This is a genomic window from Nocardia mexicana NBRC 108244 (assembly GCF_001613165.1).
Taxonomy (GTDB): domain Bacteria; phylum Actinomycetota; class Actinomycetes; order Mycobacteriales; family Mycobacteriaceae; genus Nocardia; species Nocardia mexicana.
Window position 1 is genome coordinate 1 of sequence record NZ_BDBV01000089.1, and the last position, 56,420, is coordinate 56,420.

Genomic DNA, 56,420 nt, shown 5'->3' on the forward strand with positions numbered 1-56,420 from the left:
TTCATCGAGGTCAGCTACCTGCTCATCTACGGCGAGCTGCCGACGCAGGCCCAGCTCGACGACTTCACCGACCGGATCCGGCGGCACACCCTGCTGCACGAGGATCTCAAGCGCTTCTTCGACGGCTTCCCGCGCAACGCGCACCCGATGCCGGTGCTGTCGTCGGCGGTGAACGCGCTGTCGGCCTACTACCAGGATTCGCTGGATCCCCGCGATCCCGAACAGGTCGAGCTGTCCACCATCCGCCTGCTGGCCAAGCTGCCGACCATCGCGGCGTACTCGTACAAGAAGTCGGTGGGCCAGCCGTTCCTCTACCCCGACAACTCGCTGTCGCTGGTGGAGAACTTCCTGCGGATGACCTTCGGCTTCCCGGCCGAGCCCTACGAGGTCGACTCCGAGGTCGCCGCGGCCCTGGACATGCTGCTGATCCTGCACGCCGACCACGAGCAGAACTGCTCCACCTCGACCGTGCGCCTGGTCGGCTCCTCGGACGCCAACCTGTTCACCTCGGTGTCCGGCGGCATCAACGCGCTGTGGGGTCCGCTGCACGGCGGCGCCAACCAGGCTGTGCTGGAGATGCTCGACGGCATCAAGGAGCAGGGCGGCGACGTCAAGGAGTTCATCCGCAAGGTCAAGAACAAGGAAGACGGGGTGAAGCTGATGGGCTTCGGACACCGCGTCTACCGCAACTACGACCCGCGCGCCACCATCGTCAAGAAGACCGCCGACCAGATCCTCGGCAAGCTCGGCGTGCAGGACCCGCTGCTCGACATCGCCAAGGCCCTCGAGGAGGCCGCGCTCACCGACGACTACTTCGTCGAGCGCCGCCTCTACCCGAACGTCGACTTCTACACCGGCGTCATCTACCGCGCCATGGGCTTCCCCACCCGCATGTTCACCGTCCTGTTCGCGATGGGCCGCCTCCCCGGCTGGATCGCGCACTGGCGCGAACTGCACCGCGAGCCCCTGAAGATCGGCCGCCCGCGCCAGATCTACACGGGCTACGGCGAGCGCAACTACAGCGACATCGACGGCCGCTGAGGCCCTGAACGACACGAAACCCGCTTCCGGATTTCCGGGGGCGGGTTTTTCGTGCGTTATTCGGATTCTGTCTTCTCCAGGGCGCGACCGAGCAGGTGCCTTACACGGGCGGGAAGGTCTCCGCGCCGCCCGACATCGTGCAGCTGTACCCGACACTGCAGATGGTAGTCAGGTTGGTCGGCAAGTCATCGAACACCTCGAATGCGGTATTCCTGCTGAGCCCACCGACTTCCAGATAACTGCTGTATCCGACGAACAGGTCCACGAAGGCGGCACTACGCCTTTCCGATACCGGTGTCTGCATCGTCCGTTCTCCTGACAGGTGATAGATAGCGACAGCGGTAATCATGGACACCGACGTCGAACCGGACAACCCGCACGCCAGTGCGTCAGGTATCGAGTACTGGTCAGCGAATCGCGAACAGCGTCCGACCCGGACATTCGACAGGGTTATGTTGGCCGCATGGCAGCGAGTGCGGGCCGACTTGTCCGGTCAGGACGATCCCGCTCTGTCGCCTACCTGCCGAATCGACACAATTCGGAGGCAGAGTCGTTGATTCATTTCAGCGAGCCTGCATATCGTGCGCGAGAAAGCCCACCGAAAGGAAATACCTTGACCACGGATACCATTACCGCCGAGCTCATCGCGAACTATTCCGCCTACGCCGGTGTCGCGGATATGCGAATCGACACAGCGGCACACGAAGGCCGTATCACATATTCGGACCAGCCGGACTGCATGCATACCCAGACCACGATCGCCTCGATCACCTCCTACACGATCTAGGCGCACGACGCGCTGTGCGCAGCGGCCGTGGTGGCCGCTGCGCACAGCTCCGATCGCGTATTAATTTGCCGCCGAGATATACGAGAGAATCTCGCCAAGATCATCCAGTGCGGCTTCCGGGCCTTCGGTAAAGTACGTACCCGCGACATTGATCACGATCTCGTCCACCCCCGCGTGTTGCCAGCGGTCGAGGCTTTCGGCGATATCCGCGGGCGATCCGTAGCAGTACACCCCTTCGGCAACAAGTTCCGCGGCCAGCCCCGGCACGTCCGACCCCTGCGCATGAAGACCGGCGGCCTGCAGCATCTCGAGATAGTGCGTCTGCCTCAGATGCGCCCCGGCCGCCGTGACCGCCTGGTGCACCGGATCCCTCCCGCGCCGGGCTACCCCGGCGTGCACGACCGAGACCACCCTGGGTGCCACCCGTCCGGCACGATAAGCACCGGCCTCCAAGGCCGGAAGAATCCGCTCCCGGAGGTAGGTCGGCGGCGAGAGCCAGGTGATGGCGGTGTCCGCCACCTGCCCCGCGACCGACGCCATCCCCTCCCGCAGCACCCCGGCCCCCACCTCCACCTCGGGTTGCGGATCCGCCGACGCCGTCAGCGCGCCATGCATCGTGACATAGCGCCCCTGGAATGCGAGCCGATCGCCGTCGAGAAGCGCTCGGACCACGGTCAGATATTCGCGCATCGCCGTCAGTGGGCTTGCAAACGACCCGCCCCGCACCGACCTCACGAATCGCCTGGAGCCGCTGCCGAAACCCGCCACGTAGGCCGCGCCGATCAGGGTTGCGGCGGAGCGTGCCTCCATCGCCGCTTCGTAAGGATGGCGCAGAGAGGCGAGCGTGACCGCCGTTCCCGCCCGGAAAGCGAGACCCGAGCCTGCCAGATAACCGAAGACCTGATGCGGCTCTATATGGGTCATTTGCCCGAGCCACAGCCGGTGGGCCACGCCCGCGGCGACCAGGTCGCCGAATCTGCCGAGAATTCCCAGGTCCGAGACCGAGCCGGGGACGATGAGGGAAACCTTCACCGTGCGGAGGTCTGGTCCAGTGCGAATACGCTGACCAGCCGGCCGGGCTCCGGCGGTACCGGTCCGCCGCCCCAATCCGACCAGCGATGAATCAGCTTCAGCCCGCTGTTCAGGGCCATCAGATCAAGTTCCGAAGGCCAGGCGAAGCGAAAGAATTCGTTCACTACCCGAATGCCCTGCGGTCCGATGATCGAATGAGCATACACACATTCCTGCGACAGGTGTCTTCGATAACTTGTCGTCACCATGAAATGACTGTCATCCGAATTGCGCGCCCCGATCGGCTCACCGTTCTCCCGATGCGGGATGACCCCCGGCCACGTCGTCTCGATATACAGCCGTCCATCGGGATTCAAGTGCGCCGCGCTGCATCGCATTGCGGCGGTCTGCTGCGCCTGACTCGGCAGGGCGAACAAGCCGTCGCTGAAACAGGTGATCGCATCGAATTCGATTCCGAGATCGAATGAACTCATATCCCCCTGGTGCACGACGATGTCGGCCGACTCCTGATTCTTCAGTAGTTGGCGAATCATGTCCTCGGATATCTCCAGGCCGTGAACCTTCAGGCCTTGTCTCGCCAACGCGAGGCCCATTCGACCGGTCCCGATCCCCAATTCCAGCACCGTACCGCCCGGGTGAGTTGCGGCCAGGGCCGATGCCACCCTGTCGCAATCCGGCGTCGGGGGATAGAGCATGTCATAGAGATCCGCAATGCCACGTCCATAACTTGCCGCGTCGAACCCAGATTCGGAATCGTTCATCACGCCGAGCCTTCCTGGTAGTCCTCGATATTCTCGGCCGGAACGCCGGGATTGATATTTGCCTCGGCCATGGCGGCTTGCACCCGATGGTCGATCGGGGACGAACTGCGCCCGTCGAGCACACCTGTTGCCACAGCGAAAGCGCGGTGCTCGCCGAAACTCATTCGGGATATGTACGGTCGCCGATCCCTCGCCTGCGAAGCCGTGGCCACTCCGGCGGCAAGGCGTTTGCCGAACACAGAGGTACGTTCCCACAACGGCAGGTTGGCGCTCTGCTCGATCAGCCGCTGCCGCAACGCAACCGCAGGGTCGCCGGAACCGAATACAGGAGCTGAGCCCAGGTAGACGACCAAGGCGTCCGTACGGGGATACAGACGGTCCGCCGACGCTACCTTGGCCCGGTACGGGAGCGCCGAACTCTCCAGCACGGCTACTACGGCCCGCCACACCGCCACGGCATCATCAAAGCTCGCGATCGAAAAGTAGATTCGTGAGCCGGGGGTAGCGCCCTGCAGGCCCCCGTCGGACCCATAGATCAGTAAATACCCCGGGGACAGCACCGGACGAACAGCCGGAACTTTCACTCGAGCCAAACCCTGATCTTCGTCCGACCAGACGACCGAACGGGATCCTATGCGCACCCTGACGCCGTCGATCGCCACCAGTATCCCGTCCGACCCGAACCCGCCGAAATCTGTTTCGACGACGGGGGAAACAAGAGAAGTCGTCGCATGCGGGATCGACGCGATCAGCCTCTTCTCGTATTCCGGATTCCTGCCCGGCGTGCCACCCCGCCGACGGTCGCCGATTCCGGTATGCCAATGCCGGTAGATATGGTTGGCCAGTATCTGTCGCAACTCACGCTCGGTGCGGGCCGACAGCTCGATTCCATCGACGCCGACCGAGGCGGCACCGGGCCGATAGTCGACCGAGGCCAACCGCTCCGACAGCACCCACGGCAGCGGAGCGCTGTTGTTCGTCATAATTGCACCAGCCCCAGCGTGTCACGGTAGTCTCGAGGCGACAGCAACAAACCACGGGATATCCCTGCGATGCAGCGGTATATACTCAACAATCGATTGCGATACGTATTTTCGGCCAACATGCGCTCGAACATGTGCCAACCCGCCCAGGAAACTGTCCGCACAGCGACACCGTTCGTCCAGCCGTGCAAGTCCAGCCGTGCCGCCGGCAACGTCAGATTATCGATGTAGGAGGACCAGAACTCGACCATGACCTCCGACCGGTCCTGAAGCTGCAGGAATCCTCGTTCGATAATATCTCTATCGTCGAAATCGACGTCCATGGAAAAGGTGCCGTCGACATCTTTGATTATCGATAGCAGCGCCCAATAGACGATATCCCCTAGAAAACGTCCCAGATCGCGGGCGGGATCCCCCGATCCGGAACTGTGAAGTTCTGTGACGACGTCTCCCTCGCCGGTCAGGTGGATATTCTCCAGCCGCAGGTCTCCATGCAGCGGCACCGGCTCGAGCTGCCGTTCTCCGGCCGCAAATTCCAGCAGACTGCGGCATAACGGCCGGTCTCCGTGTAGCAGGGACCACACCTCCAACTCGGCCCGACTGGCCGATGCCCAGCGCTCGGCGTCGAGCCCGAGCACGAGGTCGACCGGGACACATCGCGGCACGCCCTGATCATTAGGCTCTCCGGCGGCCGATTCCGAGTGCAGTCTCGCGACAGCCCGCCCCACCGCCTGCGCGTGCCGAGAGGTCAGCCCGCGCTTGTTCGCCATATCGGCGAGATTCGTGAACATTGTCGATAACCGTTGACAGCCGCACCCGATGCCGCCGCTGCGGCAGAAATTCGTCGAAATTCACGAAAATCGCCGCAGCGGCCGCTCGGTTTCCGGCTATTACTCAGCCGTAGGTTCCGATCAGCAGCTGTGATCGAAGGTGTTGTCCACCGACACGGCGGAGATGGCCGACCCCGCGGAAATGCATGCAGGCGACGTCCGGGTGGCGCCGTCCGACATAGCCGACTGGCTGAGCTCCGAGGCGTTGGTGTAGGACCGGTAGTTTGCGATCAGGTCGCGAGTGGTCATCAGACTTCCTTACTCTGGATCGAACCCGACCCGATGGGTCAGGGCCACTATGTCGTGGCAGAAACGATCTTCTGCAATGGAAGTACGGTGAGCAACCGCCGTCGACATCGAGACCGGCGAAATTGCAGGAATTCGCGCATTCACGGACGTCCGGTCCGGATATCTACCGTGCTATTCGGAGCCGTCCTCTTCGTCATCTCCGGTTATGATCGACGATACATAGACAGTAGGTGCCAAGGCAGCCAGTACCATCAGACTCAGCAACAGACCGCCGGACCGCGACAGCAGCTCCTCGGCATTCGTCCGGTCGAGGTTGCCTCCGATTACCAGCACGACCGCAAATCCCGACCCGAGCGTCAGAGCTACGAATTGCCCCCACCATGCAGATCGGTTGCGCAACATGAGGTCGCGCTCATCGAGCACCTTCTCGGTGGAGTCGGCTATCGCTCGCGTACGTTTTCTGGCAATCACCCACAGCCCGGAGACGGCCAGTAGGAATACCCACCAGACGACCGACGACAGGGGGTTCTCCTCGAACGCCGCCGTCACGCAGAGAAGCACTCCGCTCGCGGCCAGAAGAATACTCAGCCAGTGCGGCCTGCCCCGATACAGGCCGCCGTCATTGTCTTCTATCATCCGCCCCTCCGCGCTGGTTCAGAACTCATCAATCCGCCAGACCGAAAACCTGATCCAGCTGAGTATCCAGCGCTTCACATATCATCAGCGCGAGATACAGACTGGGTGAATACTGTCCGCGTTCGAGGGCACCGATCGTCTGAACATTGACTTCGACCGCTTCGGCCAGCTCGGCGCGGGAAACACCCTGTGCGGTACGGATCTCACGCAGGAGGTTGTACATCGGACGGCGTCTCGGCCTCGCAACAGGCACTGGGTAGCAGCCTCCTCACATCCCGACCGACCGGCGTCGCCACCCGAACTACGATCTTGGCTCCCACCGAAGATAGCTGGTGGCCAGGAACCAGCACAACGCGGTCCAGGCGAGGATCACGAGGGCGGGTTGCCAGGCATGGCCGAATGTTCCCGCGAACGAGACGATCTCGCCGGAACGGGTGCGGCCTTCCCATCCCAACCGTGTCAACTCGACGGCCGGTGCGAGCGGGGTGTAGGGCAGCAGCACCCGAATACCCTCCGGGAATCCGGAAGTCTGGAACCCGGCACCGAACATGCAGACGAGGACTACCGGAAGACTGGTTATCTGCGCGGCCTCCGCGGTGCGAGTGAACAAGGAAGTCACCAGCGCCAGCGCAACGAACAGAACCACCGAACTCGGCACGACCGCGAGCAGCAGCAGAATGTTGGCGGGACTCCGACCCAGCAACAGAAATCCGAGCCCGGCCGATACCACCGCGATCGCGGTGGCTATGACGAATCCCGGTGCCGCTATCGACAGCAGGATCTCCGAATCCGAACATTCACCGGTCCGCAGCCGTTTCAGCACCAGATCTTCCCGCCGCGACACATAGGCGGCCAGCATATTGTAATAGATCACGAAAATCATTGTCAGCGCCATCGAGATGGCCATGAACAGCGACAGCGTCTCACCGTCCAATTTGCCATTGATTTTCATAGGCGCCAGTAGCAGGATCGGTAGCATCGGGAAGACGACAGCGTTGAATATCAGCAGCTTGTTGCGACGCAACAGGACGAACTCCGCGCCACCCAGCGCCGCTATCCGGCGGAGGCCGCGGCGCGGCGTCCTCTCGATCGGCTTCGGACTGACGGTCACGACATCACCTCGGCGGGTCTATCGGTCGATGATTCGGCGAGGGACAGGAAGATCGACTCCAACGATGCCGGTGTCGCCTCCAGGGATGACAGCGAGATGGAGTTCTCCCGCGCCCAGATCAGCAGGTCGGTCAGGGTCTCCTGCAATGCGTCCGTCTCGACGACGACGTCCCCGTTCTCGCTCGAACACTGCCCGGTGAGCCGGGCGGGAATCACGACTCCGGGCTCGCGGAACCTGATTCGAGCAGGGTACGACGCAATCACATCTTCGACCGCCCCCTCGCGCACGATCACGCCGCCGTGCATGATGGCCAGCCGTTTCGCCAGCTGCTCGGCCTCGTCGAGATAGTGCGTAGTCAGCAGCACCGTGGCGCCTTCATCACGAAGACGTCGAATCAGCTCCCAGGTGTTGCGACGGCTTTCCGGATCGAGCCCCGTGGTCGGCTCGTCCAGGAATATCACGTCTGGCCTGTTGAGCACGGTGAGAGCAAGATCGAGCCGGCGGCGCTCGCCGCCCGACAGCTGCCTGACCGGCGTATCCTTCCGGTGCTCGATTCCCACCATCTCGATGACGGTGGCGGCGGGTAACGGCCCGGACAGCGTCTTCGCCCACATGGAGATCGTTTCCGCCACGGTCAGATCAGGTGAGAACCCGCCCTCCTGCAGCATGATTCCGATGTAGGGCCGCAGCTCACGCCGCTCGGCCCAAGGATCCATTCCGAGTATTCGGACAGACCCGAAGGACGGCTTCGCCAAACCCTCGAGTACCTCGAGGGTCGACGTCTTACCTGCACCATTGGTTCCCAATAGTGCGAATATTTCTCCCGGCCCGACGGAGATACTGACGCCGCGCACGGCCTCGTATCCACCCGCATATCGACGACCGACATCCCGGGCCTCGACAGCCGTATCGTCAGCTCTTCTTGGCATTCTGCACACCGAGGTATATCGCGAAGGCCAACAGCAATCCGACTACCGCAATCAAGACAGCACTCATCGAACTCTCCTACTATGTATAGAATGGATTCAAGTCACTCGAGAGATGACTATCGGATACCGCGATCGTTCTGGTCACGATTGAAATTCTTACCGACGACAGCGCCTATCAGCCCGCCGGCAACAGCCACTGCGGCCGCAACCGTAACCTCCCCTCCTAGAAATACGATCACCAGGGCAATCACCGCTGCGACAATCGCAACAACAGTCCCCGTGCTGACCTTCATGAAATCTCCCCTCCTGTCTTCCGGCAATCAATAGAATAATCCCGATGTTGTCAAAACACAACCCCCAACGCCCCCGTGTTCGCCGGATGCCGCCGGAGCCGGGTCAGCTGCCCGGACAGGAGTCGATCAGGAAAGCGAGCAGGTGCAGGTACCTGGTGAACTCCTCGGGGCGCCAGGCCACGTACGCGGTGTAGTCGTGCAGGTGGAGCATGATGCGCATGGACGCCAGCAGACTCCACTCGCTTCCGAGGTCGCGGCCGTACCCGTCGAGGAATGCCTGGATCAGGGCTTCCCAACCGGAGGCGTCGACCCCCCTGACGCATTGGAGCTCGACGAGCTCTCCGACAACCCATCCGACGTCGAAGTACCAGGGGGCAGCGCAGAGATCCTCCCCGACGAGGAGATCGGCCGCCCGGGGATCATCGCCCACAGCGAGCGAACCCAAGCTCGGGGCGCCGTGCGACAGCACCGGATGATCATCGGAACTGATTCGTACACACAGGTCGGCCAGTACTGCCGTGCGCGCGGATCCCAAGCCGTCGAGTGCGAACCGATACGCATCGGACGCCCGTTGGGTTCCGGCACAGCCGCTCAGCCAGTCACGCAGGCGCACAATACCTCTGGGCTCCGCCAGTGCGGGCGCACGCTGTTCGTGGAGCGCGCGGAGAAGCGCCCCCATGCCGCGCAGCGGGACCGTCAGATCAGCCCGCGGGCCCTCCCGCAGCAGCACTCTGGCCACCGATCGCTGGCCTCGGACCTCGTATACGCGTGCGGGGCCGTCGTCGCGGCCCGGCACCAGCCGGACGTCATCGACATGGGCGACATGGGTGAACGGGTAATCGCCCGTCACGAACGGCGACGGAGCGAGCGGCCCCGGCCGACGGCGCCACAGGAAGCCGGAACCATGGGCGCCGATCGAGGTACGCAGCAGATCGGTCCCGTACTCGGCGATGGGCGATTCGGTCACAGCACCGGACCGGCCGACAGTTCGGCCCGACGTCGTTCGATCTCGTTCAGGGCCTCGGGCAATAGCGGCGGCACCCACGCGCCCGGCTTGCCGGTTTCCGCGCTGCGGCCCTCGTGCGGTGGCAGCAGCACCACGTTCCGCCGGTCGCCCAGCGCCCGCCAGTGTGAACGAAACGCTGGGGACTGGAAGCCTCCGGGCGGCAGCGCCGGCGCGATGGCGATCGGCCCCGAAAAACACTGTGCGGCCAGCAGCGCAGGACTGTCACCGAACCCGGTTGCCAGGCGAGCGATGAAGTGAAACGTGGCCGGGTACACGGCAATCGCCTCGGCCCACTGCGACAGCTCCACATGCCGAGCCGAGGCCGAGTCCTCCGGCCACTCGTCGACCGAAACCTCACCGCGGGTTCGCAGTTGCAACGCCTGCCGGGTAACGAATCGCTGTGCACTGCGAGTAATTACAACTCGCAGCTGCAGATCCGGGTGGTTGTCCTGCAGCCAGCTCAGCCAGAACGGCATATTGTCGGCATACACCGACCCGGTGATGACCAGGACCAGCCTCCTGTCGCCCAGGGCAACGGTATCGGGCCCTGACTCCCCGTTCACGACGAAACCTCGGACAGTATGGTGTCCAGATCCTCCAGGGCCGTCTGCGTACCGAAACGTGCCGCGACCCCGGTGACGTTCAGAACAAGTTCGTCGACCCCGGCATCCCCGAAATCGGCCAGCATGGCAGCGAGTTCCTTGGCTGTCCCGTACAGGAATGCGCCGCCGTCGACGATCGCCCGGCCACCGGATCGCAGGTCCTTGCGGTCGACGGTGATTCCGGAGCGGCCCAGCATATCCCGGTAATGCGGCAGGCTCAGATGCGCTGTGTTACTGGCCAGTGCCATCTCGACACCATCGCGATGGGGACCGGACAGTGCCAGCGGCACCATCGCCACCAATCTCGGTCGCGGCCGACCGGATTCGTCGGCCCCGGCCTGCATCTCGGGAACGACGACCTCGCGAAGGTACGCCGCGGGCGTCAGCCATGTAATCGCCACATCCGCAACCGCCCCGGCCAGTCTCGCCATCGCGGGCCGCAACACGCCGGCCCCGACTTCTACCGGGGGCGCTGGGAATTCGGGTAGCGCTGCGAAGCAGGAGAAGTATTCACCGCCGAAACGCACGGTCTCACCGTCCAGCAGGGAGCGGACGATGGTGAGGTACTCGCGGACCGCGGTCAGCTGACTGCGGTACGGGGTGCCGAGCATCGACCGCTGGAGGTTGACGCCGCCCGGGCCGAATCCCGCCACGATCGGATGCCCCATGGTCACCGCGGCCGACCGCGCCTGCAATGCCGCTTCCAGCGGGTGGCGGAACGGCATCAGCGTCACGCCCACCCCGACGGGCATGCGGAATCCACCGGCTGCCATGAACGAAAAGGCCTGGTAAGGGTCCGCGGTCAACGCCTGCCCCTGCCACAACCGGTGTGCTCGGCTCCACTGGGTCAGGGCCGCGTAGGGAAGGATCTGTTCGGCGCGCGGTGTGGCGAACGGCATCAGAATCGAGTACTTCATCGTCATGACCGCGGCTGCCCCGCTGTGTCGACATCGGAGCGATTGCGGGCAGGGCGGCCGAAATCTATTCCCGCCTTATGGAACTCGGATGCGATGAGTTCGTCGAGGGCACCCTTGCCGCGGGCCGCGTCGAGCAGCGCACCGGCCAGCGCCCCGGACCGATGCTGGCCGAAGCTGAGCCCCTTCATCTCCGGCCGAGGGTCGCGCGGCTCCCAGGCGATGGCGACCCCCGGGGCGATACGTTCCGCGAATACCGAGGTTTCCGAACCCGTTCCCGGACTCCCCGCGACGACGTCCGCCAATTCCTCCACCAACCACTCGAATTCGGGGTCCAGGTACACCACCAGCGCATCTCGACGCGGATAGAGCTGAGGCGTCGACAACACCTTGGCGCGATAGCCTGCCCCGTGGTGCTCGAGTAGCCTCAGCACCCGCTCCCAAATCCCGGCGGCGGCAACCGGATCCGTAATGTGGAGATAGACGCGAAGCAGGTCCGGCCCGGCGCTCTGTCCGGCGCCCTGCACCAGAAAGAAACCGGGGGACACGGCCGCCCGCACGGCCGACACTCGCATAGCAACGATCTGACCCGGTCGACAGGATTCTGCGTCGAGCCGGTCGGCGGGCACCCATACGCGAACACCGTCGAGTTCGACGAGGATCCGGCTCGGGGCCTCGGACTGTTCCTTCGCTTCGGACAGCACCTTCACTTGCCCCGGAACAAATCGATGAGGACAACCTTGTGCCAGCGCCTGCTCGAACTCCCCGTCCCGGATCCGGCGCGGCAGTTGCTGGTCCGGATCGTGCGGGCGGCCTGCGTGGAACTCGCTGTAGATCGCCTCGGACAGGCGAGCGCGCATGAGGCGCGGATCCGTCTCCTCGATCTCATGTTCGGCGACCCGTGCCCGGGCCCCATCCGCGTCGATCTCGATGACCGTCAGCGCCTCCTCGAGCAACTCGCCGAAGTGGCGGTCCCGCATCACTACATCCGTCATTGCACTTCCTCGAACGAGAATCCGATCGCCGCGGCGAATTTGTCGGGGGCGAGCAGGGCTCCCCGGCCGACCCCGGCGGCCGCTCGCGAGATGCCGGACAGTCGCGCAGCATCCTCGGCACCGGCCAGCAAGCGGTCCAGCAGGTGCCATCCGGCGAAAGCCGTTGCGCGAACGGTGAACTGATCGTCGAGTACCGGGCGAACGCGCCGATAGGCCGTCCAGAACGCCTCGATGAGCGGCAGCAGCCGAGTCATCTTCTCGGCACCGCGCTGCAGCACCAGTTCGTGCGTCAGCTCGAACTCGGCGAACCCTGCATCGCCACGGGTGGTGACGATGTCGAGCACCGAACGGTACAGCCACTCCCCCGCGAACGCGCCGACGTCACGGGCGGCGTCGGTGATCCGGAACTCCTCCCAATCGGTGAGATACAGGGCGCCGTCGTCGGTAATCAGCAGCTGGTCCAACCGGAAGTCGCAGTGCGCCGCGACGGCGGGGGCATCGGCCTCCCAACCGCGCAGTCTGCGCACGCCATCGATCAGCTCGGCATCGTGCTGCAGGATGCGCCACGTTTCCAGGACGCCCGCGCTTGCCTTGTCGAACATTTCGAGCGGGATGCCCTGCAGGAGGTCCACAGGAGGCAGCTTCGGCGCCGATCGGTCGATCGCGAGGTCGGCGGGCACCTCAGCGGCATGCAGGAGCCCGATCAGGCGACCGACCTCGGTCGCGAGCGCCACGGTGAACTCCTCGTCCCGCATCAGGTCCGATCCGCTTCGCGAATCGTCGATCAGTTCGAACGCGATGAGTCCGGCGTCGGCGTCCGTGCCGAGCAATCGCGGGCTCGGCGTCACCGCCTCTCCCTTCCGCATCGAGAACTCCTCGAAGGAGAGGATCCGCGTCATTCGCTGCTGCACATCACGTTCCGGCCCCACGAGTTGCTTGACGAAGACTTTCGTCCCGCTGATCGTCTTGCCCGCCCAGGCATCGTTCCTGCCGACCGGCGCCGTGACCGAGTCGGGTTCGAACGGACCCGTCCCGATCCGCTCGAGCAACTGCCCGAGCCGCGGAACGCGGTTCATGTCGACCGGTGCGTAACCCGGCTGCCGGTCCAATTGCCGCAAGGCCATCAAGCCCTCCCCCTCGATCTTCCGGAGAATATGAGCAGAGCCTATTCACGCGGGGCGCCACCGGGGGTCATCCGTCCGCATTCGCGAGAGGCCGGTGCAGGTCATCACCGATGGGCGGTTGTCCGGGCCGGACATCGAGGTCTTCGGCGCTATCTGCGCAACCTGCCGTAAATTCCCCGCCGGCCGTTGCCGAGAATATCCGGCCTGGACCACATTGGAATCGTGCTGTACGACGTGGTTGTCATCGGTGCGGGCCCGGTAGGCCTGATGCTCGCCGGTGAATTACGGCTGGCAGGCGCGGATGTCCTCGTTGTGGAACGCCGACGCGATGTCGACCCGGCGACGAAGACGACATCGATAAACGCCGCAACGATCAGGGCACTGAAACAACGTGGGCTGGCTCGCGGACTGGCGGACCACGAGCGAAGAAATATGGCGCTGGCCCATATGTTCTTCGCGGAACAAGGCATGCCGATCCCCGATACGGATCGTCCACTGATCGCGGGGCATTTCGCCGGAATCGGAGTTCCGGGTTCCCTCGTCGATTTCGGCGATCCGGATTTCTGCAATACGGCGCCGGGCGCGAACTACATGATGATCACGCAGCAGCAACTCGAAGAATTGCTGGCCGCCTGGACGGCCGAGCTGGATGTGCCGATACGTCGCGGCACCGAATTGGTGGACTTCGAACAGCAGGGCGACAGCGTCGACGTTCGCCTCGACACCGGATCGGTACGAACACGGTGGCTGGTCGGCTGTGACGGTGGGCGCAGCACGGTACGAAAACTTGCCCGTTTCGATTTTCTCGGAATGGATCCCGAAATTCTCGGCCGCCAGGCACTCGTATCGATGAGTCGGGCGAATGGTCTCCGTCCCGGCTGGAACTACACCGACAGCGGCGTCTATGGTTACGGACCGGTCCCCGGCCGCCTGGTGACGGTCGAATTCGGCCACGTTCGAAACGATCGGAACAAACCCCTCACCACGGCGGAACTCGAGGCCAGCATTCGCAGGGTCTCCGGAACAGCCGTGGTGATCGACGGCATCGAATCGGCGACGCGCTTCACCGATCGGACCCGCCAGGCAACCACCTACCGCAAGGGCCGAGTGCTTCTGGCCGGCGATGCCGCGCACGTGCACTCACCGTTCGGCGGGCAAGGACTGAATCTCGGCATCGGCGATGCGGTCAATCTGGGGTGGAAGCTGGCCCTGGTAGCCGACGGCTCCGCGCCCGTCGAACTGCTCGACACCTATACGACGGAACGCCACCCGGCGGGCGCCTGGGTACTGCATTGGAGTCGCGCCCAAGTCGCGCTGATGCGCCCGGACCCACGCACGGCGGAACTCCGCCGAGTGATGGCGGAATTCTTGAGCGGCCGCGAAGGTGCAACGCTCCTGGCAAAGAAACTTTCCGGTTTGCTGCACACCTACGACATGCCGGGCGACGCGCAATCGGCCGGAGGACCGGCCCCCGAAATCACCCTGAACGACGGAACACAATTATCCGATCACTGCCATGACGGCGGCGGTCTACTGGTAGGTCGACGCATCGGTCCCGAAATCCTCGGCATCTGCGAACCATGGGCCGGAAGAGCACACGCGGTGGAGACCTTGACGACCGACAACGGCAGCCTCCCGGAACTCTTTCTCATGCGGCCCGACGGATATGTTGCATGGTCATCGGTCGACGGAAGTACCGAGGGCCTGGAAGAAAATCTCCGCCGATGGCTGGGCCGACCGGTAGAACGGTCCAGAATCGGCGCATAGGACCGCGACCAACCCACGGCGAGAGGAGAGTTTACAAACCGATTATCGCAACATTTTCGCTACTAATAAAGCTCGAACACGAGGAGACAATAGATGAGCAACGACATCGCGGTTATCGAACTGGTTTCGCATTACGAGAGTTATGCAAGCCCTGAGGAAATAAATATGTCCATGAACGAGCAGGGCGAGAAATCGACTCCCGCATGCTTGTCCACGACGGCGACATCGGCCTGTGCAACGCCCACCATCGTGGTAACGTTCGCCGAAAGATATGCCGTAAATTGACCAAAGAATCGACGCGGGGCCGCGGCATACCGACGCCGCGACCCCGCGTCGGCTAGATATTCACCGGATCCCCGTATACCACGACTGTTTCGTCCGCCAGTGCCGACTTCGTCGTCAGCTTGGCATACGAGCGGATCGCCGCCGGCCCGAGACAACCATCGATTTTGACATCGGCCTCTCGGATCCCGAGTAGGCCACGCGAATTCCGAACCGGACCCGTCGCCAGCGGAACCTCGGCGACCGACCCCATCTGCAGCGTCATCTCGACCTTCGGCGTGATGACGATGCCCGGATACAGCTTCGTAGAAGTGACCTGTGGAGGCCCGTCCGACTTGGGGACGATCGTGATACTGGATTTCGGTAGATTCGTGCCGGATTTCATCCCGAGCGCTGAGAACACTCCGCTCAAATCAGCCACGATCTTTCCGAACGCCACCGCGCATCCGACGTGATAACCGATGGTCAGTGTGGCCTCCCGAAGGCTGGACTTGCCTTTTCCGGAGACCATGGCATAGGCCTCGTTGCCGACACGCGCCTCGCGCATCAGCGACGGACCGACCACGAGGCGGTCGACCGTTTCCGTTCGCTGCCCGACGACGAGTGTGCGGCCGTCCTTGGCCTTGACCGTTTGCTCGCGCGGCGCGGGTGCCACGGTGTCGGCGACGGCGAACGGAGACTGCACTGCCAGCAGAATCGACGCGACCAGGATGGTCGCCGACGCCAGCCTGGTACGCATCCTGCCCTCCCGGCGCGTCAGAGCGCGATCGGATCGCCGTAGACGGCCACCGAGTCGTCGGCGGCCGACGACTGCGCCGCGACGATCGTGTACGAGCGGATAGCGGCCGGACCTATGCAGCCGTCCATCTTCACGTGCGCGTCGCGGTTGGTGATGTACGCCTTCGGACCCTCGAGCGGCTTCTCGCCCATCGGAAGGTCGACCACCTGACCGGGTGTGAGGGTTACCGAGAACGTCGGCGTCACTGCCGCCGAGGGGCCGATGGCCACCGTGGCGCTCGGGGACGGCAGGGCCGTCACACCCATGGGTGTCGTCGGTGAAATCGTGATTCCGGGCTGGAACCCGGCACTGAACTGGACGCCCAGCGTCACGCTCGTGATGTCCACCGCACAGCCCAGGTGATATCCGGCCTTGAGCACAACGCCCTTCAAGGCGGATCCGGAACCCCCGACACCCCCGTAGGACTGGTTGGTGACGAAAACCTCTCGCGTACTTCCGATCACGTTGAGCGGCGCCACACGATTGCCCGACTCCTGTTGATGGCCGACGGTGAGCTCCCAGCCGTCGGGCATGGTGACGCTTTGTTCATGCGGTGCCAGTTGCAGCACGTCGGCGCACGCCTGTGGCGCGGCGACCGCCATCGCAGCCGACACAGCGGCTGCGGACACCAGAAAACCTACTCGCATTTGGGCTCCCCCACGTTCATCGATTCGGTCCGAACGGTGTCGGTGCACCCGTTCGAAGCTTCGGACGGCACGGTAGGTGAGCCGAAATATTCGCAGCAACAGCGGTTTTCGCTACATGACGGCAATCGACCTGATAGCCCGTCATGGATCGGGCGTACGGTCCGGACAAAGTCCGCGGTCCGAGCAGATCGTCGAACGCCACCTGAAGGCCCGCCCGCCCGAGTCGGGCGGGCGTACGGTCCGGACACCACCTGCTACGTGCGGCTGGAGATCCGCGCATTCCACTCGAAAAATAGTGCTCGACAAGGGAACTGATACCACCTCAGCTTCGTCTAATCGTGTCGAAGAGGTCAACCGACCGGTCGACGAAGACGACCGGTCCCGCGAAGCCGTTCGGGGGAGCACATGAAGCCGCCAACTATCAGCGTCCAGCACGCGAACTATGGCAGATCCGCGCGTCAGGAGTTCGCACGAAGACTGTCCGCCCTGCATCGGGCGGCCGGGGCACCGTCGCTACGAAATGTCGCCATGCTGGTGCAGCAGCGGGCCGACGACGGCGGTGCACAGGGGCGGTCGGCATTGGCTTCGGCGCAGCGCATCAGCGACTGGATGAGCGGGCGCAACGTTCCGGCGAAATTCGAATCTCTGCTTCCGGTGCTGCAGGTGCTGACCGCGCGGGCGCGGCGGCGGACCGGAACCGCGGGCGAGCCGACCGATCTGCGCGCCTGGCGGTCGCTGTGGCTGACGGCTCGCAACGCTCCGCTCACCCGTTCCGCCGCCGTCTTGCCGTTGTATCCGCAGGACGGCGTCTACTCCGAAGAACACGGTGAAATCTTCTGCGGGCGGCACCGGGCCGTCACCGCGCTGTTGGAACTGGTCCGGGCGTCGGCCAGTCCGCACCGGTCGGCTGACGTCATCGTGCTGACGGGGGCCTCGAGAATCGGCAAGTCGTCACTGCTGCGCGCGGGCGTGCTGCCGGTACTCGCGGCGGAAAGCGAGCGATGGATGATCGCAACACTCACTCCCGGCGTCGATCCGGCGCGAAAGCTTGCCCAACTTCTGTCCGGCACAGGGACTTTCGCTTCGCCCGAGGGCCTCGGCGCCACCGCGGCGCGCGCGGACAAACGGCCGCTACTGGTCATCGACCAGTTCGAGGAGTTGTTCGGCGAAGGGACGGAACCTGCAGCGCGCGAGGCGTTTCTGCTATCACTCAAACAATTGAGTACCAGCGGTTCCGTCGTCATCTCGGTGCGCTCGGACCACCTACCCGACTGCGCGCAATACCCCTGGCTCGCCCACGCTATACAGCACAACAGCTTCACTCTGAATCCGATGACCCGTCAGGAACTGACGTCGGCGATCGTGGGACCGCCGCGCACACACGGCGTGACCGTGGATGCGGCGGTGGTCGAGCTGCTGCTCACCGCGCTCGAAACACCGCGCTACGGAATCGAGAGACAGAACGCCGATGCCGGAGTCCTGTCGGTGTTGCATGCCACGATGTTGTCGATGTGGTCGTGTCATACCGAGGACCGGATGGACATCACGCACTATCGCCGCATCGGCGGTCCCGAGCGCACGGTCCGAACAATCGCCGAGCGCGCCTGGACCGATCTGACACAGGATCAGCGGTCCGATGCGCGCCAGATCCTGCTCGCTCTGGTCACCGTGCACCGCGACGGCAGCGTCATGCGGCGGCGGCTGCCCGGAACGGAGCTGCGGCGTATAGCGGGGCAAACGAGCTCCGGTCAAGCCCTGGTCGACCGGCTGGTGCAGGCGCGGCTGATCACCGTCGACTACAAACACGCCGCGTTGATCCACGACACACTACTGGGCTGGGATCGGCTCGCGGGATGGATCTCCGAGCATCGCACCGCGCTGCTGTGGCGGCACCGCATCGAAGACGATGCGGCGGAATGGGATACGGCCGATCGTGACCCCGGACTGCTGTATCGCAGCGTCCGCTTGGCAACTGCGGTTCGCCATGCCACACCCGCATTGAGCGCCGTCGCCACGGAGTTTCTGCGAGCATCCGCGCGGGCCGAGCTGGCGGCGCCGGAGGCTCGGCACGAAATGAGCCCGCAGACCTCGGCCGCCGAGCAGATCGGCCAGCCGACGGCCGTCCACGTCCGCGGCGCGGAGTTCGCCAGGGGCTGACGTCGCGTCGTAACCAGGAAATTGCCTGGGCGTCCACCAGACTGTGGAAATGGCCGCGCAACCGCCTGCGTCCGCCGAGCCCGGGGATACCGGCGGCTCGGGCATCCGCCGCCGCATGCCCTCCTGGCTCCCCCGCGCCATGGTGCTGGCGTTCGTTTTCCTCGGCCTGTTTCAGCTGGCGAACTGGGCGTTCCATCGCCTGCTCGGGATCTTGATCATCATGCTGGTGGCGTTCTTCGTATCGCTGGCGATGGAACCGGCGGTGGGGAGTCTGGTCGGGCGAGGGATGAATCGCGGGCTGGCCACCGGGCTGGTGTTCGTCCTGGTATTCGCCTGTGTCGTGGGATTTATCGCCGCGCTGGTCACGCTGCTGGTGGAGACCGTGGGCAATCTCGCGAACGAGGCGCCGCGGCTGATCAACGAGCTCGTGGACTGGGTCAACAGCACGTTCCACCAGAAGTTCACGCTGCACGACCTGACCGACCGGCTGCTGCGCGACTCCGACATCATCAACGGCTACGCCGAGCGGGCGGCGAACAATGTGTGGGGCGTGTCCAGCACCATTCTGGGCGGTCTCGCCCAGTTCCTCACCATCGCGCTGTTCAGCATCTACCTGACAGCGGACGGGCCGAAGCTGCGGCGCACGATGTGCTCGCTGCTGCCGCCCGCCCGGCAGGACACCGTGCTGCACGCGTGGGATCTGGCGATCGAGAAGACCGGCGGCTACCTGTACTCCCGCGCGCTGCTCGCGGTGATCTCCGCGGTCGCGCACGGCGCCTTCCTGGCGATTCTCGGGCTGCCGAACGCGGTGGCGCTGGGCATCTGGTTCGGCGTGATCGCCTCGTTTGTGCCGACCGTGGGCACCTACCTCGCGGGCATCCTGCCGATCCTGGTGGCCCTCACCATTCGCCCGATCGACGCGCTGTGGATCGTCGTGTTCACGATCGTCTACCAGTGGTTCCAGGACTATCTGCTGCAACCGCGGATCACCCAGCGCACGGTCGACGTGCACGCCGCCATCGCGCTGCTGGCGGTGCTGGCGGGCGGGGCGCTGCTCGGCGCGGTGGGTGCGCTGCTGGCCATTCCGGCCACGGCGACCGTGCAGGCCTTCTTCAGCGAATACGTGAAACGCTATGCGGTGTCGGAGGATCCGCGCATCGAGCGCACCACCTCGGCCCGCAAGCGCCGTCGCCAGGCCGCGGCAACCACTCGGGATGACGACGAATAGCACCGGCGGCAATCCACGCCACCGGTCGGCAAGATGTTCTTAAGCCGATGTGAAGGCATAAGCCGCACAGTTACTTCTGCGAGGGCGAAGTCCTCGCGACACCCGGTCCGCACCGTGCCCACCGGTGCGGACCGGGCCCCAGGTTTCGCGGGGGGCGAGGTTCGGAGGCACGGATCGGCCGGTGCGGGCAACGGCGCCCGTACGACAACGGAGTCGGGCCGTTTCGTGCTCCGCACCGTCGGGGAAATTCGAGTGCGCCCGGCGGTAACCCGTGCGATCGTCGAACCATGGCGACCGCATCCGACATCACGCTGAGGACCGCGACCGAGGCCGATCTCCCGGCTACCGGGACCCTGCTGGGCAACGCGTTCGGCGGGCCGCTGCCGCCGGAGGTGGCGGATGTGTACGTCGAGCAGGGTCTGCGGCTGTTTCCGATGGAACGCCGGATCGTGGCCGTCGATGGAGGACGGATCGTCGGGAACACCCAGGACACGACGATGACGCTGACGGTGCCGGGCGAGCGCACCGTCGAGGTGAGCGGGGTCGCCGCCGTAGCCGTCGCGCCGACGCACAGGCGGCGGGGCATATTGCGCGCGATGTACACGGAATTGCACCGGCGGACCGAGGCCGCCGGGCTGCCGCTGACCATCTTCACCGCCAGCCAGGGGACCATCTACGGCCGGTTCGGATACGGGCCCGCGGTGGTCGAGCACCGGGTGACGATCGATCGCCGCTTCGCCGAATTCCTGCCCACCGCACCGGATCCCGGCGGCGTGGAGTTGATGGCGGCGGACGACGTCGTCTCCCTGCTGCCGCAGATCTACGACCGCTGGCGGCGGCTCACGCCGGGTGCTCAGATCCAGCCCGAGGCCGCCTGGACCCGCAAACTCGCCCACTGGCGCAGCGGGAACGGGCTGTACGCGCTCGTCCATCCGGACGGCTACGCGCTGTACCGGCACGAGCACTCGGAAGCCGGTTCGACGGCCGACGTGGTCGAGTTCCGGGCGGTCACCACCGAGGCCCATGCCGCCCTCTGGCGGGCCCTGATGGGCTTGGACCTCGTCAAGACCGTCGAGGCCACGCTGAGCCCCGAGGATCCGCTCCCCTACCTGCTCAACGACCCGCGCCTGGTTCGCACGACCGGCCGTTACGACGGGTTGTGGGCCCGGGTCATGGACGTCCCCGCCGCCCTGTCGGCCCGCGGATACTCCGACGACCTGGACGTCGCCCTCGGCGTGCACGATCCGTTCCGCGACGCGGGCGGCACCTTCGCCCTGCGGGTACGCGACGGCATCGCCGAATGCGCCCCCACGACGCGCACCCCGGATATCGAGCTCGGCATCGACGTCCTCGGCAGCCTCTATCTCGGGGCTCACCGAGCCCGCACCTTCGCCGCGGCAAATCGTCTGCAGGCCAAGGACTCCGGGCATCTGCGTGCCTTCGACCGCGCCTTCGCCGCCGACCGCGACGCCACGCTCGGCTGGTTCTTCTGACCCGGCGAGGTGGTGGCCACGCGTCGCGAGGGCTGGCATGCTGGGGGTGTGACGCTGATCCGGTTCGTCCTGAACGTGTTGTGGCTGGTGTTCGCCGGCTTCTGGATGGCGCTGGGCTATCTGCTGGCGGGGATCATCTGCTGCATTCTGATCGTCACCATCCCGTTCGGCATCGCCTCGTTCCGGATCGCCGGATACGTGCTGTGGCCGTTCGGGCGGACCACCGTGGAGAAGCCGGGCGCAGGTACGCCCTCGCTCATCGGCAACGTGATCTGGGTGATCGTGGCGGGGTGGTGGCTGGCACTGGGCCACCTGCTCACCAGCATCCCGCTGTTCGTGTCGATCATCGGTATTCCGTTCGGCTGGGCGAACCTGAAGCTCATCCCCGTCTCACTGATGCCCCTCGGCCGCGATATCGTCCCCAGCGATCAGGCCTTCGCCGCGCGGTACTAGGCGATCGGCCTATTCCGATTCCGCCACAATCTGTTTCATGATCCCGACCGCGTCGTGCAGCACCTTCAGCTGCTCGGGGCTCAGGCCCGACAACTGCTCGGTCATCCAGGCCTCGCGGGCATTGTTCTCGTCCTGAATCAGCGCCAGACCGGCGTCCGACAGCGACACGATGATCTGGCGGCCGTCGGTGGGGTGCGGCTTTCGTTCCACCAGTTGCAGTTCCGACAGCGAGGCGATCACCCGCGTCATCGACGGCGGCTGCACCCGCTCCTTGGCCGCCAGCGCGCCCGGCGTCATCGCGCCTTCGCGATTGAGGGTCGCCAGCGCCGACAACTGGGTCAGCGAAATCTGAGCATCGACGCGGCGGCCCCGCAGGTGTCGCGTCAAGCGCACCACCGCCAGCGAGAGCTCGGCCGCCAGCGCACGTATGTCGGAAGGCGTTGTCACAGAGGCAAACGATACGGGACGCTCCACACGGGAGACGTCCGTTCACGCCGTATGGTGGACATCGTGACACAGAACGTGCCGGAAATTCCGCCGCGCCTGACCGATCCGCGGCCGGTGCTCGCGGTGGGAACCGCGCTGTGGGCGATCGCGACGGTAGTGGTGTGGGTCGTCGACCGGTGGGCCGACGCGCGCCCGATCTGCCTGATGGGACTGGCCGTCGGGTTGCTCGGCTACACCATCTTCGTAATCCAGCGTCGGGGTGCCCGGCGCGGCGACAAAGGCGCTCAGACGGGTCTCTAGAGGCTTTGGTCCCCAGCTCCGAGTGACGACTCCGGGAGACTTTTACGGCGCGCGAATTGACTGTTCGGCTCCTTGCCGCTTAACTGCGTTGAGTGTCCTCCCGATTGAGCGTCGAAGAACGACGAGCCCACCTTATCGAGGCGGCTATCGGCCTAGCCGAAAAAAAGGGCGTGGCGGGTGTAACCACGCGCGATGTGGCTCAGGCAGCCGGTGTTTCGCTCGGTGTGGTGCATTACTGTTTCGAAAACAAGGACGCGCTGATGACCGAGTTGGTCAAGGCGTTGTCGATGGAATTACGCGATTCCGTCGAGACCAACGAAACGGTATGGCAAGACGTCGGAAGTGGAAAAGAATCGCTTCAAAATTTGGTGCGAGCGAGCCTCGAACTTCTGTGGTTGAACATAGAAGCTACCCCCGAACGACAGTTGCTGACCTACGAGACCACCACCTACGCACTGCGCGAAAGTGAACAGACCCCGGCAAAACTCGCGATCGCGCGCGAGCAGTACACGTTCAACGACTCCACCGTCGCCGACGTTCTCGAACACGCCCGCGACGCCACGGGCACCGAATGGCGCGTGCCGGTCCAGACCCTGAGCCGCTTCACGCTCTCGGTCATCGACGGCATCGTGCTGCGCTGGCTGGTGGACAACGACAGCGCCGCGGTCCGCGGGCAGCTCGACCTGCTGGCGGAGATGGTCACCAGCTACGCGCGGTAGATCGGGCGCTCGCGACAGGGCTCACACGAACGATCCAGGTTCCTTGAAACCGTTGCGGGGCACTCATTTTCGATGAGCACCGTCGGATATCAGGACGCCGGGGCGGGCTGAATCTGGACGTGTGTGGTAGATCCGTCCCGCCACCACGGGACCTCGACCACGGCCTCGTAGGCGCCCGACAGCCGCACCCGCAGGCGGTCGTGCACCACGAGTTCACCGTCTAGGGGCGGCAGGCCGAACTGCAGGCGCAGCACCACGCCCAGCGGTTCGGCCGCCCACGTGGTGGCCCGGCCCGCGCCGAGCACCTCGGCGGTGACCGCCTCGGATACCAGCGGCAGGTCGAGCAGGGTCGCCAACGCCGGCGCGGCGTCGATATCACCGACCACCAGCCGGTTCGGCGAAACGGCCAGGCCGTACCAGGGACGATCCAGCACCAGCGCGTCGGCGGGATCGATCACCGCACCCGACAGCGCGCGCACCCGCGCGGGCAGCTCCAGCGCGTCCAGGTCGAGGCGGTCCAGGGCGGCCGCCAACCGGCGGTGTGTCTGGGAGATCGCCTCCGAGGACGGGGTTTTCGCGGAATCGGCGAGCGCATCCAGCACCGTGGCGGCCAGTTCCGCGGTGATCGTGTCCGGGTCCGCGAGCACGGAGCGCAGCGCGTGCAGTTCGGCGGGCGCGAATCCGCCCAATTCCGGTAGCAGATCGGCGAATACCGGATCGGCAGGATCGCGGAACAGGCCGAGCGGCGTCCCGTCGATGCGGGCGTGACGACGCAGCCACCAGGTGGTGTAGCCGTCCCGGTCGGCGAGCAGGCGCCGCGTCCCGGGCTCGGACAGCAACAGCCGCAGCGCATTCGGCCAGGCGGCCTCGTCCACCAGATCCAGGTCGCGCACCGCCGCCAGCTCCGGCGGATCCTCCGGCAGGCCCTCCCACCACCGCTCCTCGTCGTCGAGGTGATGATCCGGGCCGACCGGATCGTCCTCGGAGACAACGGTGAAACCCCAGCCGACGCCGAGCGCGCGCAGGACCGCGGCGCCGTGCCGCTCCACGAGGCCGGAATCGACGGTGCCGAACGGAGAATCGGCCACCAGCACATCGGCGAGCGGCGCGTCCGGCAGCAGCAGCTCGTCGGCGGGCAGCAATTCGCCCGTGTCGTCCGGCAATTCGAGCAGGCCGAGCCAGGACGGCAGGGAGACGGCGCCGGGGTCGGCGGGCGAGACGACCTGCGCGGCCAGGCGCAGCACCGCGTCGACGGTGTCCGGGCCGCCCGGCTCGTGCTCCAATTCCGCCTTCAGCGCGGGATCGTCGAGCAGATCCTCGGCGGTGACGGAGCGGGCGCCGAGGCGGCCCAGCAGCGGATGCGCGGCCTCCGGATGCACCAGCCGAGCCCAGTGCACCGGGATCGGCGTCTCCAGTTGATCGTCCAGGACCACGGTGCGGGGACCGGTGACGAGACGGCCGTCGGCCAGCGGCACCGCCAGCGCACCCAGCTCCTCGACCGACAGCGGATCGGTGACGAACGGCTCCAGCGCGTCGTACAGCGAATACCACCACTGCGGCGCGCGTTCCAGTCCGATGGACAGTTCGGCGATGCGGGTCAGGCCGATGCGGTGCACGTCGAGGACGGCCAGCGTATCCGCTCCGGCACGCCCCGAGAGCTCCGGAACGACCAGCGGCCCGAGAAAATCGGTCAGCCGCTCGGCCAGTTCCGTTGTGGCTCCGGTGAATACGCTGGCGCGTTGCGGCGCGGCCGTGGGGCCTTGCGAGTCTCCCTCGACGACGGGAAGCCACTGCGCGGTGCGCAGTTCGCCGATCAGGGCCTCGCGCAGCGCCGCATCGGCCGCGCTGCGCGCGAATCCGGGCGCCGGGACCAGCACCAGCCGATCGCGGGGCGGTAGGGCGCGGGCGAATTCGGCGTAGCCGTCGGCCAATTCGGTGAGGCGGGCGCCCGGCAGCAGGCGGCGGCGATCCGGTTGCATCGGGACGTCGGCGACCAGCAGCGCCGGGAGCGACAGCTCCTCGTCGGAGCGGGTGGGCGCGCGCAGCACGTCGGGGTCCGCCGGACGCGGCCGCCCTTCGCGCACGGGCAGCAGCCACCGGGTGCGGTCGGCCGAGAACTGCCACCAGACCCGCTCGTCGCGCTCCGGGCCGATGATCCGCAGCTCCTGCAGGCCGTCGCCGAGTTCGGCCACGGCACTGGTGATCTCGTCGCCGCCGACCCGGATCGTCCGCAGCGCAGGCAGTTCCAGCAGCAGGTCGGCCGCCTCCGCACGCATCGCCGCCAGCAGGGCCTCGGCGTCCACGACGGTGCTCACGCGCACCACGATCTCGCTGTCGAATCCCGCGGCGGGCGCGGGCGCGATCGGCCACGCCAGGCGCAGCACCGGTGGCACGAAGTCGCCTTCCGGAATACGGATACCGTTGCCGCGCAGCTCTTCCCAGGTATCGGCCCGGGAGAAGCGCAGCGAGCCGGTGGTGGACCGGAACTCGACCTCGTCGCCCACCGTCAGCACGGCCGTGAAACCCACGCCGAACCTGCCGACGGTCGAGGCCGCCCCCGGCTTCGCCGAGACCCGCAGCGCCGTCAGCGCGTGTACGCCGGAGACATCCAGTGGCACACCGGTATTGGCGATATGGAGGGAATCGCCGTCCAGCCACACCGCCAGTTGCCCGGGCACCCCGGCCTTGGCCGCGGCATCGGCCGCGTTCTGCGCCAGCTCGGTCAGCAGCCGGTCTCGATACCCGGCCCGCACCAGATCGGCCTCGGTGGCCGCGTCCTCGCGCAGCCGGGTCGGCGAATCCCGCCAAGCGGCCAGCACCCCCGCGCGCAGCGCCGTCGTCTCGAACGGATCGGCGCCCACCCCGGCGCCGCTCAGTGCTCCCCCGCAGCCCCGGGCTCGGCGCGCTGCACCCGCACCGAAGACACGCCCCAGGCATCGCTGTACTGGGCGCGCCCCGCACCGTCGGCGGATTCGCCGTCACGGTCGGCCTCGCTGCTCTCATGAACCGTGCCCGGCACGACAACCGGCCCGGCGGTATCCGCACTGGCAGAGCCGGTTTCGGCCGCGTCATCCGCCACGGAACCATCCGCGACCGCCTCAGCCGCCTCGTTCCCCGCGCCGCCGACCTGCTGCTCGGAGATCTCCAGGGCCTCCGAAGCCGCATCGGCGGAAGGTGTTTCGGCAACCTCCGCCACGGCCGGTTCGGTCCGCGCATCGCCCACCGGCGCATCGGGGGCACCCGCCGCATCCGAATCCGCACCGGCGGAAAGTATTTCAGCGCCCTCGACTGCGGCGGACTCGGCGGTCTCGAGACCTGCCGCGGGAGCACCAGCGGCGGTATCCGAATCCGGCTCACTCGCGGCGCCGGTCGATACGGCCGACCCGGCATCGTTCGATGCGGACTCGGCGCCGACAACGCTCCCGGCCGTCGAATCCTGATCGGCTCGCGCATCCTGCCGGACGCCGGTATCGGCGGTCTCCGTGGGCGCCGCAGCCTGTTCCCCCGCCCCCTCGGCACCCGCTCGCTGGCGGAGATCCGCGCTCGGGATCACCTCGACCGCGGCGTCGTCGTACGCCTCGTACAACGGCGATCCGCTGTAGGAGGACGGCGCGACGGTGTCCGAATGGGCACCGCAGCCGTACTCGTTGTGCACGACACGCCCGTCGGCGCCCATCGCATTGGCGCAGACGCCGAAGGCCGCGCGCAGCGCCCCGTCCAGCGGCACGTAGAAGCCGCACAGGCCACACGTCGACGGCGCGGCGCGGGCCATATCGGTCTCGGGTCCGTACTCGGAGTACCAGCGCTCACCGGCCTCCTCGCGGCCCTCCCGGCTGAGCACCTGACTGCGACCCAGGCCGAGATCCTCGGCCACATCGTCGACGACCGGGTCGCCGGTCACCAGGTAGCCGGGTACCAGCCGCGGATCGTGCGGCGGGGGCGCCAGCAGATCGCCGGGCGCCAGGTCGCCGGGGCGGACTCGCTGGTCCCACGGCACGAATTCGGGCGCGACCAGCGCGTCGGGCCCCGGCAGCAGGGCCGACTCGCTCACCGTCGCGCGCTCGGCCTCCGGGGGCGCCGCCACCACCACTGCCCACTGCCAGCCGTGGTAGCCGGGCAACGTGGCCTCGAAGTGGTGGGTGGCCGCACATTCGTCCTCCGCCGACACGCCGAGATGCGGGCCGACACCGGTCGGCTGCAGCTCCGCAAGCGCACGACGGGCCAGGTCGACCGCCTCCGCAAGGATCGGTCGCACTCCGGACTCCGAAACAGACACTGCGCTCACGCCCTACATTTTGCCGTATGAACCGCAAACATCGTGCGTGGGCCGCGACCGGGCCGATCTTGCTGGCCGTGCTGGCACCCGGAACCGCCGCCTGCGACAGCGGCGACACCACTCCGCGAATGCGCGTCGAGGTGGTCTCGACCAGGCCACACGACCCCGCCGCCTTCACCGAGGGGCTGGAAATCGACGGCGACACCCTCTACGAGAGCACCGGCTTGGAAGGCCGTTCCGATGTGCGCGCCACAGATGTCGCCACCGGCTCGCCGCTGGCGCGCGCCGCGCTGCCCGACGAGTACTTCGGCGAGGGCGTCACCCGGACGGGCGACACCGTGTGGCAGCTCACGTGGAAGGACGGGGTGGCCTTCGCGCGCGACCCGGCGACCCTGGCCGAGCGCGGCCGCGCCCGCTACGACGGCGAGGGCTGGGGACTGTGCACCCGCGGTGACCGCGTGGTCATGAGCAACGGCAGCGACACCCTCACCTTCCGCGACCCGGTCTCCTTCGCACCGACCGGATCGATCCGGCTCGGCGGCCACCGCGGCGCGCGGCTCAACGAACTGGACTGTGCCGCCGACGGTTCGGTGTACGCCAACGACTGGCCCACCGAGCACATCCTGCACATCGATCCGGGCACCGGCGCCGTACTGGCCGATATCGACGCCTCCGGGCTGCTGCCCGAGGGCGACCGCGACGGCACCGACGTCCTCAACGGCATCGCCCAGCTGCCGGGTACGGACCGGTTCCTGATCACCGGCAAGAACTGGCCGACGATGTTCGAGGTGCGATTCGTCCCGCAGTGAACGGGCACAAACGCCGCCCCATAGACTCGATGTGTGGCTGCCTCCCGCGATTCCTCCGGAACCGATCCAGGTCCGTGGGACGGCGAGGAGTATCCGCTCACCCGGCGACACCCCGGCTACGACCGGTACCCGCCCCCGAGTACCCCGTCCCGCCGTCCGCTGCCGCCGCTGCCCGATCGCGGCGGCGAGTCCGACGTACCCGAATTCGTGACGCGCCGGATGTCTTCCGGCCAGCCACCGCGCGACCTGCCGCCGCGTCAGGACCCGCAACCCGCTCCCGACCCGCCGCCACGGCAGGCCCCACCGCCCCCGCCCGAACCCGAGCCCGCGGCCGACACCACGGAATTCGCGGGCCGTCAACGGGTCCCGCGCAAGCTGACGGTCACCCGGGTGGTGGCGATGCGCAGCCGGGAGCTCACCGAGAAGGGGTTTCACACCTTCCAGCGCGCGGCCAAGGCCGACGGCGCCGACGAATCCGGGCTCACCGCACTGGTTTACGCGACGATGGCCAACTTCGCCCTCGACGCCGCCATCGCGGTGGCCCTGGCCAACACGCTGTTCTTCTCCGCCGCCTCCGCCGAGTCCAAGTCGAAGGTGGCGCTGTACCTGCTGATCACGATCGCCCCGTTCGCGGTGATCGCGCCGCTGATCGGCCCGCTGCTGGACCGCCTGCAGCACGGCCGCAGAGTGGCGCTGGCCAGTTCGTTCGCCGCGCGCATCGTGATCGCGATCCTGCTGATCTTCAATATCGACACCTGGGCGCTGTATCCGCTCGCGCTGTGCATGATGATCCTGAGCAAATCGTTCGCGGTGCTCAAGAGCGCGGTCACACCACGGGTACTGCCACCGGACATAGATCTGGTGCGCACCAATTCCAGACTCACGGTGTTCGGCCTGGTGGGCGGCACGCTCGGCGCGGGCGGCGTGGCCGGGCTGATCGCGGCGGTCGCGGGCTCGCCGGGCGCGCTGGTGTTCGCCGCGCTGATCGCCGCCGCGGGCGCGTACCTGAGCCTGCGCATCCCGTCCTGGGTGGAGGTCACCGAGGGAGAAGTGCCCGCGACGCTCGGTTACCACGGCGACGACACCCGCACCGCGATCCTCGATTCGGAACAGTCGTCCGCGGTCAAGGCGAACCGCCGCCGCCAGCCGCTGGGCCGCGCGGTCGTGACCGGGCTGTGGGGCAACGGCTCGATCCGGGTGCTGACCGGATTCCTCACCTTCTATGTCGCTTTCGTCGCCAAGTCGACCGAGCACCGGCCGGTGCAGCAGGCGGCGATGCTGGGCGTGGTCGGCGCGGCGGCGGCGATCGGCAACTTCGCCGGCAACGCCTCGGGCGCCCGGATGAAGCTGGGCCGCCCGTCGCTGATCGTGGTGGTGTGCGCGGCCGCGTGCACGGGCGTCGCCCTGTTCGCGACCATCACGAACAACCTGCTGGGCGCGGCGGTCGCCACCCTGGTCGCGTCCGGGGCCAGCGCGCTGGCGAAGGTGTCGCTGGACGCCTCCATCCAGGACGATCTGCCGCCCGAGTCGATAGCGTCCGGATTCGGCCGCTCGGAGACCGTGCTGCAGCTGGCGTGGGTGATCGGCGGCGCGGGCGGCGTGCTGCTGCCGACGGATTTCTGGAAGGGATTCGCCGTCGTCACCGCGGTGCTGGCGGTGGGGCTGATCCAGACGTTCGTGAGCTACCGTGGGCATTCGCTGCTGCCCGGCTGGGGCGGTAACCGCCCGCAGCACGCGAAGCAGGAAGTCCCCGGGGGCACCGGCGATTCGCCGTACCCGGCCGCACCGAGCTGATCCGACCTACCCGACGAGCGACAGGACATACGCGCCATGACCAAGCCCAGTACCCGCACGATCCTCGCGTTGGCGGCGGTGGCGGTGCTCGTGGTGGTGGCCGTCATCGCCGGAGTGGTGGCCGTGGCGGTCCGCAATGCCCCCGAGCCCGAGCCGGAGATCACCGCCTACGCGCACGGCACCTCGGCCACCGTGCCGCCGTACCGCTTCTGCACGGTGTCGCAGTCCGACAGCAACGGGCAGCTCGGCCTGAACTGCCGCGAGAGCGCCACGACGGTCACCCTCGAGACGCGTCCCGGCGATCCGCTGCAGCTGTCGCTGCCCCGGCACATCGCCGACGCGCCCTGGGTGATGGTGCTCGAGTACACCCTGCCCGACGGCACCGACGTGCAGCGCCTGACCTCGTACCGCGACTACGCCGAGGGCACGCGCGCGATCACGGTGCCGACGCGCCCGGAGCCCGACCTACGCCTGGCCGGAGTCGAGGTGCAGTTGGTCGTCCCGACCCGCGACGAAACGGGGGCCGAGTCGTTCGCGCCCTACCAGGCCTGGTCGGTCCGAACGTCTCAGTGATCCAGCTCGCGGGCCACGCCCCGCACCACCTCGGCGATGCGCTGCGCGGTCTTGCGGTCGGGGTACTTGCCCTTGCGCAGGTCCGGCTGCACCTTCGCGTCCAGCAGGGTGATCATGTCCTCGATCATTCCGTGCAGGTCGTCGGGGGCCTTGCGGGGATGGGCCGCGGGCTCCTTGCGAGCCTGGGCGCCGCGCACCGAGGGCAGCGGCTCCAGCAGCTTCAGGCTCAGCGCCTGCGGGCCGCGGCGGCCGGCCGCCATTCCGAATTCCACCCGTTGCCCGGGTTTCAGCGCTTCGACACCTTTGGGCAACGCGGACGACCGAACATAGACGTCCTCACCCTCATCCTGGGAAAGGAAGCCGAAGCCCTTTTCGACGTCGTACCACTTCACCTTGCCGGTCGGCACTGCGCTCACCCGTTCGTCATCGATGCCCGGACCTCCCGGGCACAACCGTTGTCCCGGAATCGATTCCGGAACATTCTCTGTGCGAAAAGAACGCGCCCTACACAGTTATGCAGGACGCGATTGCTATCGAGTCTACCCCGGTGCCCATACCCCTAGCACACCAGTTTTACGGTGCAGTAATGCCCAATCCTCCCTCGCGCCGGCCCCGCGATCCGCTCATGATCGTGGCCCTGGTCCTGTTCGCGGTCGGCGTGCTTGCGGTCGTCGCCATCTTCCTCACGCCGATTCTGACCGACGCCGAGCCCGGACTGTGGCTGTACCTGGTCGCGATGACCGGCACCCCGCTCGGTCTGCTCCTCGCGGTGGTCTTCGCGCTGTGGTCCGGTCGCCGAGCTCGCTAGTCAACTCCGTATTTGCCCAGTTCCTTCCCGTCGTACACGTGTGATCTTCATCACATAACGGAACGGTCACGGCATGGTCACGGCTGGCACTCGGCCGGGACACGCCGCATCCACCTGCACAGACGCGGAACGGAAGGTGTTGCGCCAGACCGTGACCCGTCCATACACGCCGGTTACCAAATAGTGATTTTTCGCGGCGATCGTCGTACGGTCTAACGCAGCCGGGAGCAGTCCCGGAACCACCGGCCCGCCGCACCGAGCCTCGCCCCGCGGGTACGGACCCCGACGGAACCAGGGGCGAGGGCGGGGAACCCACGTTCCCTAAGCAGGGAAGCGGGAACGATCGGCAACGATCGCTCCCTTGGGGTGAAGCCCCGGCGCACCGCGAGGTGCACCAGGGCCGGACGGCCTCTCAGTCCGAACCCGACAGCTCACCTCGCAGGCGCGTACGAGAGGAAGACGACCCGATATGAGTGGACGCCATCGCAAGCCGACCAACACCGGCCGCACCGTCGCCAAGGTCGCCGTCACTGGCGCGATCGTCAGCGGCGCGGGTATCGCTCTCGCCGGGAACGCCTCCGCGGCACCCGACGCCGAGTGGGATCAGCTCGCACAGTGCGAGGCCGGCGGTAACTGGGGAATCAACACCGGCAACGGTTTCCAGGGCGGTCTGCAGTTCTCGCCGAGCACCTGGAAGTCGCACGGCGGCACCGAGTACGCCGCGACGGCCAACCAGGCCACCCGCGAGCAGCAGATTGCCGTAGCGGAGAAGGTCCTCGCCTCGCAGGGCTGGGGCGCATGGCCCTCCTGCTCCTCCCGCCTCGGGCTGAGCGGCAGCCCCGAGACCCGTACCGCGCCCGCCTCTCCGGCCGAGACCCCGCGCTGGAACCCCACCGGCGAGACCCAGGCCCTGCCGCAGGAACCGGCCCAGTCGGCCGACGCCTCGCAGCAGGTCTTCCAGGCCGTCGACAAGGCGCTCAGCATCGCCCAGGCGCAGGGCATCCAGGTGCCGCAGCCGGCGATCGACGTGTTCAACGCCGCGAAGGCCAACAACGTGAAGCTCGACCCGACCGTGGTCGACTTCTTCGAGGCGAACAAGGGCATGCTGCCCCAGTAAGTCTCCTCATACGGCCGACAAGAGGGCCCGCATCCGCGAACGACAGGGCCCTCGCGCCCGGCCATAAACACAGCCCCCGCATCCGGCCGAACATGGCCCCGCATCACCAACGACAAGGCCCCCGCATCTCAGCGATGCGGGGGCCTTGTCGTACTGCGGTCAGCGGTTGATGACCGTGTGCGGATGCACGTACGGCACCTCGTCGGCAGGCACCGGGAACTCGGTGTCCTCGCCATAGGGCGACAGACCACCGGAGCGGGTCGACGACAGCTCGGTGACCGCGTGGTCACCGTTGGCCACCTTCGGCCAACCGTTGTCGACATAGGGTTTCTTCGATTTGTTCACCACGACCTCATTCTGGCATGGAACCGATCATCCGACGCCGCCCGGCAACGGGTGTTGTACGCGACCCAGCGGCCCACGACGCCCGGCCGTACGCTGGACGGGATGACCACGACCGACGAAGCGCCCCGGGCCGGGGACGATCACCCCGCGGCACCCGCCGGCCAGGGTTCGGCCGATGGCGCGACACTCGCCGACTGGCTCGCCGCCCGCACCGACGACGATCTGGTGACGCTGCTCGAGCTCCGGCCCGATCTGGCCGTGCCGCTGCCCTCCTCGATGTCGGTACTCGCCGCGCGCGCGGAACAGCGCGCCTCGGTGCTGCGCGCGACGGACGAGCTCGACACGCTGGAATTCGCGGTCATCGAAACCCTGGCGGTGCACGGCGCCGCCTATCCCGGCCGCCGGGCCACGCCCCTCCCCCGCGCCCGCCTGCACGAGCTGCTGGGCGACCGCGTCCCGGACGCATCCATCGACGCCGCCGTGGCCCGCCTGACCGCCCGCGCCCTCACCTGGGGCACCGACGAGCTGTACCTGGCGGCCGCGGCCAAGGACGCGCTGCCGTGGCCGCTGGGCAGCACCACCGAGATCCCGGACGCCCTCACCGAATCGGAAATCGTTGCCGCGCTGGGTGAAATCGGCCCCGCCGAACGTGCCCTGCTGGACAAGCTGGCCAGCACGGGACCACGCGGGCGCACCCGCGACGCCGCGCCCGACGCGCCGCCGGACCGTCCCGTCCCCCGGCTGCTCGCGCTGCGACTACTGGACCGAGTCGACGACGAGACCGTCGAACTCCCGCCCGCCGTCGGTCAGGTGCTGCGCCGCGAACCGGTGACCGACCCGCACGCGCTGCAGCCGCCGCGGCCCGAGCCGGACAAGCACACCGCCGCCGACAGCAATGCGGCCGCCGCCACCGAGGCGGGCGAGCTGCTGCGGCACTGCGCCGACATCGTCGAGGTGCTGGAGCAGGTGCCCGCACCGGCCCTGCGATCCGGCGGGCTGGGCGTGCGCGAGTTGCGCCGCGTCGCCAAGCAGACCGGTATCGACGAGAACCGGGTGGGTCTGCTGGTCGAGGTGCTGGCCGCGGCGCGCCTGCTGGACAAGGGAATTCCGGAACCGGCACCACCGTCCGACGCCGTCGACGACTTCTGGGCGCCGACGACGGCCGCGGACGGCTGGCTGGACGGGCCCTCGGCCCGCCGCTGGGTGGTGCTCGCCGCCGCGTGGCTGGAACTGGACCGCTTCCCGTGGATGATCGGCCAGCGCGACGCCAACGACAAACCCCTGGCCGCCCTGTCGCTGGAACTGCGCAATATGCACGCCGTCCGAGATCGCCGCGCCATCCTCGACCTGCTGGCCGAGCAGCCCACCGGCGCGGCGCTGACCCCGTCCGATATCGCCCGGGTGCTGGCCTGGCGGCAACCGCGCTGGCGCAGGCACTTCCGCACCGACGCCGTCGAGCGCACGCTGGCGGAGGCGAATGCGCTCGGGCTGATCGGCCGCGGCGCGCTCACCTCGGCCGGGCGGGCGCTGCTGCACGGCAGCCCGGACGGCGCCGAGGCGGAGATGGAGTCGGCGCTGCCCGCCCCCGTGGATCACGTGCTGGTGCAGGCGGACCTCACGGTCGTCGCGCCGGGGCCGCTGGTGCCGGATCTGCAGAGCCGCATCGCGCTGGTCGCCGACGTCGAATCCGCGGGCGCCGCAACGGTGTACCGGATCGGCGATGCGTCGGTGCGGCGCGCGTTGGACGCGGGGATGACCGCGGCCGAGCTGCACCAGCTGTTCTCCGCGCATTCGCGCACCCCGGTGCCGCAGTCGCTGACCTACCTGATCGACGACGTCGCCCGACGGCACGGCCGGTTGCGCGCGGGCATGGCGCAGTCGTTCGTGCGCAGCGAGGATCCGGCGCTGCTGGCCGAGGTGCTGGCGACCCCGGTCGCCGGTCAGCTGGCGCTGCGCGCGGTCGCGCCGACCGTGGCCGTGTCGCAGGCGCCGCTCGGCGAGGTGCTCGAACAGCTGCGCGGCGCGGGATTCGCTCCGGCGGGCGAGGATTCGTCCGGTGCGATCGTCGACCTGCGCCCGCACGGCACCCGCATCCCGGCGCGGACCAATGCCCGGCAGTCGTGGCGTCCGACGCCGCCCAGCACCGAGCAGCTGCGGCTGCTCGTCTCCGAACTGCGGGCGGGAGAGAAGGCGGCGCGGGCGCGGTCCGGTCAGGCGGTGCGATCCGACGGCACCCGCACCAGCACCGCGGCCACCATGGCGCTGCTGCAGCTGGCGGTGCGGGTGCGGCGCCCGGTGCATATCGGCTATGTCGATGCCCAGGGCGTCGCCACGCAGCGTGTCGTGGAGCCGATGAAGGTCGCGGGCGGGCAGCTCGACGCGCTGGACCCGGTGACCGGCGCCGTCCGGCACTTCATGCTGCATCGCATCGCATCGGTGGCGCTGGTCGATCAGTGAGCCCGGCTACCCCTTGGGGTTTGCCAGGCAGAACGTGGTCTTGGGCTCGGACAGCAGCAGGAATGTCGAATTCGCCTCGCACAGCGATTCGTCGGAGCGGCCGTCGATCCGGGCCACCACCCGGACCGTGGCCTCGGGCGCCGCGCAGTCGGCGTAGGCGAATCCCGTATCCCGGTCCTGGTGGTAGCAGCTGCCCTGCTTGAGATTGGGGGCGAGGCACAGGAATGCGGTGGTGCCGCCGTGGAAGGTCTCCTCGTAGGAGGAGTATTCGGTGCCGCAGTCCCGCTGGGCCTCCGAGGCCGACATCACCGTGTAGACGGCCCGGTCGGATGTGCAGTCGACCGGCTCGGTCCGGGAGTCGACGGTCGAGCCCTCGAGCACGTCGATGCAGTCGCCGATCTGTGCCCGGGCGGTATCGGATCTACTTGCACCCTGCAGGGCCGAGCACCCTGCCGCCAGGGCGACCGGCACCAGCAGCGCCGAGACGAGGCGAGCACCTGCGGTTCCCATATGCCGAAAACCTTTCTCACCCAACCGTTCAGTTCGGTCCGCGATCGCGGTGAGAATACCCGTCGGCGCCCCGGCGCAGTGGCGAACGGGTCAGTGGAACATGCCCATGCCGTACATTCCGAACAGCTGGAGGTTGAGCATGCGGGGCAGGAAGCCGGTCAGCAGTTGAAATCCGAGAAGGTTCACGAGGGATGCCTTTCACACTTCATCCGCACGAAATGCGCGGTTCGTGATCTTACGTCGACATCATCGGTTGGATCGTTACGCTCGGCAACATGACGCTCGAGGAGGTCACCGACCGGCTCTACGCGCTCGACCCCGCCGAGTTCGTCGCGGCACGCGACGAGCAGGCAAAAGCGGCGCGCACGGCCGGCGACAAAAAACTGGCGGCGGCGATCGGCAAGCTGCGGCGGCCGACCGTCGCGGCATGGGCGGTCAACCTGCTGGCCCGCGAGGCACCCGATGAGGTCGGGTCGCTGCTGGAGCTCGGCGCCGCCCTGCAGGACGCGCAGCGCCGGCTGTCCGGGGATCAGCTGCGCAGCCTGACCACCCAGCGGCAGCAGGTGGTGAATGCCTTGGCGCGCAAGGCCGGTCAGCTGGCGGCCGAGCACGAGCGCCCACTGGCGGAGGGGGTGCTGCGCGAGGTCGGGCAGACGCTGCACGCGGCGCTCGCCGACCCGGCGGTGGCCGAGGAGGTGCGCACCGGAACGCTGACCACGGCGGCCAACTACGAGGGCTTCGGGCCCGAGGGCCCGGCGCTCGCCGCGGTACCGGACGCGGCGACCGCGGCGAAACGGCCCGCGCCGCAACGCAAGTCCGCCGAGGATCGTGCCGACGCCGCCCGCCAGGAGTTGGACGACGCCCTCGAGGCCCTCGAATCCGCCCGGGAGGCACAGACTTCCGCCCAGTCCGACCTCGACAGCGCCACGACCCGAGTCCAGGAGGCGGAGACTCGCATCGCATCCCTGCGCGCCGAACTGGACCGCGCCGAGGAACAGCGCCGCTTCGCCTCCGCAAGCGAACGCTCCGCCCAGGAAGCACTGCAGAAGGCCGAACGCCAACTGGAGCGTGTGGAACGTTGGGTGGAGAAGTCACGGTCACGAGTACCAGAGGAGTAAGGCGCGCCCACCGCCATCCCGGGCATCTACGTACCTCTACGTCGACACTCCCGGCACGCCCCACTTCCTCATCTCCGGCATGCCCCACTTCGTCATTTCCGGCGCTTTTGGCCGGAAACCTCAGCCGCGCAACGCCCCCGGGTACAGGTACTCGTCCGCCGGAATCTCCGTACCGTCCAGCCAGGCCGCGAAGAACCCGGACAGGTCGATTCCCGTCTCGGATTGCATGAACTCCCGGAATTCCGGCATCGAGGCGTTGCCGTAGGCGTGTGTGCGCACGAACTCGGCGATCGCGGGGAAGAAGACGTCGTCACCGACCAGGTTGCGCAGGGCATGCAGGAACAGCGGGCCCCGGTAGTAGACCGCGGTGAATTCCTTTTCGGCACCGGGGTTTTGCAGGCGCGTCTCCCACCGCTCGGGTGCGTCGCGGAAATTCGCCACGGTCTCGCGGTACAGAGTGTCGACGTCCTCGCCCTCCTTGCGCTCCGGCCACAGGTAGTCGGCGGTATAGCTGGCGAAGCACTCGTTCAGGCAGACGTCCGACCACTGCCGCACCGACAGCGAATCGCCCCACCACTGGTGGGCGTTCTCGTGGACGAGGGTGTTGAGATCGGTCCACGGCGCGTAGGTCGGCCGGGTCTGGGTCTCCAGCGAGATCTTCAGATCGGTGTCGATGTAGATGCCACCGGCGCTGTCGAACGGGTATGGGCCGTAGAGCGATTCGAGGAAGTCGAGCACCTCGGGCAGGCGCTCCTCCAGCTCCCGGTGTTTCACCGCCTGCGGGGCGAACGCGCTGACCAGCGGGGTGCCGTCGGCGCGGCGCTGCTCCAGGAACTCGAACCGGTCGATGGCGACCGTGGTGAGGTATCCCAGCGTCGGATGCCGCACCGCCCACTGCACGGTCCGCTTCGCCCCCGCGGCCTCGTCGCGCACCTTCAGCCCGTTCGAAACCACCTCCCACTCTTGCGGAACCGTCACGGTCAGGTCGAAAGTGGCCTTGTCCAAAGGGGTGTCGTTGAGCGGGTACCACGTCGTGGCCGAATGCGGCTCGCCCGCAACGAATGCGCCGCCGCTGGGCGAGATCGTCCAGCCGGATCCCGGGCTGTCGCCCTGGGTTCCGGCGTATTCCACGGTCACGGTGAACGGCAGTCCGGGCAGCACCGGCACGGCCGGGGTGACGGTCAGCTTGTGCTCGCCCTCGCGCGCGAATCCGGCCGGGAGGTTGTTCACCGAAACCTTCGACACCTCCGGGCCCGCGAAGTCCAGCGAGAACATCCGCAATGCCTGCGTCGCAACGGCATTCACCCGTGCGGTGCCTGCCAGTCGGCGACTGGGCGGGTCGTAGTCGATCGCGAGGGCATAGTGGTCGACCTGATACCCACCGTTGCCGTCATCGGGGTAATAGGGGTCGCCGAGCCCGGAGGCGCCCACGAACGGATCGGCCGCGGCCCGCGCCGGTGCGGCCTGCCCGTACATCGGCGTCGCCAGGGCGGCCGCGACCAGCAGTCCGGCTGCGAGGCAGCGCAACCAGTTGTGTGAAGCCATGCAGCGAGCCACCCTTTCCGGCACGGGCGTGCCGACCGTCGCTCGATGCTAGTGGGCTCAGTGGCTGGTGCCCGAGACCGCCACGCTCGCACCCATGCCGATGATCATGACGCCGCCCGCGCCGCCGACGGCCTCCAGCCGCTTCGGCGAACGGGCGAACCAGTCGCGGGCGGTACCGGCCAGCAGCGCCCACAGGCTGTCGGACACCAGCGCGATGACAAGGAAGACCACGCCCAGAATCAGCATCTGCACGGGTATCGGCCCCGCCGCCGGATCGACGAACTGCGGCAGTACGGCGGAGAAGAAGATGATCGCCTTCGGGTTCGTCACACCCACGAGGAAGCCCTGCCGGAACACCCGGCGATTCCGCGCGGGCTGCCGGGCCACGTTCGACATCGCCTCACGCAGCGACCGTCGGTCCCGGATGGACTGCACGCCGAGGTAGATCAGGTACAGCGCGCCGGTGAACTTGACGATGTTCAGCGCGATCGACGACGCCGCCACGAGCGTGCCGAGACCGGCCGCCACCAATGTCAGCACCACCTGCACGCCGCAGGAATGACCGGCCACCGAGATCAGTGCCGCTCGCTTGCCGTCGGTGAGGGCGCGGCCGATCGTGAACAGCACACCCGGACCGGGAATGACGATGAGGATGGTCGCCGCGACCAGGAACGCGAGCAGATTGGTGGCCGGAATCACCAGATCAGTCTATTGAGGCCCGCAAGCCCTTTAGACATCTCCGATCATCCCCGCAGTTCCCCCGGCAGCTGCTGCGGATCCAGCAGCAGCCGTTTGGAATCCACCGTCCGCACCTTCTCGGCCAGGGCGAGATTGTCGGTCAGCAGCTTCCATTCGACATCGCTGATCGCCGCCCGGGCCCGGTCGATCACCGCCGTGTCCCGGGTGCCCCAGGCGATCGGCATGGCGCTGACCGTCTGGCGCAGATCGCCGACCGACCGCGGTGCGCGATCGGCGCGCACGGTGACCGCCGGGACCTGCTCCCCCGGCCACTGCCGATGCCCCGGGAGCGCCCGCACCACCCGGGTGATCAGCGCGTAGCGCGGGTCGCAGCCGGGCTTGGCGATATTGACGAGCGCCAGCAGGGTGACTCCCCGGGAGTGCTTGTCGGACACCACCGCCGGCACCAGGTCGCCCTCGGCGTACAGCTTCTCGATACGGGAGCGGTACGGCGTCCACACCGCCACGAACAGCGCGATGATCGTGCCCAGCGCGAAGGCGACCGCGAGCAGGAACGAGTACGGGTGGCTCAGCCAGATCAGCCCCGCGGTCCCCAGCCCGAGCACGATCGCCGCGGCGAACGCCAGGATGCGCAGCCGGCGGATGGACGCGAGCACTTCGTTCACCGCTCGCGCGTGGTCGCGGTCCACTGCGAATTCGAAGCGTCGCACGTCTCAGTCCTTACCGTATGCGGAGGCCGTCTCTCCGGTAAACAGTCTACGGTGACGCGGCCTGCTGTTATCCGATCGCCGGGCCCAGCAGGTCGTCCGCGTCGGTGATTCGATAGGCATATCCCTGTTCCGCGAGGAAACGTTGCCGGTGCGCGGCGTATTCGGCGTCCAGGGTGTCACGAGCGACGACGGAATAGAAGTGTGCTTGGCCCCCATCGTGTTTGGGTCGCAGCAGCCGCCCGAGGCGCTGTGCCTCCTCCTGGCGGGAGCCGAAGGTTCCCGAAACCTGCACCGCCACAGATGCTTCCGGCAGGTCGATGGAGAAGTTCGCGACCTTGCTCACCACCAGCACCGGAATCTCGCCGTTGCGGAACGCGTCGAACAGCGCCTCGCGCTCCTTGTTGCGAGTGGAACCCTGGATGACCGGGGCGTTCAGGTGTTCGCCCAGCTCGTCCAGCTGGTCGAGATAGGCGCCGATCACCAGACTGGGGGCATCCTTGTGCTTGGCCAGAATCGACTCGACCACCGGGAGTTTCGTGCGGGCGGTGGAGCACAGCTTGTAGCGCTCGTCCGGTTCGGCGGTGGCGTAACTCATGCGCTCGGCGTCGGTGAGCGTCACCCGCACCTCGACGCAGTCGGCGGGGGCGATCCAGCCCTGCGCCTCGATGTCCTTCCACGGCGCGTCGTAGCGCTTGGGGCCGATCAGCGAGAACACGTCGCCCTCGCGGCCGTCCTCGCGCACCAGGGTGGCCGTGAGGCCGAGGCGGCGCCGCGACTGCAGGTCGGCCGTCATCCGGAAGACCGGCGCGGGCAGCAGATGCACCTCGTCGTAGATGACCAGGCCCCAGTCGCGGCTGTCGAACAGCTCCAGATGCCTGTACTCGCCCTTGGTCTTGCGCGTGATCACCTGGTACGTGGCGATGGTGACCGGGCGGATCTCCTTGCGCTCGCCGGAGTATTCGCCGATCTCCTCCTCGGTGAGCGAGGTGCGCGCCAGCAGTTCGCGCTTCCACTGCCGACCGGCCACGGTGTTGGTGACCAGGATCAGCGTCGTGGCCCCGGCCTTGGCCATGGCGGCCGCCCCGACCATCGTCTTGCCGGCGCCGCACGGCAGCACCACCACGCCCGAGCCTCCGGCCCAGAACGACTCCGCCGCCATCTCCTGATAGTCGCGCAGGTGCCACTCGTGGGTGCCGAAGTCCAGCTCGATCGCGTGGGCCTCGCCGTCGACGTATCCGGCCAGGTCCTCGGCGGGCCAGCCGATCTTGAGCAGCATCTGCTTGATGCGCCCGCGCTCGGAGGGATGCACGATCACCGTGTCGTCGTCGATGCGCTCGCCGAACATCGGCTGGATCTTCTTGTGCCGCAGCACCTCCTCCAGCACCGCCCGGTCCAGGCTCACCAGCACCAGCCCGTGCGCCGGATGCTTCACCAGCTGCAACCGTCCGTACCGGGCCATGGTGTCGACGATGTCGACCAGCAGCGGCTGCGGCACCGCGTACCGCGAATAGTTGACCAGCGCATCGACCACCTGCTCGGCATCGTGCCCCGCCGCCCGCGCATTCCACAGCGCCAGCGGCGTCACCCGATAGGTGTGCACATGCTCGGGCGCACGCTCCAACTCCGCGAACGGCGCAATGGCCTGCCGCGCGGCATCGGCCTGCTCGTGGTCGACCTCGAGCAGCAGTGTCTTATCGCTCTGGACGATGAGTGGTCCGTCGGTCACGGCACCTCCTGAGGTTTGGGCCGTGGTCCATTGTTCCCGACGGGACCGACACGACCGCGCGAGCTGCCCCATTGTTCACTGTGGGCGCAGCTCGCGCGGTCGGGGGGCGCGGGGGTCAGAGGATGAAGAAGCCTGCGATGCCGCCCAGGACGGCGCCGATCACCGCGCCGACGAAGAAGCCGGGGATGGCGCCGACGACCAGGAAGACCGCGCCGATCACCGTGAACACGACCGCGCCGATGGCCGCGCCCGCGATGCCGCCGACCAGCGCGCCCAGCACGCCGACCTCCTTGGCCTGCGGCTGCTGCTGTTCCAGCTGCGGGAAGGCGTCGTGCTGCAGCGCCCGGTTGAAGTCCGTCACGTTGTCGACGAGGGTGTCCGGCGCCGCGGAGCGCAGCGTGAGGGAGGAGCCGTCCGCGCTGAGTTCGGGGTCGAGCTGCACGTGGTATCCGGCCATGTCGAAGACCATGGGCCAGCGCTCGATCATGGTCCCGTCGGGGGCGTTCACGGTGACCGCGGAGCCGTCCGGGGCCAGGTCGAACCGGCCCGAGCTGAGGTTCGTCGTGACACCCTTGCGATCGTCGGACAGGCCGGTCGAGTAGCTGATGCCGCGATCGGTGCCCTTCAGAACGTAGGGATCCTCGGCGAGGGTCGACTCACCGTGCGCCGTGGCCACCGCCAGTCCGGTGGTCGCGATCGCGAGCAGGGATGTCACTACGAGCTTGCGGATTCTCATGCACTCACCTCTCGATCGGTGCTGGAGCCAGCACGTTTGGGGAGACATCGAACCCGGACATCATGGTTGCCAGTCATTAGCTGGACTCGCACCAAGCGCGGCGTGTCGCAAATCACAGCGATTGAACCAATCCGAACAGCCACCGGCTACGTCTACGCCCGATCAGATAGCCGGTGAGTTCCCGGCGACCGTTCAGACCCCGTCCGGCCACCCGTCGACGGGCCCCGCCGGATCGGTGGCCAGGCGCCCCGCGATCCACACATCACGCCGTCGGCCGCGCTGTTCACCGCCGAGCCGCAGCAGCCCCTCGTAACGGAAGCCGGTCCGCCGCGCGACGGCCGCCGAGGCATGGTTGCCGACCATGGCGCGCCATTCGATGCGCTGCACCGCCAGCCCCTCGGACCGGAACCCGAAATCGCAGGCCAAGCGCACCGCCCGCGTCATCAGTCCGCGCCCCCGCACCCGCGGGCTCAGCCAATACCCGATCTCGGCGGCCGAGCTCTCGTGACCACCGTGCAGCACCATGCCCGTCACGCCGACCATGCCGACGACCGGTCCGTCCGCCGACTCCCGCACGGCCCAGGTCGGCCGCCCGGCGTCCCAGCCCGGCGCGACGATTTCGGCGAGGAACATTTCCGCGTGCTCGCGGCGGTACGGCACCGGTATGGTCGTCCACTCCCCGATCGACGGTTCCTGACAGCACTCCACGATGGCGTCCACGTCGGCCGCGCCCGGCCGCGAGAGCCACACCGTGCCGTCGCCGAGCCTGGTGTCCACCATGCCGCCATGCTGTCATGCGGCCCGTTTCCGGACCCAATCCTTTTCGCCGCCGGGACCGCTGGTCGGGGCGATATCGACCCGACCGTAGAATCCCGACAATGGTTGCCGCTCTGCTCGCCGATCTCTTCGAATCCCATCGGGCGCACCTGCTCTCGGTGGCCTATCGGCTGACCGGCAGCGTGGCCGACGCCGAGGACGCGGTGCAGGAGAGCTGGCTGCGGCTGGCCACCGCGCGGCAGTCCGAGATCGAGGATCTGCGCGCCTGGCTGACCACGGTGGTGAGCCGGATCTGCCTGGACCGCCTGCGCAGTGCGGCCGTGCGGCGGGAAACCTATGTCGGCGAATGGCTACCGGAGCCGGTGGTGACCTCCACCAAGCCGTCGCAGCTGCCCGATCCGCTGGAAGCCGTTGTCCGCAAACAGGACTGCCGCCTCGCCGCGCTGGTCGTCCTCGACACGCTCACCCCGCCGCAGCGCATGGCCTTCGTCCTGCACGACGGCTTCTCGGTGCCGTTCGACGAGATCGCCGCCATCCTCGATATCTCCCCGGAGGCGGCCCGCCAGCTGGCCACCCGGGCCCGCAAATCCGTTGCCCGCCAGCCGGAACCGGCACCCGACGCCGAGCACACGGCCGCGGTGCAGAAGCTGCTGGAGGCGCTGTATTCCGGCGATCTCGAGACGGTGGTGGCGGCGCTGCATCCGGACGCGGTGTTCACCGCCGACGCGGGCGGCACGACTCGCACGGCGATCAGGACCATCGTGGGCGCGCAGAAGATCGCCCGCCTGATCCTCGGACTGCAGCGCATGTACGGCAACGACCTGTTCGGCCCGGACGAGGTGACCTTCGAATTCGTCAACGTGAACGGGCAATTGGGCGCGCTGCTGCCCGAACGTGCACCGCGCGACGGCATTCCGGGCACCCCGGCCCGCATCATCGGATTCACCGTGCGGGACGGATTGGTCTGGGGCACCTACGATCTGGTCAATCCGGCGAAGCTGCGCGGCATCCGGTTGCCGCAATGACCGGCGCTAGCCGCCGACCTTGCCCGACATGTCGTACTGCTGATACAGCTGGGCCGCGTTCTCCTTGGTGACCTGGGTGGTGCCGAGCACCTGCTTCTTCTCCACCGGCTCCTTGCGCTGCAGCTTCACCAGCGTATCCACGGCCTGTTCCGCGCCGGTCGGATAGACGTAGGTGGTCAGCAGCTGCCCGTTCTGCACGGCGCGGATACCGCCGGTCGGGATGGCCAGCCCGTCGATCCCGATGATCGGCATGCCCTCGCGCCCCGCGCCCTGAACGGCCAGCTGGGCGCCCAGCGCCATATCGTCGTTGTGCGAGTAGACCAGGTCGATCCTGCTGCCCTTGGACAGCCACTGCTGCATCACCGCGGTGGCATTGGCCTTGAGCCACTTGGCTTCCTGCTGTTCGGTGATGGTGATGTTGTGCCCGGCGATGGCATCGCGGAAGCCCTGGTCGCGATCGATCTGCGGCTGCGAGGACAGGATGCCGCGCAGTTCGGCGACATTGCCCCCGTTCGGCAGCGCCTGCACCGCGGCCTCCCCGGCCAGCTTGCCGATCACGTAGTTGTCGCCGCCGATGAAGGCGCTGTAGCAATCGGTGTTCACGGTGCGGTCCAGGATGATCACCGGAATGCCCGCCGCACAGGCCTGCTGCACGGCGGCGGTCAGCGGCGCCGGCTCGTTCGGCGAGACGACCAGCGCGTCGACCTTCTGCTGCACGAAGTTCTGCACATGGCTCACCTGGGTCGCGCTGTCCTGGTGGGCGTCGGTGATGGGCAGCAGTTTCAGGTCCGGATGCTGTTTGACGAAGTACTGCAGCTGCAGGTTCAGCTGCGCCCGGTAGGGCTCGGCATTGTTGGACTGGGAGTAGCCGACGACGAACTGGTCGTCGGAGGACTCGGGCGCGTTGGCGGCGCAGGCCGCGCCGAGGACGGCGACGGCGCTCAGGGCCAGCGTCGACAGGGCCAGGCGGCGGGGAGAAGGCATGGTGACTCCTGGTGATTCCTAGGGTTCCGGCCGGGCGAAAGGGGCCGGACGACGGGCGGCATCAGGCGCCGCCGGACGAACGCGGGCGGGGCAGCCGGGACGGCAGGTCACGCAGGCTGCGGAAGAAGCCGGGCCGCTGCAGCACCACGGCGATCACGACGATCAGGCCCTTGATGATCAGCTGCGCGTTGGACCCCACGGCATTGAGCCCGAGCACGTTGTCGAGCAGCGTCAGGATCAGCGCCCCGATGAAGGTGCCGGTGATGGTGCCCTTGCCGCCCGCCAGGCTGGCGCCGCCGATCACCGCGGCCGCGATGGCATCCAGCTCGTACCCGGTTCCGGCCAGCGGGTCGGCCGAGGCGCTGTAGGCGGCGTCGATCGATCCGGCGAATCCGGCCAGCATCCCCGACAGTGTGAACACCGCGACGATGACCAGCGTGACATTGATCCCGGAAAGCCTTGCCGCCGTGGGATTTCCACCGACCGCGTAGATGTGACGGCCGAACCGGGTCTTGGCCAGCACGAGCTGGAAGACGATGCAGACCACGACGAAAGCCACCACGGGATAGGCGATTCCGGCCGTCCCGAATCCGGGCAGCCAGGTGCCCTGGAACAGGGTGTGCCCGGGCGTGCCGAGCAGCGCGAACTGCGACGCCTCCGGAGTCAGGCGCCCGGCATCGTCCAGCACCGCGGTCCCGACCGCGACGTTGTCGGATATCTGCCGGTCTATCCCGCGCACGATCGAGAGCATCGCCAGCGTCATCACGAACGACTGGATGTGCAGCACCGTGGTGCCGAGGCCGTTGCACAGCCCGAAGAACGCGCCGACCAGGGCGCACGCGGGCACGATCAGCCACGGCGTGAGCTCCTGGTTCACCAGCAGCATGGCGGCGGTCATCGACCCGATGCCGAGCACCGACCCGACGGACAGATCGATTCCGGCGGTGAGGATTACGAGCGTGACCCCAACCGCGAGAATCCCGCGCGAGGAGAACGCCGCGATCGCATTGGTGAGGTTCTCCTGATTCCAGAAGTACTGACCCTTGGTGACGATGCCGAACCCGATCACCAGCAGCAGGCCGATATACCCCTGCGCCGCACCGAGATACGGCAGCAGTCGGGTCAGCCGCAGCCGGATCCGGGCCGCGGCGGACTGCGGTTCGTCGGACGGGTTCGCGGTCGGGAGTGTCATCGAAGATCCTGTGTCGCAGTGCCGTTCGGTGGCCGGGTGGCGGGCGCGCGGGCCATCGCCGCGGCCAGGATCGCCTCCTGGTCGAAGGGGGCGCCGCGGGCGGGGTCGCGGTGGAATTCGCCGGTGACGCGGCCCTCGCAGAGCACCAGGATGCGGTCGCACATGCCGATCAGCTCGGGTAGTTCGGACGACACCGCGAGGATGGCCGCGCCGCGCCGGGCCAGCTGGTCCATCAGCGCGTGGACCTCCGCCTTCGCACCCACGTCTATGCCGCGGGTCGGCTCGTCCATCAGCAGCACCGACGGCTTGGTCAGCAGGCACTTGGCCAGCACGACCTTCTGCTGATTGCCGCCGGACAGGGTCGAGACGGCGACGGTCGCCGAGGCGGCCCGCACCCGCAGCTCGGCCAGCTGCGCCCCGACCTCGGCCCGCTCGCGGCGGGCGTCGACCGTGCGCCACGGCCGCAGATAGCGCCGTAGCGCGGCCAGGGAGGCGTTGAACCGCACGGTATTTCCCAGCACCAGGCTCTGCGCCTTGCGGTCCTCGGCGACGAGCGCGAACCCGCGGGAGATCGCATGGCGCGGGGTGCGCGGCCGGTACCGCACACCGTTCACCCGGATCGTGCCGCCGACGCCGACGGCCGCGCCGTACAGCGCCTCGAGCACCTCGCTGCGCCCGGCGCCCATCAATCCGGCCAACCCCACGATCTCGCCCTCGGCCACATCGAACGAAATATCCTGCAGGGCAACGGTGTCCGAATCGCGCGCGGGGGTGGTCGACAACCCCTCGACCTGCAGCCGGGGGCGCCCACCCGCGTGTTGCTCGGCCCGGCGCGGGAACAGCTCGTCCAGCGGGCGGCCGACCATCAGACCGATGAGTTCGGCGCGGCCGGTGGACCGCATCGGACGCGCGCCGACATGCGCGCCGTCACGCAGCACCACCACCGTGTCGGCGATCTGCTCGAGCTCCTCGATCCGGTGCGAGATGTACACGACCCCGACACCCTGGCCGGTCAGCGTGCGAATCACCGCGAACAGACGCTGCGTCTCGGCCTCGGCCAGCGCCGAGGTGGGCTCGTCCATCACGAGCACCCGGAGCCGGTGGTTGAGCGCCTTGGCGACCTCGATGAGCTGCTGTTCGGCCAGGCGGCACTGCCGCACCAAGCGGCGCGGCGGCAGCCGCAGGCCGATCCGTGCGAGCAGTTCGCGCGTGCGGGCATCCATCGTCCGGCGATCCAATGTGCCTCGCGCGGTGCGTAATTCCTGGCCGAGGAAGATGTTGTCGGCGATCGACAACTCGGGCACCAGGTTCAATTCCTGGTGGATCATCGCCACGCCGTGCCGGGCCGCGTCCTTCGGGGAGCGCAGATGCACCGGGCTGCCGTCGATTTCGATGCGACCGGCATCGGGGAGGTGCACCCCGGCCAGCACGTTCATCAGGGTCGACTTGCCGGCGCCGTTCTCACCGAGCAGCGCCAGTACCTCGCCGCTGTTCAGCGACAGCTCCACGCCGCGCAGGGCGCGCACACCGGGGAATTCCTTGACGATGCCGCCCATGGTGAGCAGCACCGGGCGTTCCTCGGTTTCGGTGCCGGTCATCGGATCCTCGCAAATCCACTACTGCCTCGCGCACTGCCGCCCCGCTCAGGCCGCGTCGCCGAACCCGTCGTAGTCGACACCCAGCAGCTCGCACACCGCGCGCAGTTCGGCGACATGCTCCCCCGGAATGGCGTGAATATGGTTGGCGCCGAAGCGGTTCAGGAACTCTGCGGCGTCCACGTGCAGCCGTGCGAAGGCATGCGGCCACTCGAACGTCGACATCCGCATCATCGCCTCGTTCGTCGCGGCGTCGTAGTTTTCGAATTCACCGCGCATGACCTGCATGCGGTAGCGGCCGTCGAGGCGGGTGAGCCGGGCCAGTGTGAACGCCCCCGGCGCGGCCAGGTGATGCACCGAGGCGCCGCCCGCCGGGAAGAAGAACACCTCGGGATAGAAGTGCGTCTTGGCCAGATTCTCCAGCGGGTCGTCGGAGCGGGCGGCGAACCAGGTGGCGTGCTGGCCGGAATTGCACAGGTCCCAGACGTCCTTGTCGGCGTGGTAGTGCCGGACGTCGGCGAACAGCACCGGCGTGCCGGACAGGCCCTTGAGCAGTTGCATCGTCAGCGCCGCATCCATATCGGATTCGGTCGAGGTGACGTGGGTGGGCTTGGGGCCGTCCCAGTCGTACGGGTCGTTGAGGAAGGCCTCGGTGATATCCATCGTGGCGAAGTGGTTGGTCAGCTCGGGCTGGCCCTTGATGCCGGAGAAGTCCAGGCGCCACTCGTCGATGAGCTCTCGCATCGCGTAGTAGGAGCGGATCTGGCGCTCCAGCGTCTCGGGTGTGAGGCTCTTGCCGTCGTAATGCACTCCGGCGGCGTTCTTTTCGAGCCACTCCCGGGCCCCGCCGACCCGGCTCGCTTCCACCAGGTCGCTGCGGCGCACCAGTTCCCACTGGTCGATCTCCTCGACGTCGACGCCGAAGGTGCGCATCCACTGATCGGTATTGGCGACCGCGGTGTACATGCCCATCGGGCGACCGCCGATGCGGCCGAAGGTCGACCCGCGCAGCGTCTGCGTGGCGGCGGCCGCGCGGACCTGCGTCAGGATCCGCTGCAGGGTAGCCGGATCGCCGATATCACCCCACGCACGGGTGTGGCGGCGGCCGATCTGGTCCAGAGCGCCACCGGCCGCGAGCATTCCGACCATGCCCGGCTGCACCGGGTCCAGCCCGCCGAGCAGCAGCAGCGGCCCGCTGGTGGCCTCGGCGGCGAGCATCGTGAAATGCGGGAAAGCCCATACGGCGTAATGGAAGACGGTCAGGTCGACGCGCTGATCGGCCAGCCACCGGGCCTGGCTGGTGGCCAGCGCGTTGGTGCTCACCGTCTCGGCGACGACGACCTCGTGTCCGGCCTCGCGCAGCGCACCGGCCACGGTCGCCGACGACTGTGCGATGAATTCGGTGATGCCCTGGTGTACGAAGTCGCGTCCGTCGGACATCGACAGCAATCCGATGCGAGCCATTTCGGCCTCCTCGCCCCCTCGGTGAGGTGACCCACCCGAGTGTGACATGGATCTCAGAAAACGATTTCCCGCTACCATAGGTTCGTCGGGTCGGGCCGGTCAAGGCCGGGTTTCCGACCGGAAGGCGGTGGTGCATGGCGGTGACGATCCGCGACGTCGCGGCGCTCGCCGGCGTCTCCGCGGCCACCGTGTCCCGGGTTCTCAACGGCGATCCGCGCGTCGCCGAGGATTTACGCGGACGCGTCGATACCGCCGTGGCGAAGCTGGGCTACCGGCCCAACAGCCAGGCCCGGTCGCTGCGCACCCGGGCGACGAAGGTGCTGGGCCTGATCATCGCCGATATCCAGAACCCGTTCTTCACCGCGCTGGCTCGCGGGGTGGAGGATGCGGCGAGCGAGCGCGATTACTCGGTGGTGCTGGCCAATTCGGACGAGAGCCTGGACAAGGAGCAGCGCTATCTGGAGGTCGCCGCGGCCGAGCGCATGGCGGGGGTGATCCTGGCCCCGTCGTCCACCACGGCCAGTCGCATCGACACGCTCACGGAGCGCGGCATCCCCGTGGTGGCCATCGATCGGCGGCTGCGCCGGGCCGATATCGACAGCGTCACCGTGAACAACCAGAAGGCCGCGCAGCAGGCCGTGGACCACCTCGTCGCCGCCGGGGCCCGGCGCATCGCGATGATCACGGGGCCCGCGGATGCCTCGACGGCGACCAGCCGCCTGGCGGGCTACCGCGCCGCGCTCCGCGCCGCCGGACTGCGCCCCGACCCGGCCCTCGAGGCGCGCGGCGACTACCGCATCGAGGGCGGACGCACCGCGGCCCGTACCCTGCTGGCCCGCCCCGACCGCCCCGACGGCCTGTTCGTCGGCAACAACCTGATGATGGTCGGCGCCCTGGAGGCCCTGACCCAGGCGGGCGTGGCCTTCCCCGACGACCTGCTGCTGGCCGGATTCGACGAGATGAGCTGGCCCGGCTTCGCCCCACCGATCACCCTCGTGGAACAGCCCAGCTACGAAATCGGCCGCCGCGCAACCGAACTCCTCCTCCGCCGCGTCTCCGGCGACCGCTTCCCACCCCAGCGCCTCGTCCTCCCCGCCCACCTCCGCCCCCGCGCCAGCACCCACCGCCCCGCCGTAGCCTGACCCCTGCCCGCACCCCGCGCAGGTTACGTTGGTGCGCATGGAGGAGACACCGACCGTTGCTCGCCTGCGCCCGTTCGGGGCGACGATCTTTGCCGAGATGACCGAGCTCGCCGTGAAGCACGGGGCGGTCAATCTCGGACAGGGATTTCCGGATACCGACGGGCCCGCGGCCGTGCTGGAGGCGGCCCGCCGGGCCATCGCCGACGGCGTCAATCAGTACCCGCCCGGGCGCGGCATGCCGGTGCTGCGGCGGGCGATCGCGGCGGATCGGGCGCGGCGCTACGGCACCGACTACGACCCGGACAGCCAGGTGCTGGTGACCGTGGGCGCCACCGAGGCGATCGCGGCCTCGATCCTGGGGCTGGTGGAGCCGGGCGAGGAAGTGGTGCTGATCGAGCCGTACTACGACTCCTACGCCGCGGCGGTCGCCCTGGCCGGGGCAACGCGGCGGACCGCCCGGCTGGTCCCCGACGGCACCGGATTCGCCCTCGACATCGACAGTCTGCGCGCCGCCATCACACCGAAAACCCGTATGCTGCTGCTGAATTCGCCGCACAACCCGACCGGCACCGTACTCGGCCGCGGCGACCTGCAGGCCATCGCCGAACTGGTCCGCGAACACGACCTGCTGGTGGTGACCGACGAGGTCTACGAGCACCTGACCTTCGACGGACACGAGCACATCAGCATCGCGACGCTGCCCGGCATGTTCGAGCGGACCGTCGTAATATCCAGTGCAGCAAAGACTTTCAGCGTCACCGGCTGGAAGATCGGTTGGGCGTGCGGCCCCGCCCCGCTGATCGACGGCGTACTCGCGGCCAAGCAGTTCCTCACCTTCGTCGGCGGTGGACCCTTCCAGCCCGCCGTCGCCCACGCCCTCGAACACGAGATGCCCTGGGTGGCGACATTGCGCGATTCGCTGTCGGAGAAGCGAATCCTGCTGTCACAGGCGCTGTCCGACGCCGGATTCGATGTGAAGCGAAGTGACGGAACCTATTTCGTTTGCGCCGACATCTCCGGTCTGACCGACCACGACGCCCACACCTTCTGCCTCGAGCTCCCCGAGCGCCTGGGCGTCGCGGCCGTCCCCCTGAGCGTCTTCGCCGACGACAAGGATTCCTGGAACCGCATGGTGCGCTTCGCCTTCTGCAAACAGGACGACACCCTCACCGAGGCGGTCCGCCGCCTCCACACCGCCCATCCCGCACAGTCGACGACCCTCTGACTCGAAGGTGGTCAGGCAGGGGTCGGGCGGGCGCGGTCGGTGGCGAGGAGGACGGCGATCGCGCCGAGCATGGTTCCGGTGACCCAGCGCTGGGCCCGCATCCAAAGCGGGCGGCCGCCGAGGAAGGCCGCGATGGCGCCGGAGCCGAGCACGATCAATCCGTTCACCAGCAGCGCGACCGTGATCTGCACCGCGCCCAGCGACAGGCTCTGCAGCCAGACCTGCCCGCGCGCGGGCACCACGAACTGTGGAATCAGCGCCATGTACATGATCGCGATCTTCGGATTGAGCAGATTGGTGACCAGCCCCATGGTGAACAGCCGCCTGGCGGGATCGGCGGGGAGTTCGGACGGCGTGAAGGCCGAGATCCCGCCGGGCCGCAGCGTTTTCCACGCCAGCCAGCCGAGATAGGCCGCACCGGCGAGCTTCACCGTCAGATACAGGCCCGGCACCACCGCGAAGATCGCCGTGATCCCCACCGCGATCGCCACCAGGTAGACCAGGAACCCGACCGCGACCCCGGCCAGCGAGACGAATCCGGCGCGGCGCCCCTGGGAAACCGTCCGCGACACCAGGTACACCATGTTCGGGCCGGGCGTGAGCACCAGCCCGAGCGCGGCCGCCGCCACGCCTGCCACCGCGGTCATCTCGATCATGACGCCCATGCTGCTACGCCCCGTCCGCGACTGTCACGAGCCAGTTCGCAACCGGTGGACCGCTGACCCCGGTCACCGAACCCACGCACCCCGTGCGTGTTCCCGCACCCGCTACAGGGTCGTGCAAGCGGTGCGGGAACACGCACGGGGTGCGAGAAGGGTGGGGCGCTAGCGATTTGCGTCAGCCGCGGCGGGTGGTGATGGCGTCGGCGAGGCGGTCGAGTTGGGTGGCGGTGGTGTCCCAGTCGAGGCAGGCGTCGGTGATGGACCGGCCGTAGGCCAGGTCGGCGGCGCGGCCGAGGGTGAGGTCCTGCCGACCGGCGGCGAGGAAGCTCTCCATCATGAGCCCGACGACGCTGCGGTCCCCGGCGGCGAGCCGCTCGGAGATATCGGTGACGACGTCGACCTGCTTGGTGTGGTCCTTGTTGCTGTTGCCGTGGCTCGCGTCCACCACGACCCGCTGCGGCAGCGACGCCTTCTCGAGGCGGATGCACGCCTCGGCCACCGAGGCCGCGTCGTAGTTGGGGCCGGTGCTGCCGCCGCGCAGGATCACGTGGCAGTCCGGGTTGCCGACGGTGCGGATCAGCGCGGAACGCCCGTCCAGGCCGGTGCCCGGGAAGACGTGGCTGGCCGCGGCGGCGCGCACGCCGTCGACGGCCACCTGCACATCGCCGTCGGTGCCGTTCTTGATGCCGACCGGCATCGACAGCGCGCTGGCCAGCTGCCGATGCACCTGGCTGGCGGCGGTGCGGGCACCGATCGCACCGTAGGAGACCAGGTCGGCGATGTACTGCGGGGTGATCGGATCGAGGAATTCGCACGCCACCGGCAGGCCCAGCGCGGTGATGTCCACCAGCAGCCGACGCCCGAGGCCGAGACCCGTGTTGATGTCGAAGGTTCCGTCCAGATGCGGATCGTTGATCAAGCCCTTCCACCCGAGCGTGGTGCGCGGCTTCTCGAAGTACACCCGCATCACCACGTGCAGCCGATCCGACACCTCGGCGGCCTTGGCGGCCAGTCGCCGTGCGTAGTCCATCGCGGCCTCGGGATCGTGCACCGAGCACGGCCCGACGATCACCATCAGGCGGTCGTCGGTGCCGTTCAGCACGTCGACGGTGGCCTTGCGGCCGGCGCGCACGGTCTCGGCGAGCGCCTCGTCGATCGGGTGGTCACGCCGCACGTCGGCGGGCGACAGCAGCGGGCTGATGCTCAGGGTGCGCTGATCGTCGAGATCCGCGACGGTCCCGGGTTTCGAGGGCGCATCGGCATCGGCTGCGTGTGTCATCGTGGGTTCCTTTTCTCAGGTCGACCCACCGAGAGAAGTTCCCGTCGAGCCGACTTGGTCGTCCGGCTCGGGGTGGGAGAAGGTCAGCGCGGTTCACCGACCGGCCCACCCGGGGCCGGCTTCGTAAACCAGAAATACGCGCGCTGCACGATCGCGACTGTACCAGCCGATGTCGCGGGCCTGAACAGATGCCCGACCGCCCGTGAGGACCGCCACATCCGGTACCGACAGCATGCGAGCCCGGCTCGGATCGAGAGATCCTGCGCCGGGCTCGAATTCGCCTGGGCTCCTATCCGAACATCCCCGGCTCGTAGCTGCCCGCCGGCATACGCGAGATCACGTTCAGCCGGTTGTAGGCGTTGATCAGCGCGATCAGGGAGATCAGCGCGGCGATCTGATCGTCGTCGTAGTGCTTGCGCACCAGCTCCCAGGTCTCGTCGCCGACGCCGTGGTGAGCGTCGGCGAGGCGGGTGCCCTCCTCGGTGAGCGCGAGCGCGGCCCGCTCCGCGTCGGTGAACACGGTGGCCTCGCGCCAAGCGGCGACCAGGTTGAGCCGCACCTGGGTCTCGCCCGCGGCCAGCGCGTCCTTGGAGTGCATATCGGTGCAGAATCCGCAGCCGTTGATCTGGCTGGCGCGCAGCTTCACCAGTTCCTGGGTGGCGGGCGGCAGGGTCGACTGGTCGACCACCAGTCCGACATTGCCGACTCGCTTGACGACCTTCGCGCCGATCTCGTTGGCGTACAGGTTGAATCGGGGTTCCATCGCAGTCTCCTGACCTCGGGCCGCGGGGCGCGGCGTCCGTATGTAAAGGCGACGGCATGGCGCCCCGAGCTGTGACAGAGACGGAATGTGACGTGCGTCACATGCGACAGGTAAGCTCAGCGACGGGAGAAAGGATAGGTGACCTTGGTCAGCTGTTCGGACAGCTCCCACAGTCGCCGCGCGGTGACTTCGTCGCGGGAGGCCGACGACGATCCGCTGCGACCCGGGTATCCACGCAGTCCGCGCATGCCGGTGGGGCCGTAGAACGCGCCCGGCTCGATCTCGGCGGTGGCGGCGAACAGCGTTGGCAGCGCGCCCATCTCGGCGCTCTGAGCGAGCACCCGATTGCCCACCGCCATGATCCGGTCCAGGAACGATTCGGTGTGCGACTGCAATTCCGTTGCGGCGTAACCGGGATGGGCCGCCACCGACACCTTGGTCGAACCGGCCGCGGTGAGCCGCCGCTGCAGTTCGTAGGCGAACATCAGATTCGCCAGCTTCGACTGGCCGTACGCCTGCCAGCGTTCGTACCGGCGACGCTCCCAGTTCAGGTCGTTCAGATCGATCTTTCCGATCACGTGCGCGCCGCTGGAGACCGTGACGATCCGGTCGGCGACCTTGTCCAGCAGCAGGCCGGTCAGCGCGAAATGCCCGAGATGGTTTGTGCCGATCTGCATTTCGAAGCCCTCGGCGGTGCGGCGCAGGGGCACCGCCATCACACCGGCGTTGTTGATCAGCACGTCGGCGCGCTCGACCGACTCGGCGAATTGCCGGACCGACGCCAGATCGGCCAGGTCCAGGCGGCGCACCTGCGCCCGCTCGCCGATCGAGTTCGCCACCGCGCGGGCCTTCACCTCGTCGCGGCAGGCCATGATCACCTGCGCACCGGCCGCGGTCAGCGCCCGCGTGGTCACCGCACCGAGCCCACTGTTGGCGCCGGTGACGATGAACGTGCGACCGCTCTGATCGGGGATGTCCGAAGTGTCCCAACCTGTCACGAGGACGAGTCTAGAGCGGTGACGGCCCGCCGTCTCCCGCCCCGGCACACGCAACCGTTCGGCAGGAATTAGCCGCCGATTCGCCTCGGTCACGAGACGTCCCGAAAACGGCGTGTCCGGGCTCGAATGAACGCTTCGTACCACCGGCGACGGTACGGTCCGCGGTATGGACACGATCATCTTCGCGGGTTTGCTCGCGGTGGTGGTGATGCTCTACCGGCAGCGGTCGCGCCGCTTGGTGCTGGCCGGGTGGTGGATCGCGCTCGTCCTCACCCTCATCCTGCTGCGGCACCACATCACCAGCTCCCTCGGACTGGGGCTCACCTGGTGACCGCCACGACCGACGACACGACACCGGCCGCCGCCGGGCGCAGGGCCTGGCTCGGACAGCTGCAGTACTGGCTCGCGGTCATCTTCGTCGTGGGCTGGACCGGCGTTGTCTGCGGCGGCCTCGGCACCCAGTTCATCGGCTGGGAGTACCCGTGCCCGCTGTGCATGATCCAGCGGATGTTCATGCTGCTGGCCGC

General features: G+C 67.7%; 60 protein-coding genes and 1 riboswitch (1 of these 61 running past the window's edge). Of the genes, 22 read left to right on the top strand and 38 right to left on the bottom strand.

Features of this window, described 5'->3' with window-relative positions:
• The coding region (locus tag NM1_RS31800; protein WP_068028498.1) for a citrate synthase at positions 1-1,041 on the top strand (1,041 nt) is incomplete at its 5' end.
• 100 nt (positions 1,042-1,141) lie between these two features.
• On the opposite strand, the gene NM1_RS42670 is transcribed toward NM1_RS31800, so the two are convergent.
• The gene (locus NM1_RS42670) at positions 1,142-1,345 is read right to left on the bottom strand and encodes a hypothetical protein (protein WP_147289150.1); all 204 of its coding nucleotides are present in this window, start codon (positions 1,343-1,345) and stop codon (positions 1,142-1,144) included.
• A gap of 309 nt (positions 1,346-1,654) precedes the next feature.
• On the opposite strand from NM1_RS42670, the gene NM1_RS42675 reads away from it, so the two are divergent.
• Positions 1,655-1,828, top strand: coding sequence for a hypothetical protein (locus NM1_RS42675; protein ID WP_157124041.1), 174 nt, complete (start codon positions 1,655-1,657; stop codon positions 1,826-1,828).
• A gap of 60 nt (positions 1,829-1,888) precedes the next feature.
• Here NM1_RS42675 and NM1_RS31805 read toward each other — a convergent pair whose 3' ends face one another.
• From NM1_RS31805 to lxmK, 15 genes are all read right to left on the bottom strand, one after another.
• A complete protein-coding gene (locus NM1_RS31805; protein ID WP_211339565.1) occupies positions 1,889-2,860 on the bottom strand; it encodes an LLM class flavin-dependent oxidoreductase in 972 nt (323 codons plus the stop codon).
• Positions 2,857-3,621 (bottom strand): class I SAM-dependent methyltransferase, encoded by a 765-nt coding sequence (locus tag NM1_RS31810; RefSeq protein WP_068028501.1) that lies wholly within the window; start codon positions 3,619-3,621, stop codon positions 2,857-2,859. The genes NM1_RS31805 and NM1_RS31810 overlap by 4 nt, the downstream gene beginning before the upstream one ends.
• The gene (locus tag NM1_RS31815; RefSeq protein ID WP_068028504.1) at positions 3,621-4,604 is read right to left on the bottom strand and encodes a T3SS effector HopA1 family protein; all 984 of its coding nucleotides are present in this window, start codon (positions 4,602-4,604) and stop codon (positions 3,621-3,623) included. The genes NM1_RS31810 and NM1_RS31815 overlap by 1 nt, the downstream gene beginning before the upstream one ends.
• The gene (locus NM1_RS31820; RefSeq protein WP_068028507.1) at positions 4,601-5,395 is read right to left on the bottom strand and encodes a phosphotransferase; all 795 of its coding nucleotides are present in this window, start codon (positions 5,393-5,395) and stop codon (positions 4,601-4,603) included. The genes NM1_RS31815 and NM1_RS31820 overlap by 4 nt, the downstream gene beginning before the upstream one ends.
• A gap of 120 nt (positions 5,396-5,515) precedes the next feature.
• Complete coding sequence (locus NM1_RS43175; protein ID WP_169814353.1) at positions 5,516-5,683, bottom strand: hypothetical protein; 168 nt, start codon at positions 5,681-5,683, stop codon at positions 5,516-5,518.
• 171 nt (positions 5,684-5,854) lie between these two features.
• The gene (locus NM1_RS31825; protein WP_068028509.1) at positions 5,855-6,319 is read right to left on the bottom strand and encodes a hypothetical protein; all 465 of its coding nucleotides are present in this window, start codon (positions 6,317-6,319) and stop codon (positions 5,855-5,857) included.
• A gap of 28 nt (positions 6,320-6,347) precedes the next feature.
• Positions 6,348-6,542, bottom strand: coding sequence for a helix-turn-helix transcriptional regulator (locus NM1_RS31830; RefSeq protein ID WP_068028512.1), 195 nt, complete (start codon positions 6,540-6,542; stop codon positions 6,348-6,350).
• 78 nt (positions 6,543-6,620) lie between these two features.
• The gene (locus tag NM1_RS31835; protein ID WP_084520236.1) at positions 6,621-7,430 is read right to left on the bottom strand and encodes an ABC transporter permease; all 810 of its coding nucleotides are present in this window, start codon (positions 7,428-7,430) and stop codon (positions 6,621-6,623) included.
• Positions 7,427-8,359 carry an ABC transporter ATP-binding protein gene (locus NM1_RS31840; RefSeq protein ID WP_068028516.1) on the bottom strand — a complete coding sequence of 311 codons (933 nt, stop codon included), beginning with the start codon at positions 8,357-8,359 and terminating at the stop codon, positions 7,427-7,429. Before NM1_RS31840 ends, NM1_RS31835 begins: the two co-directional genes overlap by 4 nt.
• Positions 8,360-8,475: 116 nt before the next feature.
• Positions 8,476-8,652, bottom strand: a complete 177-nt coding sequence (locus NM1_RS42680) for a hypothetical protein (protein ID WP_157124043.1) — start codon at positions 8,650-8,652, stop codon at positions 8,476-8,478.
• Positions 8,653-8,755: 103 nt separating this feature from the next.
• Positions 8,756-9,619: a hypothetical protein gene (locus tag NM1_RS31845; RefSeq protein WP_068028518.1), complete on the bottom strand. Its 864-nt coding sequence runs from the start codon at positions 9,617-9,619 to the stop codon at positions 8,756-8,758.
• Complete coding sequence (locus NM1_RS31850; RefSeq protein WP_068028521.1) at positions 9,616-10,221, bottom strand: flavoprotein; 606 nt, start codon at positions 10,219-10,221, stop codon at positions 9,616-9,618. Before NM1_RS31850 ends, NM1_RS31845 begins: the two co-directional genes overlap by 4 nt.
• Entirely contained in the window at positions 10,218-11,177 is a 960-nt protein-coding gene (locus NM1_RS31855; RefSeq protein ID WP_211339567.1) for an LLM class flavin-dependent oxidoreductase, read from the bottom strand. The genes NM1_RS31850 and NM1_RS31855 overlap by 4 nt, the downstream gene beginning before the upstream one ends.
• Before the next feature lie 2 nt (positions 11,178-11,179).
• Entirely contained in the window at positions 11,180-12,169 is a 990-nt protein-coding gene (locus NM1_RS31860) for a T3SS effector HopA1 family protein (RefSeq protein WP_084520237.1), read from the bottom strand.
• Complete coding sequence (gene lxmK, locus NM1_RS31865) at positions 12,166-13,293, bottom strand: class V lanthionine synthetase subunit LxmK (RefSeq protein ID WP_068028525.1); 1,128 nt, start codon at positions 13,291-13,293, stop codon at positions 12,166-12,168. Before lxmK ends, NM1_RS31860 begins: the two co-directional genes overlap by 4 nt.
• A 222-nt stretch (positions 13,294-13,515) precedes the next feature.
• Between lxmK and NM1_RS31870 the strand changes: the two genes are divergently transcribed.
• Complete coding sequence (locus NM1_RS31870; RefSeq protein ID WP_114699860.1) at positions 13,516-15,060, top strand: FAD-dependent oxidoreductase; 1,545 nt, start codon at positions 13,516-13,518, stop codon at positions 15,058-15,060.
• Positions 15,061-15,153: 93 nt separating this feature from the next.
• A complete protein-coding gene (locus tag NM1_RS42685; protein WP_147289151.1) occupies positions 15,154-15,345 on the top strand; it encodes a hypothetical protein in 192 nt (63 codons plus the stop codon).
• A 52-nt stretch (positions 15,346-15,397) separates the two neighbouring features.
• On the opposite strand, the gene NM1_RS31875 is transcribed toward NM1_RS42685, so the two are convergent.
• Both NM1_RS31875 and NM1_RS31880 read right to left on the bottom strand, forming a co-directional pair.
• Positions 15,398-16,027 (bottom strand): MspA family porin, encoded by a 630-nt coding sequence (locus NM1_RS31875; protein WP_169814354.1) that lies wholly within the window; start codon positions 16,025-16,027, stop codon positions 15,398-15,400.
• A gap of 71 nt (positions 16,028-16,098) precedes the next feature.
• A complete protein-coding gene (locus NM1_RS31880; protein WP_169814355.1) occupies positions 16,099-16,749 on the bottom strand; it encodes an MspA family porin in 651 nt (216 codons plus the stop codon).
• Positions 16,750-17,172: 423 nt separating this feature from the next.
• Here NM1_RS31880 and NM1_RS31885 point away from each other — a divergent pair, with 423 nt between their 5' ends.
• The 4 genes from NM1_RS31885 (at position 17,173) to NM1_RS31900 (ending at position 22,098) form a co-directional block, all read left to right on the top strand.
• A complete protein-coding gene (locus tag NM1_RS31885) occupies positions 17,173-18,924 on the top strand; it encodes an nSTAND1 domain-containing NTPase (protein ID WP_147289152.1) in 1,752 nt (583 codons plus the stop codon).
• 49 nt (positions 18,925-18,973) lie between these two features.
• Positions 18,974-20,152, top strand: coding sequence for an AI-2E family transporter (locus NM1_RS31890; protein WP_084520242.1), 1,179 nt, complete (start codon positions 18,974-18,976; stop codon positions 20,150-20,152).
• A gap of 287 nt (positions 20,153-20,439) precedes the next feature.
• Positions 20,440-21,645, top strand: coding sequence for a GNAT family N-acetyltransferase (locus tag NM1_RS31895; protein ID WP_068028535.1), 1,206 nt, complete (start codon positions 20,440-20,442; stop codon positions 21,643-21,645).
• A 57-nt stretch (positions 21,646-21,702) separates the two neighbouring features.
• Positions 21,703-22,098, top strand: a complete 396-nt coding sequence (locus NM1_RS31900; protein WP_211339574.1) for a YccF domain-containing protein — start codon at positions 21,703-21,705, stop codon at positions 22,096-22,098.
• A gap of 9 nt (positions 22,099-22,107) precedes the next feature.
• On the opposite strand, the gene NM1_RS31905 is transcribed toward NM1_RS31900, so the two are convergent.
• Entirely contained in the window at positions 22,108-22,545 is a 438-nt protein-coding gene (locus tag NM1_RS31905) for a MarR family winged helix-turn-helix transcriptional regulator (protein WP_068028538.1), read from the bottom strand.
• A 51-nt stretch (positions 22,546-22,596) separates the two neighbouring features.
• Here NM1_RS31905 and NM1_RS31910 point away from each other — a divergent pair, with 51 nt between their 5' ends.
• Together NM1_RS31910 and NM1_RS31915 are read left to right on the top strand one after the other, a co-directional pair.
• Positions 22,597-22,845, top strand: a complete 249-nt coding sequence (locus NM1_RS31910; RefSeq protein ID WP_068028540.1) for a DUF2530 domain-containing protein — start codon at positions 22,597-22,599, stop codon at positions 22,843-22,845.
• A gap of 104 nt (positions 22,846-22,949) precedes the next feature.
• Positions 22,950-23,564, top strand: a complete 615-nt coding sequence (locus NM1_RS31915; protein WP_246011720.1) for a TetR/AcrR family transcriptional regulator — start codon at positions 22,950-22,952, stop codon at positions 23,562-23,564.
• A gap of 89 nt (positions 23,565-23,653) precedes the next feature.
• On the opposite strand, the gene NM1_RS31920 is transcribed toward NM1_RS31915, so the two are convergent.
• A complete protein-coding gene (locus tag NM1_RS31920; protein WP_068028546.1) occupies positions 23,654-26,425 on the bottom strand; it encodes a sacsin N-terminal ATP-binding-like domain-containing protein in 2,772 nt (923 codons plus the stop codon).
• Positions 26,426-26,436: 11 nt separating this feature from the next.
• Entirely contained in the window at positions 26,437-27,849 is a 1,413-nt protein-coding gene (locus NM1_RS44715) for a DUF3027 domain-containing protein (protein ID WP_084520239.1), read from the bottom strand.
• Between the two features lie 17 nt (positions 27,850-27,866).
• On the opposite strand from NM1_RS44715, the gene NM1_RS31930 reads away from it, so the two are divergent.
• The 3 genes from NM1_RS31930 to NM1_RS31940 are packed head-to-tail and all read left to right on the top strand — an operon-like array spanning position 27,867 to position 31,016.
• On the top strand, positions 27,867-28,649 hold the full coding sequence (locus tag NM1_RS31930; RefSeq protein WP_068028553.1) for a glutaminyl-peptide cyclotransferase: 783 nt from the start codon (positions 27,867-27,869) through the stop codon (positions 28,647-28,649).
• A 33-nt stretch (positions 28,650-28,682) separates the two neighbouring features.
• Positions 28,683-30,443 carry an MFS transporter gene (locus NM1_RS31935; RefSeq protein WP_068028555.1) on the top strand — a complete coding sequence of 587 codons (1,761 nt, stop codon included), beginning with the start codon at positions 28,683-28,685 and terminating at the stop codon, positions 30,441-30,443.
• Positions 30,444-30,479: 36 nt separating this feature from the next.
• Positions 30,480-31,016 (top strand): DUF2771 domain-containing protein, encoded by a 537-nt coding sequence (locus NM1_RS31940; RefSeq protein ID WP_068028558.1) that lies wholly within the window; start codon positions 30,480-30,482, stop codon positions 31,014-31,016.
• On the opposite strand, the gene NM1_RS31945 is transcribed toward NM1_RS31940, so the two are convergent.
• Positions 31,010-31,423, bottom strand: a complete 414-nt coding sequence (locus NM1_RS31945) for a cold-shock protein (RefSeq protein ID WP_068028561.1) — start codon at positions 31,421-31,423, stop codon at positions 31,010-31,012. The genes NM1_RS31940 and NM1_RS31945 overlap by 7 nt on opposite strands.
• A gap of 179 nt (positions 31,424-31,602) precedes the next feature.
• On the opposite strand from NM1_RS31945, the gene NM1_RS31950 reads away from it, so the two are divergent.
• Entirely contained in the window at positions 31,603-31,824 is a 222-nt protein-coding gene (locus NM1_RS31950) for a hypothetical protein (RefSeq protein ID WP_068028564.1), read from the top strand.
• Positions 31,825-32,097: 273 nt separating this feature from the next.
• Positions 32,098-32,284, top strand: a riboswitch (cyclic di-AMP (ydaO/yuaA leader).
• A 9-nt stretch (positions 32,285-32,293) separates the two neighbouring features.
• Positions 32,294-32,941 (top strand): transglycosylase family protein, encoded by a 648-nt coding sequence (locus NM1_RS31955; protein WP_068028568.1) that lies wholly within the window; start codon positions 32,294-32,296, stop codon positions 32,939-32,941.
• A 159-nt stretch (positions 32,942-33,100) separates the two neighbouring features.
• Here the strand turns inward: NM1_RS31955 and NM1_RS31960 are convergent, their stop codons facing one another.
• The gene (locus NM1_RS31960) at positions 33,101-33,289 is read right to left on the bottom strand and encodes a hypothetical protein (RefSeq protein ID WP_068028573.1); all 189 of its coding nucleotides are present in this window, start codon (positions 33,287-33,289) and stop codon (positions 33,101-33,103) included.
• Positions 33,290-33,388: 99 nt separating this feature from the next.
• On the opposite strand from NM1_RS31960, the gene NM1_RS31965 reads away from it, so the two are divergent.
• Entirely contained in the window at positions 33,389-35,743 is a 2,355-nt protein-coding gene (locus NM1_RS31965) for a helicase-associated domain-containing protein (protein ID WP_068028653.1), read from the top strand.
• 6 nt (positions 35,744-35,749) lie between these two features.
• Here the strand turns inward: NM1_RS31965 and NM1_RS31970 are convergent, their stop codons facing one another.
• Positions 35,750-36,253, bottom strand: coding sequence for an LppU/SCO3897 family protein (locus NM1_RS31970; RefSeq protein WP_068028577.1), 504 nt, complete (start codon positions 36,251-36,253; stop codon positions 35,750-35,752).
• Between the two features lie 275 nt (positions 36,254-36,528).
• Here NM1_RS31970 and NM1_RS31975 point away from each other — a divergent pair, with 275 nt between their 5' ends.
• Entirely contained in the window at positions 36,529-37,371 is an 843-nt protein-coding gene (locus NM1_RS31975) for a hypothetical protein (protein ID WP_068028580.1), read from the top strand.
• Positions 37,372-37,491: 120 nt separating this feature from the next.
• Here NM1_RS31975 and NM1_RS31980 read toward each other — a convergent pair whose 3' ends face one another.
• From NM1_RS31980 to NM1_RS32005, 6 genes are all read right to left on the bottom strand, one after another.
• Positions 37,492-38,916 (bottom strand): M1 family metallopeptidase, encoded by a 1,425-nt coding sequence (locus tag NM1_RS31980; protein WP_068028584.1) that lies wholly within the window; start codon positions 38,914-38,916, stop codon positions 37,492-37,494.
• A gap of 57 nt (positions 38,917-38,973) precedes the next feature.
• On the bottom strand, positions 38,974-39,615 hold the full coding sequence (locus NM1_RS31985) for a LysE family translocator (RefSeq protein ID WP_068028587.1): 642 nt from the start codon (positions 39,613-39,615) through the stop codon (positions 38,974-38,976).
• A gap of 44 nt (positions 39,616-39,659) precedes the next feature.
• Complete coding sequence (locus NM1_RS31990; protein WP_068028589.1) at positions 39,660-40,325, bottom strand: DUF3239 domain-containing protein; 666 nt, start codon at positions 40,323-40,325, stop codon at positions 39,660-39,662.
• Positions 40,326-40,392: 67 nt separating this feature from the next.
• A complete protein-coding gene (locus NM1_RS31995) occupies positions 40,393-42,051 on the bottom strand; it encodes a DNA repair helicase XPB (RefSeq protein ID WP_068028592.1) in 1,659 nt (552 codons plus the stop codon).
• Between the two features lie 115 nt (positions 42,052-42,166).
• On the bottom strand, positions 42,167-42,787 hold the full coding sequence (locus tag NM1_RS32000; RefSeq protein ID WP_068028595.1) for a DUF8020 domain-containing protein: 621 nt from the start codon (positions 42,785-42,787) through the stop codon (positions 42,167-42,169).
• 192 nt (positions 42,788-42,979) lie between these two features.
• The gene (locus tag NM1_RS32005; RefSeq protein ID WP_068028598.1) at positions 42,980-43,567 is read right to left on the bottom strand and encodes a GNAT family N-acetyltransferase; all 588 of its coding nucleotides are present in this window, start codon (positions 43,565-43,567) and stop codon (positions 42,980-42,982) included.
• Between the two features lie 98 nt (positions 43,568-43,665).
• Here NM1_RS32005 and NM1_RS32010 point away from each other — a divergent pair, with 98 nt between their 5' ends.
• Complete coding sequence (locus tag NM1_RS32010; protein WP_068028601.1) at positions 43,666-44,589, top strand: sigma-70 family RNA polymerase sigma factor; 924 nt, start codon at positions 43,666-43,668, stop codon at positions 44,587-44,589.
• Positions 44,590-44,595: 6 nt separating this feature from the next.
• On the opposite strand, the gene NM1_RS32015 is transcribed toward NM1_RS32010, so the two are convergent.
• From NM1_RS32015 to NM1_RS32030, 4 genes are all read right to left on the bottom strand, one after another.
• A complete protein-coding gene (locus NM1_RS32015; protein WP_068028605.1) occupies positions 44,596-45,573 on the bottom strand; it encodes a substrate-binding domain-containing protein in 978 nt (325 codons plus the stop codon).
• Between the two features lie 61 nt (positions 45,574-45,634).
• Complete coding sequence (locus NM1_RS32020; RefSeq protein WP_068028608.1) at positions 45,635-46,765, bottom strand: ABC transporter permease; 1,131 nt, start codon at positions 46,763-46,765, stop codon at positions 45,635-45,637.
• Positions 46,762-48,363 (bottom strand): sugar ABC transporter ATP-binding protein, encoded by a 1,602-nt coding sequence (locus NM1_RS32025; RefSeq protein WP_068028610.1) that lies wholly within the window; start codon positions 48,361-48,363, stop codon positions 46,762-46,764. Before NM1_RS32025 ends, NM1_RS32020 begins: the two co-directional genes overlap by 4 nt.
• Before the next feature lie 45 nt (positions 48,364-48,408).
• Entirely contained in the window at positions 48,409-49,824 is a 1,416-nt protein-coding gene (locus tag NM1_RS32030) for an L-fucose/L-arabinose isomerase family protein (protein WP_068028613.1), read from the bottom strand.
• A 134-nt stretch (positions 49,825-49,958) separates the two neighbouring features.
• Here NM1_RS32030 and NM1_RS32035 point away from each other — a divergent pair, with 134 nt between their 5' ends.
• Positions 49,959-50,966, top strand: coding sequence for a LacI family DNA-binding transcriptional regulator (locus tag NM1_RS32035; RefSeq protein ID WP_068028616.1), 1,008 nt, complete (start codon positions 49,959-49,961; stop codon positions 50,964-50,966).
• Positions 50,967-51,003: 37 nt separating this feature from the next.
• On the top strand, positions 51,004-52,191 hold the full coding sequence (locus NM1_RS32040) for a pyridoxal phosphate-dependent aminotransferase (RefSeq protein ID WP_068028619.1): 1,188 nt from the start codon (positions 51,004-51,006) through the stop codon (positions 52,189-52,191).
• Positions 52,192-52,202: 11 nt separating this feature from the next.
• Here NM1_RS32040 and NM1_RS32045 read toward each other — a convergent pair whose 3' ends face one another.
• The 4 genes from NM1_RS32045 to NM1_RS32060 form a co-directional block, all read right to left on the bottom strand.
• Positions 52,203-52,847 (bottom strand): LysE family translocator, encoded by a 645-nt coding sequence (locus NM1_RS32045; RefSeq protein WP_068028656.1) that lies wholly within the window; start codon positions 52,845-52,847, stop codon positions 52,203-52,205.
• 181 nt (positions 52,848-53,028) lie between these two features.
• On the bottom strand, positions 53,029-54,132 hold the full coding sequence (locus NM1_RS32050) for a 3-deoxy-7-phosphoheptulonate synthase (RefSeq protein ID WP_068028622.1): 1,104 nt from the start codon (positions 54,130-54,132) through the stop codon (positions 53,029-53,031).
• Positions 54,133-54,421: 289 nt separating this feature from the next.
• Entirely contained in the window at positions 54,422-54,895 is a 474-nt protein-coding gene (locus NM1_RS32055; protein WP_068028624.1) for a carboxymuconolactone decarboxylase family protein, read from the bottom strand.
• 116 nt (positions 54,896-55,011) lie between these two features.
• On the bottom strand, positions 55,012-55,893 hold the full coding sequence (locus NM1_RS32060; protein ID WP_068028627.1) for an oxidoreductase: 882 nt from the start codon (positions 55,891-55,893) through the stop codon (positions 55,012-55,014).
• Positions 55,894-56,059: 166 nt separating this feature from the next.
• Between NM1_RS32060 and NM1_RS42690 the strand changes: the two genes are divergently transcribed.
• Both NM1_RS42690 and NM1_RS32065 read left to right on the top strand, forming a co-directional pair.
• Entirely contained in the window at positions 56,060-56,224 is a 165-nt protein-coding gene (locus NM1_RS42690) for a DUF5993 family protein (RefSeq protein WP_114699861.1), read from the top strand.
• Positions 56,221-56,420: the start of a disulfide bond formation protein B gene (locus NM1_RS32065; RefSeq protein WP_068028629.1), read on the top strand. Its footprint extends 442 nt past the window's final position; 200 of the gene's 642 nt are visible here — the first part of the coding sequence; its start codon is at positions 56,221-56,223; the stop codon falls past the right edge of the window. The genes NM1_RS42690 and NM1_RS32065 overlap by 4 nt, the downstream gene beginning before the upstream one ends.

Excerpts from the sequence above, each read along its gene's own strand:
- NM1_RS42670 (WP_147289150.1), bottom strand. The coding sequence starts at position 1,345 with ATGCAGACACCGGTATCGGAAAGGCGTAGTGCCGCCTTCGTGGACCTG.
- NM1_RS32040 (WP_068028619.1), top strand. The coding sequence starts at position 51,004 with ATGGAGGAGACACCGACCGTTGCTCGCCTGCGCCCGTTCGGGGCGACG.
- NM1_RS32020 (WP_068028608.1), bottom strand. The coding sequence starts at position 46,765 with ATGACACTCCCGACCGCGAACCCGTCCGACGAACCGCAGTCCGCCGCG.
- NM1_RS32035 (WP_068028616.1), top strand. The coding sequence starts at position 49,959 with ATGGCGGTGACGATCCGCGACGTCGCGGCGCTCGCCGGCGTCTCCGCG.
- NM1_RS32010 (WP_068028601.1), top strand. The coding sequence starts at position 43,666 with ATGGTTGCCGCTCTGCTCGCCGATCTCTTCGAATCCCATCGGGCGCAC.
- NM1_RS32055 (WP_068028624.1), bottom strand. The coding sequence starts at position 54,895 with ATGGAACCCCGATTCAACCTGTACGCCAACGAGATCGGCGCGAAGGTC.
- NM1_RS31830 (WP_068028512.1), bottom strand. The coding sequence starts at position 6,542 with ATGTACAACCTCCTGCGTGAGATCCGTACCGCACAGGGTGTTTCCCGC.
- NM1_RS32050 (WP_068028622.1), bottom strand. The coding sequence starts at position 54,132 with ATGACACACGCAGCCGATGCCGATGCGCCCTCGAAACCCGGGACCGTC.
- NM1_RS31825 (WP_068028509.1), bottom strand. The coding sequence starts at position 6,319 with ATGATAGAAGACAATGACGGCGGCCTGTATCGGGGCAGGCCGCACTGG.
- NM1_RS31810 (WP_068028501.1), bottom strand. The coding sequence starts at position 3,621 with ATGAACGATTCCGAATCTGGGTTCGACGCGGCAAGTTATGGACGTGGC.
- NM1_RS32015 (WP_068028605.1), bottom strand. The coding sequence starts at position 45,573 with ATGCCTTCTCCCCGCCGCCTGGCCCTGTCGACGCTGGCCCTGAGCGCC.
- NM1_RS31860 (WP_084520237.1), bottom strand. The coding sequence starts at position 12,169 with ATGACGGATGTAGTGATGCGGGACCGCCACTTCGGCGAGTTGCTCGAG.
- NM1_RS31950 (WP_068028564.1), top strand. The coding sequence starts at position 31,603 with ATGCCCAATCCTCCCTCGCGCCGGCCCCGCGATCCGCTCATGATCGTG.
- NM1_RS32030 (WP_068028613.1), bottom strand. The coding sequence starts at position 49,824 with ATGGCTCGCATCGGATTGCTGTCGATGTCCGACGGACGCGACTTCGTA.
- NM1_RS31980 (WP_068028584.1), bottom strand. The coding sequence starts at position 38,916 with ATGGCTTCACACAACTGGTTGCGCTGCCTCGCAGCCGGACTGCTGGTC.
- NM1_RS31815 (WP_068028504.1), bottom strand. The coding sequence starts at position 4,604 with ATGACGAACAACAGCGCTCCGCTGCCGTGGGTGCTGTCGGAGCGGTTG.
- NM1_RS31855 (WP_211339567.1), bottom strand. The coding sequence starts at position 11,177 with ATGAAGTACTCGATTCTGATGCCGTTCGCCACACCGCGCGCCGAACAG.
- NM1_RS31840 (WP_068028516.1), bottom strand. The coding sequence starts at position 8,359 with ATGCCAAGAAGAGCTGACGATACGGCTGTCGAGGCCCGGGATGTCGGT.
- NM1_RS32000 (WP_068028595.1), bottom strand. The coding sequence starts at position 42,787 with ATGAGAATCCGCAAGCTCGTAGTGACATCCCTGCTCGCGATCGCGACC.
- NM1_RS31895 (WP_068028535.1), top strand. The coding sequence starts at position 20,440 with ATGGCGACCGCATCCGACATCACGCTGAGGACCGCGACCGAGGCCGAT.
- NM1_RS31975 (WP_068028580.1), top strand. The coding sequence starts at position 36,529 with ATGACGCTCGAGGAGGTCACCGACCGGCTCTACGCGCTCGACCCCGCC.
- NM1_RS31820 (WP_068028507.1), bottom strand. The coding sequence starts at position 5,395 with ATGTTCACGAATCTCGCCGATATGGCGAACAAGCGCGGGCTGACCTCT.
- NM1_RS31970 (WP_068028577.1), bottom strand. The coding sequence starts at position 36,253 with ATGGGAACCGCAGGTGCTCGCCTCGTCTCGGCGCTGCTGGTGCCGGTC.
- NM1_RS32045 (WP_068028656.1), bottom strand. The coding sequence starts at position 52,847 with ATGATCGAGATGACCGCGGTGGCAGGCGTGGCGGCGGCCGCGCTCGGG.
- NM1_RS31885 (WP_147289152.1), top strand. The coding sequence starts at position 17,173 with ATGAAGCCGCCAACTATCAGCGTCCAGCACGCGAACTATGGCAGATCC.
- NM1_RS42690 (WP_114699861.1), top strand. The coding sequence starts at position 56,060 with ATGGACACGATCATCTTCGCGGGTTTGCTCGCGGTGGTGGTGATGCTC.
- NM1_RS31890 (WP_084520242.1), top strand. The coding sequence starts at position 18,974 with ATGGCCGCGCAACCGCCTGCGTCCGCCGAGCCCGGGGATACCGGCGGC.
- NM1_RS31910 (WP_068028540.1), top strand. The coding sequence starts at position 22,597 with ATGGTGGACATCGTGACACAGAACGTGCCGGAAATTCCGCCGCGCCTG.
- NM1_RS31955 (WP_068028568.1), top strand. The coding sequence starts at position 32,294 with ATGAGTGGACGCCATCGCAAGCCGACCAACACCGGCCGCACCGTCGCC.
- NM1_RS42685 (WP_147289151.1), top strand. The coding sequence starts at position 15,154 with ATGAGCAACGACATCGCGGTTATCGAACTGGTTTCGCATTACGAGAGT.
- NM1_RS31965 (WP_068028653.1), top strand. The coding sequence starts at position 33,389 with ATGACCACGACCGACGAAGCGCCCCGGGCCGGGGACGATCACCCCGCG.
- NM1_RS43175 (WP_169814353.1), bottom strand. The coding sequence starts at position 5,683 with ATGACCACTCGCGACCTGATCGCAAACTACCGGTCCTACACCAACGCC.
- NM1_RS32025 (WP_068028610.1), bottom strand. The coding sequence starts at position 48,363 with ATGACCGGCACCGAAACCGAGGAACGCCCGGTGCTGCTCACCATGGGC.
- NM1_RS32005 (WP_068028598.1), bottom strand. The coding sequence starts at position 43,567 with ATGGTGGACACCAGGCTCGGCGACGGCACGGTGTGGCTCTCGCGGCCG.
- lxmK (WP_068028525.1), bottom strand. The coding sequence starts at position 13,293 with ATGGCCTTGCGGCAATTGGACCGGCAGCCGGGTTACGCACCGGTCGAC.
- NM1_RS42680 (WP_157124043.1), bottom strand. The coding sequence starts at position 8,652 with ATGAAGGTCAGCACGGGGACTGTTGTTGCGATTGTCGCAGCGGTGATT.
- NM1_RS31940 (WP_068028558.1), top strand. The coding sequence starts at position 30,480 with ATGACCAAGCCCAGTACCCGCACGATCCTCGCGTTGGCGGCGGTGGCG.
- NM1_RS31930 (WP_068028553.1), top strand. The coding sequence starts at position 27,867 with ATGAACCGCAAACATCGTGCGTGGGCCGCGACCGGGCCGATCTTGCTG.